Annotated in this window: 43 protein-coding genes, 1 pseudogene and 2 riboswitches (1 of these 46 only partly in view); of the genes and pseudogenes, 26 read left to right on the top strand and 18 right to left on the bottom strand. The window is 40.9% G+C overall.

What is annotated here, in order from left to right; genetic code table 11:
* Positions 1-159 precede the first annotated feature (159 nt).
* Positions 160-423 carry a ubiquinone biosynthesis accessory factor UbiK gene (gene ubiK, locus ACLPIE_RS12640; RefSeq protein ID WP_430262072.1) on the bottom strand — a complete coding sequence of 88 codons (264 nt, stop codon included), beginning with the start codon at positions 421-423 and terminating at the stop codon, positions 160-162.
* 272 nt (positions 424-695) lie between these two features.
* Positions 696-847: riboswitch (FMN riboswitch) on the top strand.
* 158 nt (positions 848-1,005) lie between these two features.
* Between ubiK and ribB the strand changes: the two genes are divergently transcribed.
* Together ribB and ygiD are read left to right on the top strand one after the other, a co-directional pair.
* Positions 1,006-1,662 (top strand): 3,4-dihydroxy-2-butanone-4-phosphate synthase, encoded by a 657-nt coding sequence (gene ribB / locus ACLPIE_RS12635; RefSeq protein ID WP_430262070.1) that lies wholly within the window; start codon positions 1,006-1,008, stop codon positions 1,660-1,662.
* A gap of 228 nt (positions 1,663-1,890) precedes the next feature.
* Positions 1,891-2,694, top strand: a complete 804-nt coding sequence (gene ygiD / locus ACLPIE_RS12630) for a 4,5-DOPA-extradiol-dioxygenase (RefSeq protein ID WP_430262068.1) — start codon at positions 1,891-1,893, stop codon at positions 2,692-2,694.
* A 535-nt stretch (positions 2,695-3,229) separates the two neighbouring features.
* Here ygiD and ACLPIE_RS12625 read toward each other — a convergent pair.
* From ACLPIE_RS12625 to tolC, 3 genes are all read right to left on the bottom strand, one after another.
* Positions 3,230-4,393, bottom strand: coding sequence for a glutathionylspermidine synthase family protein (locus ACLPIE_RS12625; RefSeq protein ID WP_430262067.1), 1,164 nt, complete (start codon positions 4,391-4,393; stop codon positions 3,230-3,232).
* Between the two features lie 6 nt (positions 4,394-4,399).
* A complete protein-coding gene (locus ACLPIE_RS12620; protein WP_430262065.1) occupies positions 4,400-5,104 on the bottom strand; it encodes a DUF1190 family protein in 705 nt (234 codons plus the stop codon).
* 412 nt (positions 5,105-5,516) lie between these two features.
* On the bottom strand, positions 5,517-6,911 hold the full coding sequence (gene tolC, locus ACLPIE_RS12615) for an outer membrane channel protein TolC (protein WP_430262063.1): 1,395 nt from the start codon (positions 6,909-6,911) through the stop codon (positions 5,517-5,519).
* Between the two features lie 307 nt (positions 6,912-7,218).
* Here tolC and nudF point away from each other — a divergent pair, with 307 nt between their 5' ends.
* From nudF to ftsP, 7 genes are all read left to right on the top strand, one after another.
* Positions 7,219-7,857: an ADP-ribose diphosphatase gene (gene nudF, locus ACLPIE_RS12610; RefSeq protein ID WP_430262061.1), complete on the top strand. Its 639-nt coding sequence runs from the start codon at positions 7,219-7,221 to the stop codon at positions 7,855-7,857.
* A 153-nt stretch (positions 7,858-8,010) separates the two neighbouring features.
* The gene (gene cpdA, locus ACLPIE_RS12605) at positions 8,011-8,850 is read left to right on the top strand and encodes a 3',5'-cyclic-AMP phosphodiesterase (protein WP_430262059.1); all 840 of its coding nucleotides are present in this window, start codon (positions 8,011-8,013) and stop codon (positions 8,848-8,850) included.
* A gap of 6 nt (positions 8,851-8,856) precedes the next feature.
* Complete coding sequence (yqiA, locus tag ACLPIE_RS12600; protein WP_430262058.1) at positions 8,857-9,438, top strand: esterase YqiA; 582 nt, start codon at positions 8,857-8,859, stop codon at positions 9,436-9,438.
* Between the two features lie 87 nt (positions 9,439-9,525).
* On the top strand, positions 9,526-11,421 hold the full coding sequence (gene parE, locus ACLPIE_RS12595) for a DNA topoisomerase IV subunit B (protein ID WP_430262056.1): 1,896 nt from the start codon (positions 9,526-9,528) through the stop codon (positions 11,419-11,421).
* Between the two features lie 39 nt (positions 11,422-11,460).
* Positions 11,461-13,710 (top strand): DNA topoisomerase IV subunit A, encoded by a 2,250-nt coding sequence (gene parC, locus ACLPIE_RS12590; protein WP_430262054.1) that lies wholly within the window; start codon positions 11,461-11,463, stop codon positions 13,708-13,710.
* A 110-nt stretch (positions 13,711-13,820) separates the two neighbouring features.
* Positions 13,821-14,555, top strand: coding sequence for a 1-acylglycerol-3-phosphate O-acyltransferase (locus tag ACLPIE_RS12585; protein ID WP_430262052.1), 735 nt, complete (start codon positions 13,821-13,823; stop codon positions 14,553-14,555).
* Positions 14,556-14,901: 346 nt separating this feature from the next.
* Positions 14,902-16,314, top strand: coding sequence for a cell division protein FtsP (ftsP, locus tag ACLPIE_RS12580; protein ID WP_430262050.1), 1,413 nt, complete (start codon positions 14,902-14,904; stop codon positions 16,312-16,314).
* 94 nt (positions 16,315-16,408) lie between these two features.
* Here ftsP and ACLPIE_RS12575 read toward each other — a convergent pair whose 3' ends face one another.
* Positions 16,409-17,023 (bottom strand): LysE family translocator, encoded by a 615-nt coding sequence (locus ACLPIE_RS12575; RefSeq protein ID WP_430262049.1) that lies wholly within the window; start codon positions 17,021-17,023, stop codon positions 16,409-16,411.
* Positions 17,024-17,271: 248 nt separating this feature from the next.
* Here ACLPIE_RS12575 and folA point away from each other — a divergent pair, with 248 nt between their 5' ends.
* A complete protein-coding gene (folA, locus tag ACLPIE_RS12570; RefSeq protein ID WP_430262047.1) occupies positions 17,272-17,766 on the top strand; it encodes a type 3 dihydrofolate reductase in 495 nt (164 codons plus the stop codon).
* Positions 17,767-18,064: 298 nt separating this feature from the next.
* Here the strand turns inward: folA and apaH are convergent, their stop codons facing one another.
* From apaH to lptD, 6 genes are all read right to left on the bottom strand, one after another.
* Entirely contained in the window at positions 18,065-18,892 is an 828-nt protein-coding gene (gene apaH / locus ACLPIE_RS12565; protein ID WP_430262045.1) for a bis(5'-nucleosyl)-tetraphosphatase (symmetrical) ApaH, read from the bottom strand.
* Between the two features lie 2 nt (positions 18,893-18,894).
* Positions 18,895-19,272 carry a Co2+/Mg2+ efflux protein ApaG gene (apaG, locus tag ACLPIE_RS12560; protein WP_430262044.1) on the bottom strand — a complete coding sequence of 126 codons (378 nt, stop codon included), beginning with the start codon at positions 19,270-19,272 and terminating at the stop codon, positions 18,895-18,897.
* Between the two features lie 18 nt (positions 19,273-19,290).
* Positions 19,291-20,100, bottom strand: a complete 810-nt coding sequence (gene rsmA, locus ACLPIE_RS12555) for a 16S rRNA (adenine(1518)-N(6)/adenine(1519)-N(6))-dimethyltransferase RsmA (RefSeq protein ID WP_430262042.1) — start codon at positions 20,098-20,100, stop codon at positions 19,291-19,293.
* Positions 20,097-21,089 carry a 4-hydroxythreonine-4-phosphate dehydrogenase PdxA gene (pdxA, locus tag ACLPIE_RS12550; protein WP_430262120.1) on the bottom strand — a complete coding sequence of 331 codons (993 nt, stop codon included), beginning with the start codon at positions 21,087-21,089 and terminating at the stop codon, positions 20,097-20,099. Before pdxA ends, rsmA begins: the two co-directional genes overlap by 4 nt.
* Positions 21,073-22,392 (bottom strand): peptidylprolyl isomerase SurA, encoded by a 1,320-nt coding sequence (gene surA, locus ACLPIE_RS12545; RefSeq protein ID WP_430262040.1) that lies wholly within the window; start codon positions 22,390-22,392, stop codon positions 21,073-21,075. The genes pdxA and surA overlap by 17 nt, the downstream gene beginning before the upstream one ends.
* 233 nt (positions 22,393-22,625) lie before the next feature.
* Positions 22,626-24,992 (bottom strand): LPS assembly protein LptD, encoded by a 2,367-nt coding sequence (gene lptD / locus ACLPIE_RS12540; protein ID WP_430262118.1) that lies wholly within the window; start codon positions 24,990-24,992, stop codon positions 22,626-22,628.
* A gap of 181 nt (positions 24,993-25,173) precedes the next feature.
* On the opposite strand from lptD, the gene djlA reads away from it, so the two are divergent.
* Positions 25,174-25,989 carry a co-chaperone DjlA gene (gene djlA, locus ACLPIE_RS12535; RefSeq protein WP_430262038.1) on the top strand — a complete coding sequence of 272 codons (816 nt, stop codon included), beginning with the start codon at positions 25,174-25,176 and terminating at the stop codon, positions 25,987-25,989.
* A gap of 164 nt (positions 25,990-26,153) precedes the next feature.
* Here the strand turns inward: djlA and rluA are convergent, their stop codons facing one another.
* The 6 genes from rluA to thiB all read right to left on the bottom strand — a co-directional run bounded on the left by rluA (position 26,154) and on the right by thiB (position 35,988).
* Positions 26,154-26,804 carry a bifunctional tRNA pseudouridine(32) synthase/23S rRNA pseudouridine(746) synthase RluA gene (gene rluA / locus ACLPIE_RS12530; protein ID WP_430262036.1) on the bottom strand — a complete coding sequence of 217 codons (651 nt, stop codon included), beginning with the start codon at positions 26,802-26,804 and terminating at the stop codon, positions 26,154-26,156.
* A 173-nt stretch (positions 26,805-26,977) separates the two neighbouring features.
* Positions 26,978-29,884 carry an RNA polymerase-associated protein RapA gene (rapA, locus tag ACLPIE_RS12525; protein ID WP_430262035.1) on the bottom strand — a complete coding sequence of 969 codons (2,907 nt, stop codon included), beginning with the start codon at positions 29,882-29,884 and terminating at the stop codon, positions 26,978-26,980.
* A gap of 402 nt (positions 29,885-30,286) precedes the next feature.
* Positions 30,287-32,638 carry a DNA polymerase II gene (locus ACLPIE_RS12520; RefSeq protein WP_430262034.1) on the bottom strand — a complete coding sequence of 784 codons (2,352 nt, stop codon included), beginning with the start codon at positions 32,636-32,638 and terminating at the stop codon, positions 30,287-30,289.
* Positions 32,639-32,700: 62 nt separating this feature from the next.
* Positions 32,701-33,411, bottom strand: coding sequence for a thiamine ABC transporter ATP-binding protein ThiQ (thiQ, locus tag ACLPIE_RS12515; RefSeq protein ID WP_430262033.1), 711 nt, complete (start codon positions 33,409-33,411; stop codon positions 32,701-32,703).
* Positions 33,404-35,008: a thiamine/thiamine pyrophosphate ABC transporter permease ThiP gene (gene thiP, locus ACLPIE_RS12510; RefSeq protein WP_430262032.1), complete on the bottom strand. Its 1,605-nt coding sequence runs from the start codon at positions 35,006-35,008 to the stop codon at positions 33,404-33,406. The genes thiQ and thiP overlap by 8 nt, the downstream gene beginning before the upstream one ends.
* On the bottom strand, positions 34,984-35,988 hold the full coding sequence (thiB, locus tag ACLPIE_RS12505; RefSeq protein ID WP_430262031.1) for a thiamine ABC transporter substrate binding subunit: 1,005 nt from the start codon (positions 35,986-35,988) through the stop codon (positions 34,984-34,986). Before thiB ends, thiP begins: the two co-directional genes overlap by 25 nt.
* Before the next feature lie 58 nt (positions 35,989-36,046).
* Positions 36,047-36,144, bottom strand: a riboswitch (TPP riboswitch).
* A 113-nt stretch (positions 36,145-36,257) separates the two neighbouring features.
* Here thiB and rppH point away from each other — a divergent pair.
* The 14 genes and pseudogenes from rppH to ACLPIE_RS12435 all read left to right on the top strand — a co-directional run bounded on the left by rppH (position 36,258) and on the right by ACLPIE_RS12435 (position 55,645).
* Positions 36,258-36,791, top strand: coding sequence for an RNA pyrophosphohydrolase (gene rppH, locus ACLPIE_RS12500; RefSeq protein ID WP_430262030.1), 534 nt, complete (start codon positions 36,258-36,260; stop codon positions 36,789-36,791).
* A 3-nt stretch (positions 36,792-36,794) separates the two neighbouring features.
* Complete coding sequence (gene ptsP / locus ACLPIE_RS12495) at positions 36,795-39,041, top strand: phosphoenolpyruvate--protein phosphotransferase (RefSeq protein WP_430262029.1); 2,247 nt, start codon at positions 36,795-36,797, stop codon at positions 39,039-39,041.
* A gap of 178 nt (positions 39,042-39,219) precedes the next feature.
* On the top strand, positions 39,220-40,119 hold the full coding sequence (gene lgt, locus ACLPIE_RS12490) for a prolipoprotein diacylglyceryl transferase (RefSeq protein ID WP_430262028.1): 900 nt from the start codon (positions 39,220-39,222) through the stop codon (positions 40,117-40,119).
* Between the two features lie 96 nt (positions 40,120-40,215).
* The gene (locus ACLPIE_RS12485) at positions 40,216-41,067 is read left to right on the top strand and encodes a thymidylate synthase (RefSeq protein WP_430262027.1); all 852 of its coding nucleotides are present in this window, start codon (positions 40,216-40,218) and stop codon (positions 41,065-41,067) included.
* 318 nt (positions 41,068-41,385) lie between these two features.
* Positions 41,386-41,871, top strand: coding sequence for a prepilin-type N-terminal cleavage/methylation domain-containing protein (locus tag ACLPIE_RS12480; RefSeq protein ID WP_430262026.1), 486 nt, complete (start codon positions 41,386-41,388; stop codon positions 41,869-41,871).
* Positions 41,865-42,467: a prepilin peptidase-dependent protein gene (locus ACLPIE_RS12475; protein WP_430262025.1), complete on the top strand. Its 603-nt coding sequence runs from the start codon at positions 41,865-41,867 to the stop codon at positions 42,465-42,467. Before ACLPIE_RS12480 ends, ACLPIE_RS12475 begins: the two co-directional genes overlap by 7 nt.
* The gene (locus tag ACLPIE_RS12470) at positions 42,464-42,910 is read left to right on the top strand and encodes a DUF2509 family protein (protein ID WP_430262024.1); all 447 of its coding nucleotides are present in this window, start codon (positions 42,464-42,466) and stop codon (positions 42,908-42,910) included. Before ACLPIE_RS12475 ends, ACLPIE_RS12470 begins: the two co-directional genes overlap by 4 nt.
* Positions 42,907-42,981 (top strand): annotated as a pseudogene (locus ACLPIE_RS12465) (type IV pilus modification PilV family protein); the annotation flags it as partial. The gene ACLPIE_RS12470 and the pseudogene ACLPIE_RS12465, both read left to right, overlap by 4 nt.
* 123 nt (positions 42,982-43,104) lie before the next feature.
* A complete protein-coding gene (locus ACLPIE_RS12460) occupies positions 43,105-43,293 on the top strand; it encodes a hypothetical protein (RefSeq protein ID WP_430262127.1) in 189 nt (62 codons plus the stop codon).
* The gene (recC, locus tag ACLPIE_RS12455; RefSeq protein WP_430262023.1) at positions 43,271-46,645 is read left to right on the top strand and encodes an exodeoxyribonuclease V subunit gamma; all 3,375 of its coding nucleotides are present in this window, start codon (positions 43,271-43,273) and stop codon (positions 46,643-46,645) included. The genes ACLPIE_RS12460 and recC overlap by 23 nt, the downstream gene beginning before the upstream one ends.
* Before the next feature lie 17 nt (positions 46,646-46,662).
* Entirely contained in the window at positions 46,663-49,560 is a 2,898-nt protein-coding gene (gene ptrA, locus ACLPIE_RS12450) for a pitrilysin (protein WP_430262021.1), read from the top strand.
* Between the two features lie 5 nt (positions 49,561-49,565).
* Positions 49,566-53,168 carry an exodeoxyribonuclease V subunit beta gene (recB, locus tag ACLPIE_RS12445; RefSeq protein WP_430262020.1) on the top strand — a complete coding sequence of 1,201 codons (3,603 nt, stop codon included), beginning with the start codon at positions 49,566-49,568 and terminating at the stop codon, positions 53,166-53,168.
* Positions 53,168-55,015, top strand: a complete 1,848-nt coding sequence (recD, locus tag ACLPIE_RS12440; protein WP_430262018.1) for an exodeoxyribonuclease V subunit alpha — start codon at positions 53,168-53,170, stop codon at positions 55,013-55,015. The genes recB and recD overlap by 1 nt, the downstream gene beginning before the upstream one ends.
* Positions 55,016-55,075: 60 nt before the next feature.
* A complete protein-coding gene (locus tag ACLPIE_RS12435) occupies positions 55,076-55,645 on the top strand; it encodes a hypothetical protein (protein ID WP_430262016.1) in 570 nt (189 codons plus the stop codon).
* 94 nt (positions 55,646-55,739) lie between these two features.
* Here ACLPIE_RS12435 and argA read toward each other — a convergent pair whose 3' ends face one another.
* The gene (argA, locus tag ACLPIE_RS12430) at positions 55,740-57,083 is read right to left on the bottom strand and encodes an amino-acid N-acetyltransferase (RefSeq protein WP_430262014.1); all 1,344 of its coding nucleotides are present in this window, start codon (positions 57,081-57,083) and stop codon (positions 55,740-55,742) included.
* A 360-nt stretch (positions 57,084-57,443) separates the two neighbouring features.
* Here argA and amiC point away from each other — a divergent pair, with 360 nt between their 5' ends.
* A protein-coding gene (amiC, locus tag ACLPIE_RS12425) for an N-acetylmuramoyl-L-alanine amidase AmiC (protein WP_430262012.1) crosses the window boundary here: on the top strand, positions 57,444-57,671 show its 5' portion. The gene runs 1,023 nt beyond the window's last position; only the first 228 of its 1,251 coding nucleotides appear in the window; the start codon lies at positions 57,444-57,446; its stop codon lies beyond the right edge, outside the window.

Below are 57,671 nucleotides of genomic sequence, written 5' to 3'. Positions count from 1 at the left end.
AAGCCGTTTAATGCATATTCAAATGCAGTAATAGCAGCATGTAATATTTCTAAAAATCAGTCTATTGCGAAATTGATTGAACGAGCGCTAGCGCCTAATTCAGCGGTAAAATAATGTTGAAAGTGACCCTTATGGTTAGCGTCACTTTTAATTTTTATATTACTGCGTGTTTTTTTCTTCGCTAAAATGAGCTTCTAATGCGCTAACACGTTGCTCCATTTTTGCCAACTTTTCACGGGTACGCAGTAAAACTTGAGTTTGAATATCAAACTCTTCTCGGCTGACTAAATCCAGTTTACCCAGTTGTGATTGCAAAAGAGAGCGTAATTTTTTATCAAAATCTTCGCCTATATCACGTACGCCTTGAGGTAAAGCACCTTGGATTTGACGAGCCACTTGTTCAAGTTTTTTCGGATCGAGCATTCGCGGGTCCTTAAATTAATCGAAATATCGTTGTGCGTAGTGTAATACCTCTTGTGACTGTAATAAACCCCTTTTCTCGTCATACTTAGCGCTAAGCTCGCTTCATTTTATCACCTAGCTATAATTTGAATTATTTAGATAAATTAGCAGGCTAAAGGAACAAGCGTGAATAACATTAAGTTTTTACTCATGTTTTTGACCGAAAGTGTGAGTCGTTCGCCAATTTTGATTATCGCCGTTGCGTACATCAACTATTGGCGTTATATTAAAAGCGTTTATCTCAGGGCGGGGTGAAAGTCCCCACCGGCGGTAACATGCAACGCGCATGAAGCCCGCGAGCGCTTTATCATTCTTATGATAAAGGTCAGCAGATCCAGTGTGAATCTGGGGCCGACGGTTATAGTCCGGATGGGAGAGAATTAACTGTATCTGCATATTTGTGCTGTATTGCATAATCATGTTCTGCATACCTGAATAGCTAGATAGCTTTTTAAGGCTGTTTATTTATTCATCATTTCTCGTACTCCTAAGACTGCCTTGATTCTGGTAACTAGTTAATAACTATTTAAGAGGTTTTTTACCATGGATCATACGCTACTTTCTGAATTCGGAAATCCGATTGAACGTGTTGAAAATGCTATCGAGGCTCTGCGCCAAGGTAAGGGGGTTCTTGTTCTCGATGATGAAGATCGTGAGAACGAAGGCGACTTAGTTTTTGCCGCAGAAACCATGACTGCGGAACAAATGGCATTTACTATTCGTTATAGCAGTGGAATTGTCTGTCTTTGTATCACTGAAGAGCGTCGTAAGTTGCTCGAATTACCGATGATGGTGGAAAACAACACCAGCCAAAACCAAACAGGTTTTACGGTGACTATTGAAGCGGCGAAAGGGGTTACAACAGGGGTTTCTGCCGCAGATCGTATCACGACTATTCGTGCTGCAATCGCGGACAACGCCGTTCCTGCCGACCTTAATCACCCAGGTCACGTTTTTCCATTACGTGGGCGTGAAGGTGGGGTATTGGCGCGTCGTGGTCATACTGAAGCATCCATTGACTTGGCAACATTAGCCGGCTTCAAACCCGCCGGTGTTTTGTGTGAGCTAACTAATGATGATGGTTCAATGGCTCGTACTCCCGAGGTGGCAGCCTTTGGTAAACAGCATGGTCTAACGGTTGTGACGATTGAAGATTTAGTTCAGTATCGTCTTCAAACAGAAGAAAAGAAAGCAAGTTAATTCTTTTCTTTGAAAGACTTAAAGAAATTCGATTAAATAAAGCTTATCTAATTATTTAAGTAAAAATAGCACGTTAAGCATATAGAGCATTATTAAGGCCATCGAGTTGCACACCTCGGTGGCTTTTTCAGTTTTTTTGATGATCATACTCATAATTAGCTCACTGTGTTTTTCGCTAAAAAGCGTATGCTGAAGTGAGAAACTAATTGAGTTGGAGTTGAAATTATCATGTCGGTAAATACTTCAGTCGTACAAACTAAGATCCCTGCTATTTTTATTGGTCACGGTAGCCCAATGAACGCTATTGATGATAATCCTTATACTCAAGCATGGGAAAAATTAGGCGATACTTTACCTAGGCCAAAAGCGATATTGGTGATTTCAGCTCACTGGTATACGCGAGGAACAGCAGTTACTTCGATGCTAAAGCCGAAAACTATTCATGATTTTAGCGGTTTTCCCGAAGCATTATATCAGATTGAATATCCCGCGCCGGGCTCCCCTGAATTAGCCCAGCAAATCGCTGATTTATTAGCACCTGAGCAGGTCTTTCTTGATACCCAAGAATGGGGATTAGACCACGGCACGTGGGAAATATTAGTGCGTATGTACCCAGATGCAGATATTCCAGTGATCCAACTGAGTATTGATGGAACCAAGCCGACTGCTTGGCACCATGAACTAGGCAAAAAATTGTCTATTTTAAGGGAGCAAGGAATATTGATTATGGGAAGCGGTAATATCGTACACAATTTGCGCGCGATGAATTGGCAAAATTCACAGGCTGAGCCTTATCCGTGGGCCGCTTCTTTTGAGCAATTTGTCTATGACAACTTACAAAGTCATCAGATCCCCCATCCCTTGACTAAAGGGCTAGAACGGGAAGATGGCAAGTTATCCAACCCTTCACCAGAGCATTATTTACCGATTTTACCAATAATCGGCACATGGGATGGTAAAGAGCAGATCAGTACGCCTATCGAAGGGGTTGTTTCTGGGTCATTGAGTATGATGTCTGTCATCGTCGGTTAATTTTCCTCGTCATATTTCAGGCTGTAACGTTGTTGGCTGCACTCTGCAACCTTAGTCACATACTGATGTATGCTCCTAAGAATTGCCTCGTTTGCCGCCTAGTTACAACCTGAACTATTTAGAGGAACGCCTTGGTTATATTTCAGGCTGTAACGTTGTTGGCTGCACTCTGCAATCTTAGTCACATACTGATGTATGCTCCTAAGAATTGCCTCGTTTGCCGCCTAGTTACAACCTGAACTATTTAGAGGAACGCCTTGGTTATATTTCAGGCTGTAACGTTGTTGGCTGCACTCTGCAATCTTAGTCACATACTGATGTATGCTCCTAAGAATTGCCTCGTTTGCCGCCTAGTTACAATCTGAACTATTTAGAGGAACGCCTTGGTTATATTTCAGGCTGTAACCTATTTAGAGGAGCATCTTTAGTCATATTTCGAGCAAATAGCACGGGTATTTCAGGTTGTTATGTTTTTAAGACATAAAAAAGCCCAAACAAAATTAATTGGTTGGGCTTTTGCGATTAACTGACTCGATTAGTCGATGATCGTATGTGGGTAGAAGCGTGAGAGATCTTGGGTGATCAGTTCTTTATCTTCACGAATACAAATACCGGCAGGCTTATCATTTACCAACCAACTTCCTACCAAGGTATAGCTACCTTCAAATTTTGGCAGTGGGTGGAACTGCTGAATAATCATACCCTCTTCACCGTATGGACCATCCGCTGACGCAATTTCTTGGCCGTTTTCGATAATGCGGATGTTTGCACCTTCGCGAGAAAATAACGGCTTAATAACGTATTTATCGAGCTCGGGCTTGCTATTTCCATCAGCAAAATAGGCTGGCAACAGGTTAGGGTGATCTGGGAACATTTCCCATAACATCGGCAGCAGTGCTTTATTGGAAATAATGCTCTTCCATGCAGGTTCTAGCCAGCGAACACCGGCATCTTGCAATTTAGTCGAGAAAATTTCCCTAAGCATGAACTCCCACGGATATAGTTTGAACAGATTGCTGATAATCTGATCTTGTGTATCCGTAAACTCACCTTTTTCACCTAAACCAATTTCATCGATGTATAAGAACTCAGTAGCAACACCCGCTTCGTTTGCACAGTCTTGTAAATACTGAACAGTGCCTCTGTCTTCGTCAGTATCGCGACAGCAAGACATATGTAATAAGCGAAAGCCGTATTGATCTTTTAACTGAGTAAAACGTTCGATCAACTGCTCTTGGATGCTATTAAACTGATCTGCATTTTCAGGCAGTTTACCTGCTTCAATTTGATCTTCTAACCAGATCCATTGGAAAAAAGCAGATTCATATAATGAGGTCGGCGTGTCGGCGTTATTTTCTAGCAATTTTGGTGGATTAACCCCATCATAAGCAAGGTCGAGCCTTGAATACAATGACGGTTGTTCACTTTTCCAAGAGCTACGGACAAACTCCCAGCAGTGCTTAGGAATTTGAAAACGCGCGAGTAATTCATCACTTTCAACAACGCGTTCAACTACTTTTAGGCACATTTGATGTAACTGTTCAGTTGCATCTTCGATTTCTTCGATTTGTGCCATCGTAAATTGGTAATAAGCATCTTCTGACCAGTATGGTTCGCCATACATGGTATGAAATTCAAAACCAAACTCAGAGGCTTTTTCGCGCCAGTTTGGGCGCTCAACTATAGGAACTCGTTTCATTACTTATCAACCACCCATTGAACGGGAAGAAGAGGTTGATTTAGCGGATGAAGATGAACGTTGCGCCATAGCTTGTTTGTTTACAGTGTCACCAAAGCCGCCGCGTGTTACGGTTGATGTTGTTGGTGGCTTTGGTGCCATAGCAGTTTTCGGCACGCTCATTGAACGACCGCCTGCAACCGCTGGGCCATAGCTTTTACCTGAAGCATCAACGAATTTGCCATTGGCTGGGCTCGCTGGATTTTTTGAGCTAAATAGTGGCTGAGATGCTGCGCTACCCCCCATCATACGGCCCATCATATAACCCATCATTAATGGCATCCACATACTGCCACCGCTGCTTTGTGCTTGGGCTGTTTGCTCACCATTTGTTGAACTAGTCCCTGCGATACCCGCTTGCGCTGGTGCTTGGGTACACATTGATTCACCAAACTCGGCGATACAGTCAGCTTGGGTTGCATATTTAGGTGCGGTTTTAGCCGCTTCTTGCAGCGCGTTGTTATATGCAACAGTACATTGCTCTGCTTGAGAAGGATTTGCTTGGCTGCAATCTTGTGCGTTGGTATACAGTGATACGGTTTCATCACTTTCTTCACAAGCGGAAAGCATAAATACGGCACTCACTGCGACAGCAACCGGCGCTAAACGGTATGAACGCCAAGACTTACGGAAGGCGTTTTGATTGATATCTTTGGTACGCTTCATGGTCATGGTAATTACCCTGAATAAAATTTAAGTAAGATGTTATTTAAGTTATCTCTAGGATAGGGGATAACCGCTGAAAATTAAAGCGGAAATAAAGAAGAAATAGCCTGAATTTATCATTTTTGTCTCTTTTCACTACTTTTTGATAATTGAATGTATGAATCTATAGTGATATTTAATTAATTTTATTTAATATCAACAAGTTAAAATAAGATATTTTTTTATACTACTGAACAACAACTGAAGTGAGAATTAACTGAATTTTCTTAGTAAGGCTATTTAAAAGTCGCTTTAACCGATTCAAGTTGGGCTAAATTGACAATTTCACAGCTTAGTGAAGAAAATATGGGCAAATGCATAATAAAAATAACCCGCCAAAATAGCGGGTCATTGTATCATGTGGGACTTAAATTAAAAATTAGTTAACTTTCGGTGCGTTTGTATTACGAATAATACTGCTTGCAGAAGTAGAAATTTCTTTGCCCAAGTTGGCATTTAAGCGCGCAATATCATCTTCATTTAGTGTACCACGAGCAAATTCAATGTTTAGCTGGTTAATCATATAGTCATAACGTGCATTCGACAGGTTTTGCTTCGCTTGATATAACGCAGTAGTCGCTGTTAATACGTCAACGATAGTACGAGTACCGACTTGGTAACCCGCTTCCATCGCGTCTAATGAGCTTTGCGCTGAAACAACCACTTGTTTGTATGCATTAATACTACTGATTGATGATGATACGTTATTGAATGATGAGCGAACTAATTGAACAACGTTACGGTAAACACTTTCCAATTGCTCACTTGCGCTTTGGAAACCGTATTGTGCTTGTTCAACTTGTGAACTTGTAGCACCCCCAGTGTACAGTGGAATGCTTAAGTTTAAACCAATAGTGTTTTGGCCGTTATAGCTGTTGTGTGCCCCTGATATACCTGTCTTTGGATCATTATAGCCACTACCATGTTGGTAGCTATTGCTCACACCGGTTGAGGCATCTAAATTAACGGTTGGCATATGACCAGTTTCTGCCAAACGGATATTTTCACGCGATACATCTTGTGCTAATCGAGCACTCAGTAAACTTAGGTTACGTGTTTCAGCTTCTTTGAGGATAGCGTCAATATCGCCAACGGCTTCTGTTTTAAAGCGGTCAATGTTCAGTGATGCTAGTTGGTTATAGTATACCCCACTCACTTGACGCAGTTTTTCAATAGCATTTTCTAAATCGTTACGACCAGCAACTTCTTGTGCGATAACGCTATCATAGTTAGCTCGGGCGTTTTGCACGTCAGTGATGGCGACTAAGCCAACGTTAAAACGTTGAGTTATTTGGTCCAACTGACGATATACCGCTTCTTTATTTGCTTGAATATAAGATAAAGCATCAATGGCTTTTAATACATTAAAGTATGCTGTTGCCGTATCTAAGATTAGCTGTTGTTGGCTGGTTTGATATGCCACGTCTGAAATACCTGCCGTTTTCTCTTGGATATCCAATTGACGCCACTTAGACATATCAAACACAACTTGGGTTAATTTTAGTGAAGCATTTAACCCTGTACTTTCGGTATTTCGTGCATCACGGTAACCACTCCCGTAGCTAGCTCCAGCCCCTAAACCTAATTGTGGTAATAATGGGCTACGAGATTCATTAATTTTTTCAAAAGCTTGATTACGTTCAGCTAATGATTTTCTTAACTCAGGGTTACTTTCTTTGGATTTTTGGTAAACCTGCAATAAATCTTCTGCGTAGCTATTGGTACTGAGACCCACAAAACTCATCGCAATTAAAAGGGGAAGCAGTTTCTTCATTTTGATTCCTTGATTAAACAGCAAATTAAGTTGAGTCTGTTGTCTAAAACGTACCTTGCCGAATATTGCCGCTAGATAGTAAATTGCGTTTTAGAGGCGGTGACTAAACAGACTTTATTGTTGCTCTTAGATTTGAATAATGGCGCTTATTGTAACAGAGTATCACGCGCGTTAACGGTAGCCTTTTGTGCCATTTTGTCTCAATTTTATTAAACATTACCTCATCTGAGGTTAAAAAACCTTAAAAACTGTTTTAATCCCCAATTATTTCCTTAATATGGAAATAATTGGGGAGTTGGAGAATGCAATGATAAATAGGATAGAACAGCCAATTAAATATGGCAAAAACGATGTTGAAATTATATCCAAGCGTAAATTATTTAACGGTTTTTTTCAAATAATTGAATACCGATTTCGCCATCGACTTTTTGCCGGTCCGTGGAGTCATGAAATTCGCCGTGAAGTCTTTGAAAGAGGCCATGCAGGTGTGGTTTTGCCCTATGATCCGCAAACAGACAATGTGGTTTTAATTGAGCAAATACGTCTTCCTGCTATTGAAACAAGTGAAACCCCTTGGTTGCTTGAAGCGGTTGCTGGCATGATTGAGACTAATGAGTCACCGGAAGATGTTATCCGCCGTGAATCAAAGGAAGAGGCTGGCTTAACACTTGGCCGCGTTGAAAAAGCGCTTAATTATCTTTCAAGCCCAGGTGGCACGACAGAGCGTATGTATGTGTTTATTGGCGAGGTCGATAGCCATAATGCGAAAGGTATTCATGGTTTAGCTTCAGAAAATGAAGATATTCGTGTACATGTTGTTAGCCGAGAACAAGCTTATCAATGGGTGGAAGAAGGCATTATTGATAATGCAGCAACGGTGATTGCCATTCAATGGTTACAGCTCAATTATCAAAAACTGAATGAAAAATGGATGAAACGGTTTTAAATAACAATTAATCTGGTGAAATGTGTGCTGATTAGCAGATATTTGAGTCATCATTCGTCATACTTGAATACGTATGTGTGTTGAATCTTTATTTAGTTGTCATGAATAGAATAAATTAGGGCATAAATAATATTTTAAGGAAAAGGAATACTTTTGGACAGCCAGCTTGAAGTGACTGCAAAGAACTCTAAGATCGTGAGAATTTTACAAGTTACTGATACGCATCTTTTTGCTAATACAGAAAATACGCTTTTAGGAGTGAATACCTACCGTAGTTATCAAGCGGTACTTGATGCTATCACAAAGGAAAATCTCTCCATTGATTTGATTGTGGCTACGGGGGATTTGGTTCAAGACCAATCACCGCAAGCTTATCAACATTTTGCGAATGGTATTGAACGTATCCCAGCGCCGTGTGTTTGGCTTCCCGGAAATCATGATTACCCACCTGCAATGGTGGAAACGCTTAGAGTGGCAGGAATTTCAAGCGCTAAACAAATTCTGCTTGGTGACGAATGGCAAATTTTGATGTTAGACAGCCAACTGCAAGATGTGCCTCATGGTGAACTTTCTGAACAACAGTTGGAATGGATGAAAATGAGCTTAGACTCCGAACCAAATCGTACAACTTTGGTCATGTTACATCATCATCCTTTGCCATCAGGTTGTACTTGGTTAGATCAACACAGCCTAAGAAATTCACACATTTTAGCGGATTACTTAAAAAACTATCCAAATGTTAAAGCTATGCTGTGTGGGCATATTCACCAAGAGATGGACGAGATGTGGCACGGTATTCGTTTACTGGCAACGCCTTCAACGTGTGTACAATTTAAGCCACATTGCACTAACTTTGCACTTGATACATTAGCCCCAGGTTGGCGATATTTAGAATTAATTGTGGATGAGCAAGGGCAAAGGCATATTCAGACCTATGTCCATCGTTTGGATACGAGAGAATTTAGTCCTGATTTAGACTCTGACGGTTATTGATTCGCTATGCCTACTTTACTTTATATTCACGGTTTTAATAGCTCACCGCTATCGGCAAAAGCGAATAGCTTAAAGAAATGGATTGAGACTCATCATCCGCATATCAATATGATTGTGCCACAGCTACCGAATTACCCTGAACAGGCTCAAGCTTTGTTGGATGATTTGATATCAAAGCATGAACATGACAGAATTGGCTTAGTGGGCTCGTCACTTGGTGGCTATTTTTCTATATGGTTTTCACAGCGTTATCAGTTACCCGCAGTCGTTGTGAATCCTGCTGTACGTCCATTTGATTTGCTACAAGATTACCTAGGTGAGAACACCAATCCTTACACTCACGAAAAATATGTGTTGGAAAATAAGCACATTCATGAGCTAAAATCTTTATATATTGAAAGGTTAATGTCTCCTCATCTTATTTGGCTGTTACAACAAATGGGCGATGAAGTACTTGATTATCGCGATGCTGTTACCTATCTTTCAAAGTGTAAACAGACGGTAGAACCTGACGGTAATCACACCTTTGTTGGTTTTGAAGCTTACTTTTCACAAATTGTTCATTTTCTACAATTGGCAGAGAAATAGTGCCAAAAGGCATGAACACTGTTATTATCAACAGTAACTCACTGATTGAATAGTTCAATTAATCACCTATTACCGCAGAATGACAACATGACTCAATCTAGTTATAACGCAGAGGCCATTGAAGTCCTCAGTGGTTTGGAGCCTGTTCGCCGTCGTCCGGGAATGTATACTGATACCACTCGGCCGAACCATTTGGCTCAAGAAGTAATTGATAATAGTGTCGACGAAGCGCTTGCTGGGCACGCGGGACACATAGAAGTTATTTTACATGCAGATCAATCGCTTGAAGTGATTGATGATGGGCGAGGTATGCCTGTCGACATTCACCCTGAAATGAAAGTGCCTGCGGTTGAATTGATCTTAGGGCAGTTGCATGCAGGGGGGAAATTCTCCAATAAAAACTACCAATTTTCGGGGGGGTTGCACGGTGTAGGTATTTCGGTTGTCAATGCGTTGTCTAAGCGTATTGAGGTAACCGTGCGTCGTGATAGTCAAGTGTACCAAATTGCCTTTGAAAACGGTGATAAGGTTGAAGATTTACATGTTATCGGTACGTGTGGTAAACGCAATACAGGTACTAGTGTGCATTTTTGGCCTGATGAAAGCTATTTTGATAGTCCAAAATTTTCAGTTTCCCGTTTAACCCATAACTTAAAAGCAAAAGCAGTTTTATGCCCTGGCGTGAAAATCACGTTTAAGGATAAGCTCAATGGTACTGAGCAAAGCTGGTGCTATAGTGATGGTTTAACAGATTATCTGATGGAATCCGTCGATGGGCTTGAAGCCCTGCCAGAAAAACCGTTTACCGGAGAATTTTCTGGGGACACGGAAGCGGCTCAATGGGCGCTGCTATGGTTACCTGAAGGTGGTGAGTTACTGACCGAAAGCTATGTTAACTTGATCCCTACAGCTCAGGGGGGGACACACGTCAATGGCCTGCGTCAGGGGTTATTAGATGCGATGCGTGAATTCTGTGAGTTCCGTAATATTCTGCCTCGCGGTGTTAAGCTTTCCGCAGATGATATCTGGGATCGATGCACCTACGTGCTTTCGGTGAAAATGCAAGACCCACAATTTGCAGGACAAACGAAAGAACGCTTATCTTCTCGCCAATGTGCTGCATTTGTATCTGGCGTGGTGAAAGACGCCTTTAGCTTATGGCTAAACCAAAATGTGCAAGTTGCTGAACAACTGGCTGAAATGGCAATTTCAAGTGCGCAACGTCGTATGCGTGCTGCGAAAAAAGTGGTGCGTAAGAAACTCACCAGTGGGCCTGCATTGCCAGGAAAATTGGCAGACTGTAGCTCCCAAGACCTCAGTATGACCGAATTGTTCCTTGTTGAAGGGGACTCCGCGGGGGGCTCAGCTAAACAAGCCCGTGATCGTGAGTTTCAAGCAATCATGCCGCTACGCGGTAAAATTCTCAATACTTGGGAAGTCTCTTCTGATGAAGTACTTGCCTCTCAAGAAGTGCATGATATTTCTGTCGCTATTGGTATTGACCCCGATAGCGAAGATCTTAGCCAGCTACGTTACGGAAAAATTTGTATTCTTGCGGATGCGGACTCCGATGGTTTACATATTGCGACATTGCTATGTGCCTTATTTGTACGTCATTTCCCGACGTTAGTAAAAGCAGGGCATGTGTATATGGCAATGCCGCCGTTATACCGCATCGACTTAGGTAAAGAAACGTTTTATGCACTTGATGAAAGTGAAAAAAATGCCGTGCTAGATAAGCTTAGCCGCAAGCGTGGTAAGCCGAATGTTCAACGCTTTAAAGGGCTGGGGGAAATGAACCCTCCTCAGCTACGTGAAACCACATTAGACCCAAATACTCGTCGCCTTGTTCAGTTAGTCATCGATGATGAAAACTATAAACAAACATTGGCCGTTATGGACATGCTGCTGGCGAAAAAACGTTCAGAAGATCGCCGTAATTGGTTGCAAGAAAAAGGCGATATGGCTGAAATTGATGTCTAACATCCGAATTGTGATGAGAAAGAGTAAGGAATGTATTGAATGAGTGAAATTACTCATGATGGTGTAGAGCGTTTGCCGCTTCACGCCTTTACTGAAAATGCCTATCTGAACTATTCGATGTACGTCATCATGGATAGGGCATTACCTTTTATTGGCGATGGGCTAAAACCTGTTCAGCGCCGTATTGTGTATGCAATGTCAGAACTTGGGTTGAGTAACACAGCGAAATATAAAAAATCGGCAAGAACCGTCGGTGACGTACTCGGTAAATATCACCCTCATGGTGACAGTGCTTGTTATGAAGCGATGGTATTGATGGCTCAACCGTTTTCTTATCGCTATCCGCTGGTGGATGGTCAAGGGAACTGGGGGGCGCCAGATGATCCTAAATCGTTCGCAGCGATGCGTTATACCGAATCACGCTTATCAAAATACGCAGAAGTTTTACTTAGCGAGCTTGGTCATGGAACGGTTGATTGGGTACCTAACTTTGATGGGACACTAAATGAACCGAAGATGTTGCCTGCCCGTCTACCGAATATTTTATTAAATGGGACTACAGGGATAGCGGTAGGTATGGCCACCGATATTCCACCACATAACGCCCGTGAAGTGGCTAATGCGCTAATCGCGTTATTGGATAAGCCAACACTGAACCTTGATGACATCATGGGCTTTGTGCCGGGGCCTGATTATCCAACCGAAGCTGAAATTATTTCTTCCCCTGATGATATTCGCAAAATTTATCAAAATGGCCGTGGCTCTGTACGTATGCGGGCTGTATGGGAAAAAGAAGATGGCAATGCAGTGATTACGGCGCTGCCTCACCAAGTTTCAGGGGCTAAAGTCTTAGAACAGATCGCTAGCCAAATGCGAGCAAAAAAACTGCCTATGGTTGATGATTTGCGTGATGAATCAGATCACGAAAGCCCAACTCGCTTGGTGATTGTTCCCCGTAGTAATCGTGTTGACCTTGAGCAAGTGATGACTCACTTATTTGCGACAACGGATTTAGAAAGAAGTTATCGCGTTAACCTCAACATGATTGGATTAGATAATCGCCCTGCGGTGAAAGGGTTAGTTGAAATCCTCAATGAGTGGATCACTTATCGTCGCCAAACGGTACGTAATCGTCTGAATCATCGTTTAGACAAAGTGTTAAGGCGTTTGCACATCTTAGATGGTTTATTGATTGCTTATCTTAACATTGATGAAGTTATCGAAATTATTCGTACTGAAGATGAGCCTAAAGCGGTCTTGATGTCTCGTTTTAATATTACGGACACACAAGCCGAAGCAATTTTAGAGCTAAAATTACGTCACTTAGCGAAGCTCGAAGAAATGAAAATTCGTGGAGAGCAAGACGAATTAGCGAAAGAACGCGATGAATTACAAGGCATCTTAGGTTCAGAACGTAAACTCAATACACTGATCAAAAAAGAAATTCAGGCAGATGCTAAAGCCTATGGTGATGAGCGTCGTTCACCATTACGTGAGCGTGAAGAAGCAAAAGCCATGAGTGAGCATGAAATCCTACCGTCAGAGCCAATAACGGTTGTGCTTTCTGATATGGGGTGGGTACGTAGCGCCAAAGGGCACGATATTGAGCCGACTAATCTGAATTATAAAGCAGGTGATGGCTTTAAAGGCGCGGCACGTGGTAAGTCAAATCAAGCCGCAGTATTCCTCGATACAACAGGGCGTAGCTATTCTGTTGACCCGCTTGAATTACCATCTGCACGTAGCCAAGGGGAGCCTTTAACTGGCAAGTTAACCTTGCCACCAGGCGCAACCATTGAGCATGTGTTAATGGCACCAGAAGAGCAGAAATACTTAATGGCGTCTGATGCAGGCTACGGTTTTATTTGTACCTTTAATGATTTAGTCACCAAGAATAAAACGGGTAAAGCATTAATCTCATTACCTGATAACGCAAAAGTCTTGGCACCAATTGAGCTACATAACGAACAAGAAGATTTGTTATTGGCAATTACTAAAGCAGGGCGTATGTTAATATTCCCTGTGGCTGATTTGCCTCAGCTTTCGAAAGGTAAAGGGAATAAAATTATCAATATTGCAGGCGCTCAAGCGGCAAGCGGTGATGACCTACTAACTTGGTTAATGATTTTACCTGTGGGTGCTTCAATGACGCTGCATTTTGGTAAGCGAAAACTGAAATTTAAAGCTGAAGACTTGCAAAAATACCGTTCAGAACGTGGCCGTAAAGGAACGTCGTTACCGCGCGGTATGCACAATATTGAACGCATTGATATTGAGCCTGTGCAATAATTAGCTCAGAAATAAAACCCATGTATTCACAGTAATAATATGTTGGCTAAGTGAATATGGGATAAGATTAATCATGGGGCTTATTAAGCCTCTTTGAATTTGGGGTCAGTATGTTAGCGCTTATTCGAGCGATCATTGTCATTATTTACACCATTATTGTCTGTGTCGGGGGCGGTATTTATTGTTTATTCAGCCCACGTAACCCAAAACACGTAATGACGTTTGGTCACATGTTCGGTCGGTTATCTGTTGTCTTTGGGATTAAAATCATTGACCGTGTACCTGAAAAAGCAAAAAGTTATGGCCCAAGTATTTATATTGGTAATCACCAAAATAACTACGATATGGTCACCATGTCGAATGGCGTTCAGCCTAGAACCGTGACGGTTGGGAAAAAAAGCTTAGTTTATATTCCTTTTTTCGGTTTTTTGTACTGGATCACTGGGAATATTTTAATCGATCGTACAAATCGCTCTAAAGCTCATAATACAATCAGTCAAGTTGCCGATCAGATAAAAAAAAGAAAAATATCCGTTTGGATGTTTCCTGAAGGAACACGCAGCCGTGGGCGTGGCTTACTGCCATTTAAAACAGGCGCATTTCATGCTGCTATTGCAGCAGGCGTGCCGATTGTGCCTGTTTGTGTGTCGAGTACCGAAGGAAAAATTAAGCTAAACCGTTGGAACAACGGTCATGTCATCCTCGAAATGTTAGAGCCTATTGATACATCGCTTTATAGCCGTGATCAGGTGCGCGAGTTGTCAGAACATTGCTATTCTCTGATGAAAGCTAAAATCAAAGAGCTAGATTTAGAAGTGGCGGAGATGGCAAAAAAATCACAGTAGCTTAAAGGTTTTTTAGAGTGTAGGAATGAATTGTGATTTCCTACACTCGGTCAGCTTGTTTAATTTTATTAACTCAGCGTTATTTTTCCGCCTCTTGTTCCCCCCTTACTAATTAATTAACCACACTATTTATAATTTTATTAATTAATTTTTTATTTATTAGAAAGATATTTTTAGAATTTACACATTTTTCGCGATATCATGGCTCACAAATATTGCGATATTAAGTTGTTGTCTCTAAGTAGTAATATTACTAGCGCCAATCTTAAATTAGCCATTAAATAGGCTAAGCATTTAAAATATCTAAAAATAAAATGCGCTAGAGTTGATGTTTAGCGGAGAATTTATGTCATTCAATCGATGCCAAGCCCTTATTGTGGCAGGGGTGGCTCTGTGTATATCCTACGCGCCAATAAATGTAAGTGCGGAAGGCGAGAGAGCATTGCCTATACCACCGTTGTTAGAGTCTCGGTCAGGGCAGCCATTATTTTTAACATTACAAAAAATACATTGGTCTTTTGATGGTAAATATTCAGCCGATGTATGGGGCGTAAATGGTTCCTCACCAGGACCAACAGTAAGAGTAAAAAATGGTGATGATATAAAGCTAATCTATAGTAATAGATTACCTGAAGCCGTTTCAATGACGATCAGTGGGTTACAAATTCCGGGAACACAGATTGGTGGCGCAGCAAGGTTAATTTCCCCTAATGCAGACTGGTCCCCGGTTATCCCTATTCGCCAAAATGCGGCTACGCTTTGGTACCATGCGAACACCCAAGGAAAAATGGGGCAGCAAGTCTATAATGGCTTATTGGGGATGTGGATCATTGAGGATGATATCACCAAGAACTTGCGTTTACCGAAGCACTATGGTGTTGATGATTTCCCTATTATTATTCAAGACAAAAGATTAGATAACTTTGGCGTGCCTGAATATAAAGCTGATGAAAATGGTTTTCTAGGGGATACGTTATTAGTGAATGGCGTACAAAATCCGTATATTGAGGTTTCACGTGGTTGGATACGGTTACGGTTATTAAATGCGTCGAATTCACGCCATTATGTGATGAAAATCAGTGATGGTCGTCCATTTGCAGTAATTGCTTCCGACCAAGGTTTACTGACGGTTCCTGTCAATGTTGAGTCTTTGCCATTAGCCCCAGGAGAAAGGCGCGAAGTATTGATTGATATGGCGAAAACGCAGGAATTGACCATCACGGCAGGTGACTCTGCGACATTTATGGATCGCTTAAAGGGGCTATTTGAGCCTTCAAGTAATTTGATTTCCACTAACGTGCTGACGATTAAAGCGACTGGACTTATGTCTTTGGTGACTGATGGCCTACCAACACAGCTAATGGAAGATAAAACCCAAGTCACTTCCAGTATCACACAACGTGAGATCCATCTTAATGATGAGTTTGGCATTAATAATGCAGCTATTGATACCAATCGAATCGATGTAACCAGTCGTCAAGGAAATTGGGAACGTTGGGTGATCACGACAAATGTTCCACAAGCGTTTCATATTGAAGGGGTGCGGTTTAAGATTTTGAATCGAAATGGGCAGCCGACGCAACCTGAAGATTATGGCTGGAAAGATACGGTCTGGGTTGATGGCCGAACAGAACTGTTAGTGCAAATGATGCAACCTTCGTATAACCATTTCCCATTTTTATTCTATAGCCAAAATTTGGAAAAAGCGGATTTAGGCTCTGCAGGACAAATGGTAGTCGCACCACAAGATACCATGTAATTACTTCTTCGGTTAAAAGGCTGTACAAGATAATCTTGCTCAGCCTTTTTTGTATCCCTACACACTGTACGCTTGTATTGGCGAGTGAGCGCTATTAGCTTAATGCGACACGAATACCGAAAGCGATTAAGATCACGCCAAGGAGTTTATCTACATATTTTTGCACTTTTGCTAACCCTTTTCGAACAGGGGCGCTTTGGATCAAAAATACCAAAATAGGCCAATAAATTAGTGCTATTCCCCATATAATAAAGGCAAACCACAGCTTTTCTCCGACGGTGGAATTGATGTCCAGCACTTGAGTAAACACAGCAAGGAAGAAAAGAGTCGCTTTAGGGTTTAGAACATTACACAGGAAACCTTGCATAAAGGCTTTTTTGAATGAAACCACTTCATGCTTACTGGCATTCAAATCAATCAGATGGCTTGATTGTGGTAGTAAGCTTTTGATACCAATCCACACTAAATAAACAGCCCCCACATACTTTAAAACGTTAAATAACCAAGGGGTGGTTGTGATGACTACCGCGAGGCCTGCAACACAATAAGACATATGTAATGCAATTGCAGCAATAACGCCAAAAGCCGTCATCAGGGCGGCCGAACGTTGGTAACGGGCGGCATTTTTGATAATCAAAAAGAAATCAGGGCCTGGTGAAAGCATGCCAAGGGCTGCGATGGTTGCAACCATAATACTTGTTTCGTACATATTTTAATCTCTTTTCCTCCCCTTATTCATCACTCATTTTTATAATTTATCATGTCCTGCAAAACACATATAAATAGAGTGATATTAAGGGATTGCTTTTGTTTTTAAATGTTATTTTTAGTCTTTATTTTAGTTATTTGAGTATAAGTGATTCAAAGCTGTTTAAGGAAGCTTAAATTTAGTCGACGAAGCAATTCTCTTTCCGTATAGTGTGCTCAATTTTTATATTTAGCTTCTAAGGTGAGTAAATGAATATTAGCTTAATCGCGGCAATGGCGATCGATCAGGTTATCGGCATGGAAAAAGCGATGCCTTGGAATTTGCCGGGGGATCTTGCGTGGTTCAAACGCAATACGTTAAATAAACCGGTCATTATGGGGCGTATAACCTATGAATCAATTGGACGCCCATTACCGCAGCGTGTCAATATTGTTATTAGTAGTCGTCCAGGGGATGATACTAATGTTATTTGGGTCACTTCAATCGAGGCAGCCTTGGCTGCTGCTCAAAAGGTTGAAAATGTTGATGAGGTAATGGTGATTGGTGGCGGCAAAGTTTACCAACAGTTTTTACCTTTAGCGAATAAGCTTTATTTAACTCATGTTGATGCAGAAGTGATTGGTGATACACATTTTCCTGTATATGAGCCGGATGAATGGGATTCTATCTTCACGGAGTACCATGAAGCGGATGAAAATAATACCCACGGTTATTGCTTCGAAATTCTGACTAAAAGAGACTAATATTATAGTTAGCGAAAGCATACACGCGCAATAATACCATGTTCTAGGTAAATATTAATGACCCCCTAAAGCTAACATCAAGCTCGGGGGTTTTATTATTTTCTTAATAGGTATGACATGGCTCTCGCTTATCAAGCTATTTGGGGTTTTCATATTGCATGCCCATTAGTTAAAATTAAAAAATTCAGCTCATATAAAGTGGGATAAATTCCGTTTTTATCCCGCTTTGTCAACAACCTAAAATGACACATGACGCGCTATGGCGTCATGTAAATATCAGTAATTCTCTGGTTTAAAGCTATTCTTTGCGACTTTTTTGGTATGATTTTTGATGATGCAGTTGTTTAGTTTCCCAATGTAATAATGTTAAATCCCCCCCCCAACAGCAACCAGTATCTAAAGCATAAACATTATCGGGGGTACATTTACCTTCAAGGGATGCCCAATGGCCAAAAAACACTGAATAATCATCAGGAATCTGGCTGGGTAAATCAAACCAAGGTTTTAACGGGGCAGGGGCTTTTTTAGGATTTTCTTTGCAAATCATATCTAACTGCCCATTCGGGAAGCAGTAACGTAAACGAGTAAGGGCATTGGTACTAAAACGTAGGCGAGCTAACCCCATTAAGCTATCTGACCAGTTATTTGGCATGTCACCATACATTGAGTCAATAAATAGTGGATAGGCATCACTGGACAATACCGCTTCGACTTCCCTTGCACACATACGCGCTGTTTCAAGACTCCATTGCGGTGTTATGCCAGCGTGAGTCATTAAGATTTTTTTCTCTTCATCGATTTGCAATAAAGGTTGGCGACGTAGCCAATTGATCAATTCATCTAGATCAGGTGCATGCAGTAATTCATCAAGGTGATCTTTAGGCTTATTGCGGCTAATTTTGCAGTAGATCCCTAATAAATGGAGGTCGTGATTCCCCAGCACCAAGCGAGCTGCGGAACCAAGACTTTTAACATAGCGTAAAACCTCAAGTGACTCAGAACCACGGGCAACTAGGTCACCCGTCAGCCACAATGTATCTTTACTTGAGTCAAAATTGACACTGTCCAGCAGATCGCGCAGTTCGCGATAACAACCGTGGATATCACCTACTAAATATGTCGACATAATTAATTTATCAGTGTTGGGATTGCGAGACGAAAAGCAGGGATATCAACGTGAAAATTGTCCCCTTGTGTGCTTATCATGACGTAATAGCCTTCCATTGTACCCATTGGTGTTTCAAGAACGGCACCACTGGTATAACGATATTCTGTTCCGGGGTGGATGATGGGTTGTTCACCGACAACGCCTTCACCTTGCACCTCAGTTTTATGACCATCGCTATTAGTAATGAGCCAGTAGCGGCTCATTAACTGGATGGGTTCTCTTCCCAGATTACGAATGCAGATCGTGTAAGCAAACACGTATCGTGCAATATCGGGTTGAGATTGGCTTTCTATGTAGACACTTTGAACTTGGATGCTCACATTCGGCTCATTAAGCATAGTGCCTCCTTCAACATACTATTCTGAACGGTTAGAAAGATAGTTTGCCATTTTGCAGTATTGTTCAACAGAAATATTTTCTGCGCGAGTACTTAAGTCGATACCTAGCTCTGTTAATTCTTCAACGTTAAACAGGTCGCCTAAGCTATTGCGGATTGTTTTACGGCGTTGGTTAAAAGCCTGTGTTGTTATACGGCTTAAGAATTTAATATCTTTTACAGGGTAAGGATTTTCGCGATGTGGGATCAAACGAACAATCGCGGAATCTACTTTTGGCGCAGGTGTAAATGCGGTTGGCGGTACTTCCAATACTGGAACCACATGACAATAGTACTGCGCCATCACACTTAATCGGCCAAACGCTTTGCTACCTGGTCCCGCGACTAGCCGATTAACCACTTCTTTTTGTAGCATGAAATTCATGTCAGCAATGGAATTGGTAAATGTGAATAGATGAAACATTAATGGCGTAGAAATGTTGTAAGGCAAATTACCAAATACGCGTATTGGTTGGCCAGCTTGTTTGGCGAGTTCGCCAAAATCTACGGTCATTGCATCTTGCTGAATGATAGTTAATTTATCTTTTAGCTGCGGATGGACGTGTAAGCGTGCCGCAAGGTCACGGTCAAGCTCGACAACGGTCATTTTGTCAATGCGGCTGCCGACAGGCTCTGTTAAAGCGCCTAAGCCTGGGCCGATTTCGACAATAGACTGACCCGGTAGTGGGTTCATCGCATCGACGATGCTGTCAATGATAAATTGGTCAGTTAAAAAGTTCTGCCCGAAGCGTTTGCGGGCAAAGTGCCCCTGATGGACTCGATTATTCATGTATTCTTAGATGTCATTTGGATAGCTAACTTTAATGCGGTAATAAAACTTCCCGCATCAGCATGACCCGTCCCTGCAAGCTCAAGGGCTGTGCCGTGGTCGACAGAGGTACGGATAAATGGCAGACCGAGGGTAATATTCACCGCTCTGCCGAAACCTTGATATTTTAACACAGGAAGGCCTTGATCGTGATACATTGCTAACACAGCATCGGCATGGTCTAAATATTTTGCTTGAAACAGTGTATCGGCGGGTAGTGGCCCAATAAGCTGAATGCCTTCTGTGCGTAAGCTATTTAGCGCAGGTTCAATGGTATCAATTTCTTCTGTGCCCATGTGGCCACCTTCACCTGCATGTGGATTTAACCCACAAACATAGATGGCCGGATTTTCAATAGCAAATTTTGTTTGTAAATCATGATGTAAAATGGTGATGACCTCACGTAGGCTTTGCTGCGTGATAGCCCCTGAAACATCTTTGAGTGGTAGGTGAGTCGTCGCAAGAGCAACACGAAGTTCTTCAGTCGCCAACATCATCACTACGCGTTCACAGTGGCTTCTTTGGGCAAAAAACTCAGTATGACCACTAAACGAGACACCGGCATCATTAATAATGCCTTTATGCACAGGCCCTGTGACGAGAGCTGAGAATTCACCATTTAAGCAGCCATCACATGCCTTTGCTAAAGTTTCCACCACATATTGACCGTTATCTACGTTTAGCTTGCCTGCATTTACCTGTGCTGTTAGATGTACGGGTAATATTGATAAACTCCCGGCCGCTTGTGCTTTCGAGGCGTTATTAGATGAGTATTCAGTTAATGCGAGAGGTAAATTTAGGGCGTTAGCTCGCTCTAACAATAAGTTCGGATCTGCACATGCAACTAACTCAACAGGCCATTGCTGTTGAGCGAGTTGGATCAAAAGATCAGGCCCCACCCCGGCGGGTTCACCGGGGGTAATAACAATAGGCTTAATGAGATTCATCATCTTTAGATTGGTTGTCACGATCATCCGTGATTTTCACGTAAGCAGAGGCACGCTGTTCTTGCATCCAGTTTTGTGCTTCTTCGTTAAATTTACGGTTGAACAGTAGGCGATACGCTTGGTCTTTTTGTGCCGCATCGGTCTTGTCAACGCTACGTGTATCTTCTAATTGAATTAAGTGCCAGCCAAAACTTGACGGAACAGGTTGGCTTAATTCACCTTTATTCAGTTTCATTAATGCATCACGGAACGCAGGGTCATAGATATCAGGCATGTTCCAACCTAATTCACCACCTTTTAATGCGCTACCTGGGTCTTCTGAATTTTCTTTTGCTGCATCCTCGAATGAGATAGCACCTGAACGGATGTCTTGAGCAATCTTAGTCAGTTTTTGTCTTGCTTGAGTATCATCCATAATTGGAGATGACTTAATTAAGATATGGCGAGCTTTGACTTCGGTCACTGAAATAGGCTGGTTACCGCCACTGACATCATTGACACGCAAAATATGATATCCCACACCGGAACGAATTGGCCCAACAACATCACCTTTTTTAGAGTTCTTTAATTGTTCAGCAAATACGACAGGTAGCTCTTGTAAACGCGACCATCCCATATTACCGCCTTTTAGGGCTTGTGGGTCAGCGGAGTAAGCGATGGCAAGCTTACCGAAATCACCACCTTTTTTCAGCTCAGCTAAAATTTTATCGACTAAGGTTTCTGCAGTTTTTAGCTGTTCTTGAGTTGGGTTTTCTGGCAGAGGGATTAAAATATGGCTTAGATTGACCCCCATTTCGTAGTTTGCCTGTGAGCTCATTTGTTCCGCAAGTGCATCGACTTCTTGAGGTAAAATAGTCACACGGCGACGAACTTCGTTATTACGTACTTCAGCGATTAGCATCTCTTTACGAATTTCACTGCGATATTGGTTCATATTGATACCATCAGCAGTTAAACGTTGCTGCATTTGTTCCATGGTTAAGCCGTTTTGACGAGCGATATCAGCTATCGTCGCATTAACCGCTTCTTCTGGAATATTGAGCTGCATTTGGTTAGCCATCTGCAATATGATGTTGTCCATAACTAGACGCTCTAGGATCTGATGACGCAGCATTTGATCATCAGGAACTTGTTGACGCGCGTTCTGAGCATTCATTTTTACTGTGTTGATCATATTCTGGACGTCACTTTCTAGTACAACTCCGTTATTGACGACCGCAGCCACTTTATCCATTTGCTGTGGTGCAGCTAATGCAGAGGAGCTTGCGAACATCAGTCCCAGAATAAGCGTTCTCCAATTCTTCATAATGGTCCTATAATATTGACTTTGATTCCGCAAAAGCGGGCTAATCTCTTTTTACTCGTCATACTTCAAGTTGCAGTGTTGTTGACTGCGTTCATTCGCACTAGTCACATACTTATGTATGCTCCTAGCGACTCATTCGCACTAGTCACATACTTATGTGTGCTCCTAGCGACTCATTCGCTTGTCGCCTAACTGCAACTCGAATTATTTAGAGTAAATTTATGTTCTTTTTATCAGAAAGCACGTTGGTATGGCATAATGCCACGGCTTAGCATTTCCTGACTACCTAAACTATGATTGTTATTTAGGCCTCTAAGTTCCACATTGATTGACCATTTATTATCATATTCACTGCTGAACTTATCTTGTTGCCAGCCGACAATCTTGCGCTCATAGCCCAAATTGACAGCCCAACAGCAAGTATTATATTGCAATCCAACTAACTGGCTCGCAGATTGTTGTTGTTTGGTATCATAATAATATGAGCCCACAAACCCCCAGCGTTCATTTAATGGCCAGCTAACGACGGCACCCACTTGCGAAATACCACGTTGGTATTCAGGTAATTTTTGATTTTTACCTAGCTGGTCTAAATCACGGAATGTGGCTTGAATATAATCGCGGTCAACGAAACGGTAGTTCAACTGCACTAAACGATCCGCATCTAAGCGATACTCAGCAACGGCATTCCCCATAGTGATATTACCGAGACGTCGGTCATATTGTAAGCCACCACGAATTCCCCAGTTTTCATCAATGCGCCACATACTGTCAGTGGCCCACAGTAATGAACCTGTGTTGCTTTTATCATCAATTGGGCGATTTGAATTCCCAGCGCGGGGACGTTCGAAATAATAAATTTGACCAACCGAGAAATTAAAGCGCTCTGCTAAGGCATCATCATAAACTCGAGTTGTTAAACCCGTAGTGAACTGATTGGCTGAGGCTATGCGGTCGAGTCCACTGTAAATACGGTCACGGAATAAACCGCTGTAATCCGATTGCAGTAAAGATGAGTCAAAGTTATTAATGTTGTCCTGATCTTTATACGGAATATACAGGTACTGGACACGAGGTTCTAGTGTTTGTACATAATCACTACCTTGGTAGAGGTCGCGCTCGAAAACCACTTTGGCATCACTTTTGAACATCGGTAGAACACGAGAAACATTTTTCTCTAAGCTTTTATTTGGGTTTGAGCGTGGAATATCTTGATCATAGTGAGTGGCATAAACTTTGATGCTGTTATTCATGTTTGCCCAACCATTCGATAATGGCAGGTTCACTTCGGGTTCAAAGTGTAAACGAGTTGCATCAGGGTTGTTTTTACCCACACTAGTAAAACGCGCCGCTTGTGCATATGTGTGCACATCAAAAGCACCTAAATTATTTTTATAATAATTAAAGTCAATTTGTGGCTCAGCTTTATAAGCACGTTTGTTCGGGTTATCCGCAAAAATTTGGAACTGCTTGTGAGTAATTTTTGCATTCCAGTTGGTATCTGAGTAGCCAGCACTGAATTTTTGTGTGGCGTATCCATCAGTTGTACTACCGTACTGGGAACTAAAGTCGGTAAAGTAGCTTGGGTCACTAACTTTGGTATAGTCAGAGTTAAAATTCCAATGCCCTGCATAGGAACCTGAATGACGCCAGTAGAACAACCAACGATCATCGCTATCACGTTTTTCACGTTTTCCACGTTCTTTGTCTTTACCATAGGCTCTGTCGTGGTTGAGATAGTCGAAGGCGACGGTTCCAGTCCCCGGTGTTATCAGGTAACGGAATTCGTTATTAAGTTTCAAACCACGGTGAGTCATAAATTGTGGTGTGATAGTGGCATCATAATTTGGTGCAATATTCCAATAATAAGGCAGAGAAAACTCTAAGCCATCATTGGTAGAGTAACTACCTGTTGGAATTAAGAAACCAGAACGACGTTTGTTACCAATAGGTAACTGCATATATGGGCTATAAAAAATAGGAACATCACCAACTTTAAAGCGGGCATGCCAAATTTCGGCAACTTCCTCTTCACGGTCAATAATGACCTCAGACCCTGCAACGCTCCAGCTATTATTGCCTGGTAAACAGGTGGTAAATGTACCGTTTTCCATAATGGAGTAGCGGTTTTCGCCACGCAATTTCATTTTTTTCGCATCACCACGTCCCTGACGGCCTACCATCATGTAGCTACCATCGTTCACATCGGTGTTCTTATTATCTAAATTAGACCATGCAGAAGGGCCTTTTAAGATAATTTGCGGATCATCATAGTGCACATTTCCCGTTGCCGTCACTTCACGTACAGGTGGCTCACCCGCTGTTTCTGTTTGGGTGAGTTTGACGTTATCGGCGGTTAATGTTTGGTTCCCTTGCTGAATATCGACATCGCCGTCATATTCAATAAAATTAGGGTATTCACCACGAACATCTTCAGCGGTAATGTTAATCGGCAGGTTGTTGGGGTCACCTTTTACAATAGGTTTTGTATAAACAGGGACGCCCAGCATACACTGCTGCGCAAGGTCAGCATGGGCTTGCTGACTATAAATTGCCGCCCATACCATGGTGGCGAGTAGTGTTGGATAGCTTTTTTTCATCATTAAATATGCGGTTCCGTCATAATTGGCACAGCCAGCAAACGCTCAAAGACTAACTTAGCCAACTACTTTGCGCCAGTATAATGTAAGAAACTTTACGCGCGGGTAGTTATGCATAGAGCAGAATGAATAGTATGATAATGCAAAATTGCATTCTGAGCATTGAAGAATTGAGGGATATATGCACTATTGGGGCAAAATTATTGGCGTGATACTCGCAATCGTCTCTGGATTGGGTATTTGGGGCGCACTCGCGGGCTTAATTATTGGACATGGTTTTGATAAAGCATCAGTACAACGTAAATTTGCAGGGGCGATGAATAAACGTGATCGCCAAATCATTTTTTTCGCCAGTACGTTCCAAATCTTAGGGCATCTAACTAAGTCAAAAGGGCGTGTAACCGAGACAGATATTCAGCTCGCATCAAATTTGATGGACCGAATGCAATTACATGGTGAAACACGAAAAGCAGCACAACAAGCGTTTAGAGAAGGTAAATCTCCCGACTTTCCATTGCGTGATGTATTAAAGCAATTGCGTCTGGCATGTTATGGGCGGTTTGACTTAATTCAGATGTTTCTGGAAATTCAATTACAGGCGGCTTTTGCGGATGGGCAGCTACATCCAAATGAAAGAAAAGTGCTGTTTATCATTGCAGAAGAGCTGGGGATTTCTAAAGCGCAATTCGAGCAGTTCCTCGATATGATTCAAAGTGGTCGCCAATTTGGTCAAGGATACTCTCAGCAGCAATCTGGGGGCTATTATCAACAATCCAATGGGCCTACCCTTGAAGATGCTTGCAAAGTGCTTGGTGTGTCTTCTAGTGATGATCCGACTAAAATCAAACGAGCTTATCGTAAATTAATGAGTGAGCATCATCCTGATAAACTGGTTGCAAAAGGCTTGCCGCCAGAAATGATGGAGATTGCTAAGCAAAAAGCGCAATCTATCCAAGCTGCTTATGACTTAGTCAAGAAAGAGCTTGGCTTCAAATAAATTTCCCCGTCATATTTCGTGGCGCAGCGTTATTGGCTGCGCTCGCACACCCTAGTTGTGTATGCTCTTAGGGAAAGGCCAAACGGGAAAATAACCAGCACAAAACAGAGTGAGTTAATTTTTGCACTGGTAGTATTGAAATCTAATCAATCGTTTAAGTGACGTTAAAAATCAGGTGGGCAAGTAAAGTGTATTGGCGTGCCATATTCAGGGTGGGTGATATATAGCTCCTGAGCATGTAACTGTAAGCGTGGCGCTAGTGCTTTTGCCTCATCATGAGCATAGAAGCGATCACCAAGGATAGGGTGCCCTAAGGCTAACATATGAACCCTAAGTTGATGTGAGCGTCCGGTAATTGGCGAAAGTTTGACGCGAGTTGCTTTCTTTTCATATTGCAAGACATGGTACTCTGTTTGAGCTGATTTCCCTGTTTCAAAACACACTTTTTGCTTCGGGCGATTTGGCCAATCGCAAATGAGTGGTAAATCAACTAGCCCTTCTTCTTTTTCTAAATGCCCCCATACTCGGGCGATATAGACTTTTTTAGGTTCACGTTCCCTAAATTGGCGTTTGAGTTCACGCTCTGCCTTTTTGTGCAGTGCCACAACCATGACGCCACTGGTTGCCATATCAAGACGATGCACAGATTCTGCCGCAGGAAAATCACGCTGTATACGGGTCATAATGCTGTCATTGTGCTCAGGAGCTTTTCCTGGAACGGAGAGTAAGTCACTTGGTTTGTTTACGACAATAATGTGGTCGTCTTGATAGAGAATATGAAGCCAAGGGTCTAGCGGTGGGTTGTAAGGTAACATAAATTATCCTTATTACCCGTTATACTTCGAGCTACAGGGGGGCGCTCAGCTACTCGGGTCACATACCTATGTATGCTTCCCGAGATACCTATGCTTGCCGCCTACCTGTAACCCGAATTATTTAGGGTAATACTGAGTATAAGCAAAGAAAACACCTAAAATGGCTGATTATTTTACTGATGTGTAACCACAACTAAACGAATGGCATCTAGACGCCATGTTGCTTGGTCGATATTAGTCATCAGCTGTTGGCGCTCTTCTTCAATGATATCCAGCTCTTCATCACGGATATTTGGGTTAACCGCTTTGAGGGCTTCTAATCGAGAAAGCTCTAAGGTCAGCGCTTTATCGGCGGCTTCTTTCGCATTTTCGATTAACGCTTTCGCTTCTTTTTCCATCATGGGTTCAGATAAGCGCAATACGGAATGAACCTCATTTTGTACAGCATTAACCAGCTTGCTTGCCATATGACGGTTAATGGCATTTAATTGGCGGTTAAAACTTTCGAACTCAACTTGAGAAGATAAGTTATTACCTTTTAAATCAATCAATAAACGTACTGGCGTCGCAGGTAAGAAACGACTGATTTGTAGATTCTTAGGTGCTTGAGCTTCCACAACATAAATTAATTCAGTGAGCAAGGTACCAACAGGTAGGGCTTTGTTTTTCAACAACGAGACTGCACAGCTGCCTGTATCACTAGACAATACTAAATCTAAACCGTTACGAATAATCGGGTGTTCCCAACTGATAAATTGCGTATCTTCACGAGAAAGCGCTTGCTCTCTATCAAATGTGATGGTGCAACCATCTTGAGGAAGACCTGGGAAATCAGGCACTAACATGTGGTCTGAAGGCGTTAAAATGATTAAATTATCACTCTTATCTTCTTGATTAATTCCTACGATATCAAAAAGATTCAGGGCAAAGTTCACTAACTCGGTATCGTTATCTCCCTCACCGATTTCTTCTGCCAATTTGTTACCTGACTCTCCTCCATTGGAATGCATTTCAAGTAAACGGTCGCGGCCTTGTTCTAATTGCAATTTCAGGTTGTCATGCTCTTCACGACAGGTTTTGATAAATTCATCAAAACCTTCGCTAATTGTCGGCTCAGCCATAAATTGCAGTAATGATTGATAGTACTTATCATAGATAGCACGACCTGTAGGGCAGGTATGTTCGAAAGCATCTAAGCCTTCGTGATACCAGCGGATCAGCACAGATTGCGCTGTCTGTTCTAAATAAGGAACATGAATGCTGATATCGCGGCTTTGGCCAATCCTATCCAAACGGCCGATACGCTGCTCTAACAGATCAGGGTTGAATGGTAGGTCAAACATCACTAACTGATTAGCGAACTGGAAGTTACGCCCTTCAGAGCCGATTTCAGAACACAGTAATACTTGAGCACCTTCTTCTTGAGAGGCGAAATAAGCCGCTGCACGGTCACGTTCTAATAACGATAAGCCTTCATGGAATACCGCTGCACGGATACCTTCACGTTCACGTAAAACTTGTTCTAATTGCAGAGCCGTGGCGGCTTTAGCACAGATAACTAACACTTTTTCATTACGGTTAGCGGTTAAGAAGCCCATTAACCATTCAACGCGCGGATCAAAGTTCCACCAAGTAGCGTTTTCACCTTCAAACTCTTGATAAATTTGCTCAGGGTAGAGCATTTCTTTTGCGCGTGTTTCTATGTCTTTTTTGGTGCCCATAATACCAGCAACCTTAATGGCGGTTTGGTATTGAGTTGGCAATGGCATTTTTAACGAATGCAATTCACGTCGTGGGAAACCTTTCACCCCATTACGGGTATTTCTGAATAACAGACGGCTTGTTCCGTGTCTGTCCATCAACATATTAATTAGCTCTTGGCGAGCTGCGCTGCCATCTTCACTCTCAACATTTGCCGCTTTTAACAGAGGCTCAATATCTTGCTCTTTGATAAGATCATTAAGTAAGTTTTGCTGGTCATTCGTCAGCTTTTCACCTGAGAGCAACAAAGAAACTGCATCTGCTACTGGGCGATAGTTTTCTTGTTCAGCAATAAACTCTTGGTAATCATGGAAACGGCTAGGGTCAAGCAGGCGCAAACGGGCAAAGTGGCTTTCTTGGCCTAATTGCTCTGGCGTTGCAGTCAATAGCAATACAGAAGGGATATTTTCTGCAAGTGTTTCAATGACTTGATATTCTCGGCTTGGTGCGGCTTCGCTCCATTGTAAGTGGTGGGCTTCATCAACCACCATCATGTCCCAGCCAGCTTCAACTAGTTGATCAAATCGTTGTTTATTACGGCGGACGAAATCCAATGAACATAGGACTAATTGTTCAGTTTCAAATGGATTATCGCTATCATGTTGTGCTTCGCTATAGCGGCTATCATCAAACAATGAAAAACGCAGATTAAAGCGGCGTAGCATTTCAACCAGCCATTGGTGCTGTAAGCTATCAGGAACAATAATTAATACACGTTCAGCGCGTCCTGCTATCAATTGCTGGTGGATGATCATTCCAGCTTCGATGGTTTTCCCTAAACCCACTTCATCCGCTAATAAAACGCGCGGGTGATGACGTTTGCCGACTTCATTGGCAATGTGTAATTGGTGTGGGATCAAACTGGCACGAATACCACGTAAACCTGTAGCTTGATGTTTAACTTGTTCACTTTGAAATTTACGTGCACGATAACGTAATGCAAAGCGATCCATGCGGTCAATTTGCCCCGCAAATAAACGATCTTGTGGTTTATTAAACGTAAGTTTGCTGTCGAGGAATACTTCTCGGAGACTGACCCCAGTTTCTTGTGTGTCTAAGCGAGTACCAATATAAGTCAATAATCCTTTATCTTCTTCAATGCTTTCAACTTGAAGTTGCCAGCCTTCGTGGCTAGTAATGGTATCACCTTCATTAAACATAACTCGGGTAATAGGCGCGTCACTACGTGAGTAAAGACGGTTTTCTCCGCTTGCAGGGAAAAGCAATGTCACCATACGGGCATCAATCGCCACAACGGCACCTAATCCAAGTTCGCTTTCTGTATCGCTGATCCAGCGTTGACCAAGAGTAAATGGCATAGATTTAATTTAATTCCATAAAATTGATAGTTTATTTTTAGATTTTTTCAGACAATTTTTATCAGTTTTTTCGCCCAGTGTCGGTGTAACTGTTTATAAGTTGCACAAGGAAGAGTTCGAATTTTTTTAAAAATAGTCAATACCTGATGATTAATTATACACATTTAATAATTGAAATTGCAGCAAAGTAAGCGAAGTTGCTCTGGTTAATGAATCAGCCACCTATTTATCAAGCTTATCGCTAAGTTATCGCTAAGATAGAAAGCATGCGATTTGAATTATAATGAGTATTATTGCGCATTATTTATGTAGTCAGACCTGCACAACATCAAAGGGGCGATATATTAATTCAACCGAGGCTCATCGTCACCTGTTAAAAAAACATCAGCGGATGAATAAATTTTAAAACAAAAGGGTAATCTGCCCAGTTAACAGAGCATCAAAGTCATCTTGTAAAAAAGGCAAAATAGCATCAGCTATCGGTTTGATTTGCTTCAAAATATAGTGTTCATAGTCTGGTTTAGCAGTGATAATTTCAAGGGGTTCAGGGCCTGCTTGAGTCATAATATAGCTTATCCAGCCGCCATTTTGGTACTGCAAGGGGCGTTGTAATTTTAAATTATAATCATCAGCGCTACGTGCTGCACGAACATGGGGGGGAACATTTCGTTGGTAATCAGTTAATTTACGACGAAGCCGCTTGCGATAAACTAAACGGTCATCATATTTTCCTGAACGAATATCATGAATGTATGCACGAATAAACTCATGATAAGGCTGTCGATAAAAAATACGCGTATAGAGCTCTTTTTGGAATATTTGTGCTAAGGGGGTCCAATCTGAGCGAATAGTCTCAAGCCCTCGAAATACCATCGTATCTTTACTTAGCCCTGCATAACGTTTTTTACTTCCCATTTCAGCGCCACGTACAGTGGGCATCAAGAATCGGCGATAATGCGTTTCGTATTCCAACTCCAGCACGCCATCTAATTGGTATTCATCTTTTAAATGTTTAACCCACCAGTCATTCACATAGTCACGTAGCATAAAGCCAATTTTTTGTGCTTGCTCTTCACTGTGAGCATTACGTAACCAAACAAAGGTCGAGTCAGTATCACCATAAATCACCTGATAGCCTTGAGATTCAATCAAACGCTTAGTTGTTCGCATAATTTCATGACCACGCATGGTGATTGAGGCGGTTAACCTTGGGTCGAAGAAACGGCAACCTTCAGCGCCCAATACACCCGCAAAGGCATTCATGATAATTTTGAGTGCTTGAGATAAAGGGGCATTATGTTCTTTTTTGGCTTTATCGCGCTCTTGCCAAATATGACTAACAATGTCAGGTAAACAGTGGGTGGTACGCGAAAACCATGCATTGCGAAACCCTTGCACAGAATGTTGTGGATCAGGATGAGCAAGACCTTCAACCATTCCAGCAGGGTCGATTAAAAAAGTTCTAATAATCGAAGGATATAGGCTTTTGTAATCTAAGACTAAGACGGAATCATAGAGTCCTGGTTGTGAATCCATCACAAAGCCCCCCGGGTTGAGCTGAAACTTTTGCTCAGTGAGATTTGGGGCAACGAAACCAAGGCGATGTAGACGTGGAATATACAAGTGGGAAAATGCGGCAACCGAGCCTCCCATTCGATCGACTGCTAATCCTGTTACCGTTGAACGTTCTTGTAAAAACGCCATCAAATCTGTTTTTTCAAAAATGCGGTGAACTAAAATGCAGTCTTGAATATTGTAATGTGCCAACGCAGGTTTATCGTGGGCGAAGCGACGATTGATTTCATCCATTCTGTCATAGGGGGTATCGATGGCTTTGCCTTCTCCGAGAAGTGCTTGGGCAACAAATTCCAAGCTAAATGATGAGAAATTCCATGTCGCTGCTTTTAATGCATCAATACCATCAATAATTAACCGACCTTCAGCGGCAGCAAAAAAGACCCCAGGTTTAAACCCATGTTCTCGCCACTCTAATTTTTTGCTTTGCCTGCCAAAGAGTAGCGGTATGCCATAACGTTCAGCATGTTTCTGTAAAACCTGTAAATCGAATTGAATAAGGTTCCAGCCAATAATCGCATCTGGGTCATATTCATACAGCCATTGATTTAGCTTTTCAAGCAACTGTGGGCGGCTATTTACGTACACTAAACGGTGTTCTGCTGTCAGTGCAGGGCCTTGCTCTGGGCCTAACATAAACACCACGTTATCACCACAACCCGATAGGCCAATGGAGTATAATGCCCCGTGCTGGCTGGTTTCTATATCAAGGGAAACCGCTTTGATGATAGGGCGGTATTCTTCACAAGGTTTTAGCTGATATTCCCCCTGTTGATTTTGTGAAAACCATACTGGGGCAGTAATAAAACGCTCCATTAAGTAACGTTCACTTGGACGAATATCGGTTTCTAACAGTTCAACACCCAATTCCTGGCAGCTTTTTTCAATATTTTGCAACTGGCGATATTGAGGGCAATAAATGACGTACACTTTTTCCCGCTGAAAATTTGCCAGAGCAAGCAGGCGGTAACTCACATTAGGTTGTTCATCAAGGAGATGCTGAACAATTTGGAGTTTTGATTCAGGTAGGAAACCAACCGCTTTTTGCAAGGGAACCGATATTTTTTGCGGCTGATGATCTGTGAGAAGCCAATAAGTGACCTCGACACCGTGGCGGGTATCTCTCCAGTGGCGGCTAAGAATAAAACCTTTTCTTGCGGAGGTCATCAATTGGGACATCGGGCTACTCGCATTGCAATACTGACCAATAATATACGCGAATAGTGTGAATTTATACAGTGTTAATTACGGCTGGCTTCCGTGATACTGAGCAAGGCAGATGCTTTACTTTGTCCTTGTAAGAGTCGCTGAGTATCACCATCATAGACAATACTGCCGTCAGCAATGACTAATGTTCTAGGCGCGATATGTAATGCGTCGTCAGCATTATGAGATACCATTAATAAAGTAATGGATTTTTCTGTGCAGACCTCTTTAAGTAATAGCAACATTTCACTACGTAATGCAGGGTCTAAGGCAGAAAAAGGTTCATCTAGTAACAAAATGGGTTGGTTGCGAATTAAACAACGTGCAAGAGCTGCTCGTTGGCGTTGCCCACCAGAAAGCTGTGCGGGGAGCCTATCTAAGCATTCACGTAGGCTAACATGACCAGCCATGAGTTCGACTTGCTGCATTTGTGTTTTGTTTAGCCGCAAGCTAGGTTGCAGGCCTAATCCGATATTCTGCCGAACGGTTAAGTGAGCAAACAAATTATTTTCTTGGAATAACATCGAAACAGGGCGCTTAGCGGGTGGACTAAATGTATGGTCTTCGCCATTGAGTTCAATCGTTCCTGTTTGAGGAAATTGAAAACCACTGATTAAACTTAATAATGTACTTTTTCCTGCACCACTTGGCCCCATAATGGCAACACATTCCCCTTGTTTGATGGAAAAATCAAATGTCATAGTCAGATTATCGTACTGGTAATCCAAGTTGGTGAGTTTAATCATGAGGTTTTCCCGAAATACGTTCCAATAGGCTGAATAAGCAAAAACACAGTAATAACAATAGCATCGCCGTTACCGCCCCATCATTAGTCCGATACGCCCCAATTTGCTGATATAGGTAATAAGGCAAGGTGCGGAAGTTTTCATTACCAAACAAGGCAACAACGCCAAAGTCTCCAATAGAAATAACACAGGCAAATGCAAGTGCTTGAGCTATTGGTTTTCGTAGTGCTTTAAACTCAATAATTTTAAAACGGTTAAAGCCTGAAATATCTAATGATTGGCACAATGGGGTATATCGCTCAGCAATATCGCGCATAGGATTTTCTAAAACTTTTAAGGCGTACGGAATTGCGAGTAGCGCATTAGTCATAATGACTAAAGGATAAGGTGTTTCCGGCAATCCAATGGTTTCATTGAAAAAAATGAAAAAACCTGTTGCGAGAACTATACCGGGCATAGCTAAAATGATTAATCCACTGAGTTCAAGAGCCTGCCCAAAACGAACAGCTTTGCGTAAGCGTAGTTCTCGGCTACTCCAGAGTAACATTAAGGTCAGTGTTACACAGACTAAGCCTGCGCATACGGCAATAATGAGGGATGTGATTGTTGCCTGCCACAGTGCAGGTTGTTGTAAAACAGACCATAGCCGCCCATTTAAACCATCAAAAATAACAGCAAATAGAGGGGGGAGCAGCAGTAACATGGCGGCGGTGATCAGTAACGTATCACGAATACGGCGAAATTTGTTATCAGCGGGGTCAACCCAGTGTGTTTGATGGCTAAAACCAACAGAGAATAAACTGTTGATTTTTTGGCAGATGAACATCAGCCCGACACAGAAAAAAAGTTGGATAAGTGCCAGTAGAGTGGCTCTACCTAGGTCAAAATCGTAACTAAGTGCTTGGTAAATTGCCAATTCAATGGTCGTGGCTGCAGGACCACCGCCAAGGGCAAGAACAGTGGCAAAGCTGGCAAAGCACAGCATAAAAATCAAGGCTGCGGTAGGGAGGAGTTGCCGACGTAAATAGGGCCATTCTAAGAGTGTAAATTGCTGCCATTCATTGAATCTAAGCTGAGCTGCGATTTGTCGTTGCTCAATAGCAATATTTTCTAATGATTGCAATAACATACGAGTCGCAAGAGGCATGTTGAAGAATACATGTGCCAGTAGAATGCCCTTTAAGCCATAAGGGGTAAAGGAATATTCAATGCCGACCAGTTGACACAGCTTAGCTAACCAGCCTGTTTGCCCATAAACGGATAAAATACCAAATACAGCGACTAGCACTGGTAACACAAGGGTCATGGCACACAGACGCAAAAATAGGGTTCGCCCTACGAAACGCCGACGATAGAAGGCTCTTGCTAAGAAAATAGCAGGGATCACAGAAAAAATAGCCGATAAAAAAGCCTGCCAAAAGGTAAAGCCAATCACATGCCATAGGTAGCTGTCACTGATGATTTCATCAAGGGAAATTTCAGGCGCAAACAGCCAAAGTGCCCCAAAGCTAACGAGGGCAACGATGATGAGCAAACCGGAGGCTAGAGCCCCCGGTAGTAAGGACAAATTAATTAACGACTGACGGCGGTTTGCCATAAACGAGTCCATGTTTGACGTTCTTTGGCAACTTCTTGCGAACTAAACTGTAAAGCTTTTTTAGGTAAAGGTAACTGGCTGTAGACCTCGGGTAATGGAGTATCAATGACTGGGTACATCCAGTTGGTTGTTGGCAAGGCATTTTGGAATTCAGGTGTTAAAACAAACTGTAAAAACTGTTTTGCCAATTCAGGCTCTGGGCTGTTTTTTAATCTTGCAGCCACTTCAACTTGCATGTAGTGACCTTCATTAAACATAGCGGCAGCATAATTATCTTTTTTATCATTGAGTATTTGATAGCCCGGAGATGAGGTATAACTAAGCACAAAATCACCTTCACCTTTTAAGAATAATCCATACGCTTCACTCCAACCTTTTGTTACGGTTAAAGTTTTTTTTGCTATTTTTTCCCATGCATCAGCAGATTTATCGCCATACAATTTTTCAATCCACAGCATTAAACCAAGCCCCGGCGTACTGGTGCGAGGGTCTTGGTAAATAATTTTCCAATCATTTTTACTATCTAATAAAGCATCCATACTTGCTGGTGGTTGTTTAATTTTATTGGTGTCGTATATGAATGCAAAGTAACCATAGTCATAAGGAATGAAAATTGAACTATCCCACTCGATAGGTAGCTTCAGTGCATCTGTATTGATGTCAGCCTGAGCGAATAAGCCCGTTTTTTCAGCGGAATCTAACAGGTTATTATCTAAACCTAAAATGATATCCGCTTTGCTTTTCTTTCCTTCCATTCTCAGTCTATTTAGCAGAGCGACACCATCCCCTAATGCGACTATTTTTAATTCGCAGCCGCATTGAGCCTCGAAATTCTTTTTAATTTGTGGGCCAGGTCCCCACTCTGCCGCAAATGAATCATAGGTATAGACTGTGAGTGTCGGCTTATCAGCCCATGCTAATTGACTTAAACTGAGTGCACTAAGGGTAAAAATCGATGCTATAATTTTGTTTTTAAACATGCTTTTTCCTGCGCGAAAAGAAAGTGACACAGGATTTGAGGGAGAACCGGTGCAGACATGCAGGCGGTAGCTCAAATCCCTACGCCGGTATTAACCGGATCAGGTTCTACGGGTTATTTCTCAGCCTAAATACATTTGGCACCCCGTTGAGTCGCTTACTATTGTAGTGACTTCAGACATATCTGCAAACTGTATTGATATAGGTTTACCAGTTTGGGTATGTGTGAAACAATTAGGCATCTTTCAAATTTGGTTATTGAGGTAGTCTAGTGATTGATGATGATGGCTACCGCCCGAATGTAGGAATTGTAATTTGTAATCGGCAAGGGCAGGTTTTATGGGCCCGCCGCTATGGTCAACACTCATGGCAGTTTCCTCAAGGAGGCATCAATCCTGGGGAATCGCCAGAACAGGCGATGTATCGTGAGTTATACGAAGAAGTCGGGCTACAGCGTAAGGATGTCAGGTTATTGGCATCTACCCGTAATTGGTTACGTTACAAATTACCCAAGCGTTTGGTGCGTTGGGATACAAAACCTGTTTGTATCGGGCAGAAACAGCGTTGGTTTTTACTTCAACTTCAATGCAATGATGCCGATATAAATGTGCAGCGCAGTAAATCGCCAGAATTTGATGGCTGGCGATGGGTCAGTTATTGGTATCCTGTTAGGCAGGTGGTTTCTTTTAAACGGGAAGTTTATCGTCGTGTAATGAAAGAATTCGCTCCAATTGTTATGCCTTTGCAGGAACAGAAATTACCACAACGACCTATTTTTAATCACCGTAGGCGTGGAGCAAAATAGCCTATGCTGATGCATTTACGTGAAATTGTCGAAAAAGTGGCGATGGCGACAAGTTTGACCGATGCGCTAGAGGTATTGGTTAATGAAACCTGCAAAGCGATGCGAACTGATGTTTGTTCCATTTATTTAGCAGATCACCCTCGCCAATGCTATTACTTAATGGCAACCCGCGGGTTAAAAAAGCCTAGCGGGATTGCTATTCGTCTTGGTTTTGATGAGGGGGTAGTCGGTGCTGTTGGGCGTCAATCTGAAATGCTCAATTTGGCGGATATCCGTGAACATCCACAATATAAATTCTTACCGCAACTCAAAGAAGAACAACTGAAAGCTTTTTTAGGTGTACCGATTGTTTATCGACGCCAATTATTAGGTGTGTTGGTGGTACAACAGAAAGAAAAAAGGTTGTTTAACGAAACAGAAGAATCTTTCATGGTGACGTTGTCGATGCAACTCGCCGTGATTTTGTCACAAGCTCAAGCGAAAGGTATTTTCGGGCAATATCGGCAAAATAGAATTAAAGCCATCCCTGTTTCGCAGGGGATATCAATGGCTTATGGGTGGCAAGATAGTAGCCAACCATCTTTAGACAGTGTTTGCCAAGCGAGTACTATTGACATTAATGCTGAAAAACAACGTCTTACTAGTGCATTAGAAAGTGCAACAGCGGAATGCCGCCGAATTAGTAAACGCTTTATGGCAAGCTCCGCAAAAGAAAGTGCGGCAATATTTGACCTCTATAATCATTTGCTTAGTGATCCTCAGCTAAAAAAACATCTTTTTGCTGCCATTGAAGATAATGCCACGGCAGAGTGGGCGGTTAAAACCGTCATTGAAAATTATGTTGAGCAGTTTTCTCGTCTGCGTGACCTTTATTTAAGGGAGCGAAGCACTGACTTAAAAGCCTTGGGACAACGTTTATTATTTCACCTTGATGATTCATTAATCCCAAATGAACAATGGCCAGACCGTTTTATTTTAGTTGCAGATGAACTCAGTGCGAGCGTACTGGCTCAATTACCAATTGACCAACTTGCGGGTGTGGTGGTGCGTGATGGCGCGACGCATTCACATTCGGCCATTTTAATTCGAGCAATGGGGATACCTGCGATTATGGGGGCAGATATTGAGCCTTCATTATTGCATAACCATTATTTAATTTTGGATGGTTATCGCGGCGAAGTCTTTATTGAACCTGAAAGTCTGATTATTCATGAATATCAGCAAATCATTGAAGAAGAAAATGTGGTTAGCCGCTTAGCAGAAGGAACGCTAGAGCAAGATGCTGCACTTAAAGATGGTCAAAAAGTCAATATTTACCTTAATGCAGGCCTTAGTCCACGTTATGAGCAGCAAATTAATACGGGGGTTGATGGTGTTGGGTTATATCGTACCGAGCTTCCCTTTATGTTACATAATGGTTTTCCATCTGAAGATGAGCAAAAACAATTATATAAAGAAGTTCTGCAATTATTTCCCTCCAAACCTGTCGTATTGAGAACGCTCGATATTGGTGCGGATAAACAACTTTCCTATATGCCGATTAGTGAAGAAAACCCGAGTCTTGGTTGGCGAGGGCTCCGCATAATGCTCGATCAACCTGAAATCTTTCTGATTCAACTAAGAGCTATGTTGCGAGCAAATGCACTTTTAGGCAACCTACGCATTTTGCTGCCAATGGTAACAAGTATCAATGAAATTGATGAAGCTATTTCATTGATAAAAAGAGCGCAAGAAGAAGTTAGCATTTTATTATCAATGCCAATAACTATGCCGCAAGTTGGTATTATGCTTGAAGTACCATCATTGCTATTTTTGTTGCCAGAAATAAAAAAACGGGTTGATTTTATTTCTATAGGTACCAATGATTTTACACAATATTTACTTGCTGTTGACCGCAACAACACACATGTGGCGGCACTATATGATAATCTTCATCCTGCTGTTGTGCGCTTTTTAGCTCAAGTGAGTGAAGAATGTCAGCGGCTTAAATTGCCTGTAAGTGTTTGTGGCGAAATGGCAGGACAGCCATTGAGTGCGATGATACTCATTGCGTTAGGATATCGCTCTTTAAGCATGAGTGGCCGCAGTGTGCCACGTATGAAGTACTTGATTCGCCAGCTTGACCCAGTCTTGATGTCTGAATTAGTACCTAAATTGTTAGCAGCGGAAACCTGTGATAGTGTCCGGCATGAAGCTAGTGAGTTTATGGAGAAACACCATTTAGGTGGTTTTGTACGTGGTGGGATCTAGTTTTTTTCTATGGTCAAAATTATTTTGGTTCAGTGTTTAAATTAGCTTTAGCTAAATAATTTCGAGTATTAATAACGATATTTTTTGTTGTATGCTGCTGTGCGTTTTAGATAGATTGAAGAGTATTGAATTCGTTATAGTCGATGTATATCGGCTTAATTATTAAAAGTGGGGAACGATGAGTAACAGCTACTTAGCATTTCCGGAAATTGATCCTGTTATGTTCTCAATTGGGCCAGTATCGTTACATTGGTACGGCTTCATGTATCTTGTTGGTTTTGTTTTTGCACTTTGGCTTGCGGGACGTCGCGCTGCAAAGCCAAATAGTGGCTGGACAAAGAATGAAGTTGAAAATTTATTGTATATTGGCTTTGTCGGCGTATTTGTCGGTGGTCGACTTGGTTATGTTTTCTTTTATAACCTTCCTGTTTTTCTGGATGATCCCCTATATCTTTTCAAAGTTTGGGATGGTGGGATGTCATTCCACGGCGGTTTAATTGGTGTGATATGTGCCATGATGTGGTTTGCTCATCGTACTCGTCGTCGCTTTTTACAAGTTTCTGATTTTGTTGCGCCACTGATTCCGTTTGGCTTAGGCATGGGTCGTATTGGTAACTTTATTAATGGGGAATTATGGGGGCGTGTGACGCTAGATACACCTTGGGCATTTTTATTCCCTCATTCACGTAGTGAGGATATCCAACTAGCGGCACAAGATCCCTCATTATTGCCTATTCTAGAGCAATATGGCATGTTACCAAGACACCCATCACAGCTTTATGAAATGTTTTTAGAAGGTATTGTTCTATTTCTTATTCTTAATTTATTTGTCAGAAAACCACGCCCAATGGGCAGTGTTTCTGGACTATTCTTGATTGGCTATGGTGCGTTTAGAATAATTGTTGAATTCTTTAGGCAGCCGGATGCTCAATTAGGGTTATTTGATGGTATTAGTATGGGGCAAATTTTATCTATCCCAATGATTATTATTGGTATTTTAATGATAATGTGGTCATATAAATACGGTAAAAATGTTCCTGCACATAAGCCAATTAAAGAGTCCGAAAGTCGAAAGTAAATTCTATTTTGAGCTAGTTTGATATGATATTTAATAGGTAAGTGAAATAGAAAGTATCAAACTAGCGATTTAAGTTATTTGAATAAGAGAGTAATTATGAAGCCGTACCTTGAATTGTGCCAACGTATCATCGATGAAGGGCAATGGGTTGAAAACAAACGCACAGGTGTTCGCTGTTTAACTGTTATCAATGCCGATCTTGAATATGATGTGGGCAATAATCAATTCCCTTTAATTACGACTCGTAAAAGCTTTTATAAAGCGGCAATTGCTGAGCTTCTTGGTTACCTCCGTGGTTATGATAATGCCGCACAATTTCGTGAAATTGGCTGCAACACATGGAACGCCAATGCGAATGAAAATCAAGCATGGTTAAATAACCCTCATCGTAAAGGTGAAGATGACATGGGGCGCGTATATGGCGTTCAGGGACGCTCATGGCAATGCCCAGATGGAACTCACCTTGATCAACTGAAAAAAGTGGTTAATAACTTAAAAAATGGTATTGATGACCGCGCGGAAATCATCACTTTTTATAACCCTGGTGAATTTGAAATGGGCTGCTTACGTCCCTGCATGCATACTCATACTTTTTCACTATTGGGTGATACTCTCCACTTAACATCTTATCAGCGCAGTTGTGATGTTCCGCTTGGCCTTAATTTTAATCAAGTTCAGTGCTTTGTTCTACTTGCTTTAATGGCACGAATCACAGGACATAAAGCAGGTAAGGCTTATCATAAAATTGTGAATGCACATATTTATGAAAATCAATTGTCTTTAATGAGAGATGTTCAGCTAAAACGAGCCCCTTTTGCATCTCCTTCATTGTTTATCAATCCTCAAATTAAATCACTGGAAGATCTTGAAACTTGGGTAACGACAGATGACTTTACTCTAGAAGGGTATCAGTGCCATGAGGCCATAAAATACCCTTTCACGGTCTAATTAACTGAGAGTAAGTTACTACTATGGCGGTTTCACCTTGTAGGCCGCCTTAAAATTCCTACTTTGGCATATCATTTTTCCCTCCTTGTGTTGTTTTTTTGCTGTTTGGTGAGTTCATCTTGATTTTTTATTGCAATATTTTCTCGTGTTTATTTTCAATCAGTCATTTTTTTGTGAAACGCCTCGTAAACTTTGTTGAATATCATGGGTAACTAGATATTGGGTTGCGAAGCGCTACACAATGGGCAAAGAAGTCACTCGTCAGGTTAATTTTTTTTGCCAATATCCACTGAGAGTATGGAAAGTGGGGGTGAGACTATGAAATTAGGGCGAGAAAGTGAGCTAAAAGGGTTCACTTTAATTGAAATTCTTGCAGTGCTATTTATTTGTTCTTTCACAACTGGGTCTGGTTTATATCATTGGCAAAAGCAACTTGAGAAACATCGGTTAATCGATGCGGCTAGGCAAATTTCAGAGTTTATTTATAGTCAGGTGATAGAGGGGATCTATTTAAATCGATATCAAATTTTATCTGTTAAGGTGGCGAAAGTCGATTGGGAACTAGTTGTCAGTGATGCTAATACCAACCAGGAAGTTGGTAAGATTACAGGCAAAAAGCATCCAGGAATAGAAATGAGTAAGGCTAGTCGCTCTTCTGTACAACTGTATGGAAAACAAGGTACTAGCCGCGCATTTAGTGTTGAGTTAAAGAATAAAAATGCAGCTATTACTGTTTATGTGTCTGCATTAGGCCGCATTAGGATTTGTAGCCATCAAAAACTAGTTGGAATAGCAAAATGTTGACTCATTTGAATGTGGATAAAGTCAAACAGCATGGTTTTTCACTTGTTGAAATGTTAATTGCAATGGCTATTAGTAGCCTGGTGTGTATTTCAGCTATGAGTGCTCTACCTATGTTATTTAAGCAAACATATCGGTCATATTTTCAATATCAATTAGATAGGGATGTCAGACATGTGTTGTTGAATATGGAAAAGGATTTTAGAAGGATTGGTTATTGTGGCAACAAATATTGTGAAGGTGAGCCCATAAAAATCACGTCTAAGCTTTTCAGCCAAGAGAATAACTCGTGCATTATATTCGCTTATGACCAAGATTTATCCGGGAAATGGGTAGATAGAAAACCCAAAGTCGTTGATACAGATTATTTTGGTTATCGATTCAATAATGGAAAATTAGAGTCTAATAGAAATGTTAGCCACTGTGATGGAACTCGGTGGCAATCATTATTTGACGCAAATTTAATTAACGTCAAAAAATTAGCATTCAGTTGGCTTGAAGCTTCTCAGTTACTTGAAATGGTTATGAGTTTAGAAACTAAGTTACTTCCTAATCATACCTTTAACTACCGAATACTCGTATTGGTTAGGAACTTATGATGGTATCAATTAAGGGGCAAAAAGGGAGTGTCGCACTGTTTACTGTGGTTATTCTTATGACTATAGGCTTGCTGCTGATCAAATCATTGCATTTTTTTCAAGAACGGGCTCATGACGAATTACAAAAAGAAATAAAATATTTTGAGGCGTTCAATAAAGCAGAATCAGCCCTTGCATGGGGACTGACATTACAGTGGGATATAAACACGAACAATTTTAGACATTGGTCTTGTCAGCAAGAAGCAACTGAGAAATGGGAAAGCTGCTTAAAACACGATAAAGGGAAAAATTTCGTCTTATCAGGGAAAAGCCCTTTTCGGAACGGAAAAGATATTAAAGTATATCAATGGGTTATTTTTGATTTTGAAAGAAAACAGTTTTTTCCCCGAAAAAATGGTTGGTTGGATTATTGTCCGGTTGTAAAAAAAGGATTTTGCGAGTGAGGAAAAATCAACAAGGGTTTGTATTAATCGAATCGATAATATCGATAGTTATTTTTGCTATTTCCTTGACTGCTTTGCTAAACTATTCACAATATATCATATTGAATTTTAATAAATTATATAAAAGCTCAGTCGCGATAAGGGAGTTACATAGTACACTGGAGAAACGAGGTAAATTTGGGGGGATAATATCTATGGGGAAAACTCCTTCCATTGATACGAATTTGCGTTACCCTGATTGGAAAATACAACACATAGCTTTATCGCGAACGGATAATTGTGCGGAATTAACGGTTTTGTTAGCTATCGATATGCGACCATTATCATTAAGTCGCTGGAATTGCTCAATAGGAGAGCGGTATGTTTCAGGTTTATCATTCTAATCAATTAGATTTATTAAAAGAGTTAATTGCTCATTTAATGAAAAATGAACCGCTTTCTCATCCTTTTGAGCAAGAAATTGTTTTAGTACAAAGTCCGGGAATGTCCCAGTGGCTACAAATTGAGTTAGCTAAAAAATTCGGTATAGCTGCAAATATTAATTATCCATTACCAGCCACATTTATCTGGGACATGTTTAGACGAGTACTCCCAGAAATACCGAAAGAAAGCGCTTATACGAAGCAAGCAATGACATGGAAATTAATGACTATATTACCTAGTGTTATTGCTGAAGATGAGTTTGAGCCTTTAAGGTATTACCTGCAACAAGATACTGACAAACGTAAACTTCATCAACTTGCTGGTAGGATTGCTGACTTATTTGATCAGTACTTAGTTTACCGCCCACAGTGGATTGAAAAATGGCAACAAAATGAGTTAATAGATGACTTAAGCTCGAATCAACTCTGGCAAAAACGATTATGGCAGTGCCTTGTTGATTATTCTAATCAGCTAAATCAGCCCCCGTGGCATCGAGCAAACCTATATCAAAATTTTATTGATAAGCTATCTTCAACACCCGCTTTAGGTAGCATGCTGCCAAAGCGTATTTTCATTTGCGGTATTTCATCACTTCCTCCCGTATATTTGCAGGCTCTTAACGCGATAGCGAAATATACTGATGTTCATTTAATGTTCACTAACCCATGTCGTTACTATTGGGGAGACATTCAAAGCGCATCATTTTTAGCTAAGTTGCAGCAACGAAAATTGCGTCATTATATTGATAAGCACGAAATATCTCGCTTCAAGATGACAGAACATATCCCTAACTTATTTAATGAAAATGGTGAGCAAGATATTGCTAACCCATTACTTGCATCGTGGGGGAAATTAGGTAGAGATAACTTATACTTTGTCTCTCAAATTGACAGCGCTAATGAAATATCTGCTTATGTAGATACGAACAGAGCGAATTTATTAGAAAATATACAACAAGATATTTTAGATCTTGAAAACCATGCTCAGTTAGGAACTACATTAGAAAATTATGAAACGAGCTTGGGTAAGCGAGTCATTAATGAGCAAGATGACTCTATAACTTTTCATTTATGTCATAGTGCACAGCGGGAAGTTGAAGTACTACAAGACCACCTTTTGGCATTGTTTGAACGCGACCCATCATTAACACCTCGTGACATTATTGTTATGGTTGCAGATATTGATAACTATGCCCCATATATTCAGGCTGTTTTTGGTCATTCAGCTTCTTCTCGTTATATTCCATTTTCGATTTCAGATAGAAAAGCTTTACAAGCACACCCGATTTTACAAGCCTTTATTACGTTATTGGATTTACCTCAAAGTCGTTTTTCAACAGAACAAGTTCTCGCGCTGCTTGAGGTCTCTGCTTTTTCACATCGATTCGGTATTGATGAGAACGAATTAAGTTTATTGCGCCGATGGGTTAATGAATCTGGTATCCGCTGGGGGCTTGATGACGATAATGTGCGCTCTTTTGCATTACCTGTTATTGGGCAAAATACATGGGAGTTTGGCTTAAGTAGGATGCTACTTGGTTATGCTATGGACAGTCGAAATGGCCCGTGGAATGGGGTGCTACCATATGATGAGTGTAGTGGCTTAGCAGCTCAATTAGCTGGAAAGTTAGCTTTATTAGTTAATACACTCAGAGAATGGCGAACATTATTAGAACAAGAACGCTCATTGAGCGAATGGAAAAGTCTCTGCCAGCAGTTACTTGATAACTGTTTCATGATTGATAGTGAAACTGAATTGGTATTAACGTTACTAACAGAGCAATGGCACCAAGTTATTGATAATGCGATAGAGTCGGGATATGAAAAATGCATTCCAGTACGTTTGATTCGTGATGAACTTTCTGTTCGCTTTGATGATGAAAAAATAAGTCAACGTTTCTTAGCCGGGGCTATTAATTTCTGTACTTTAATGCCAATGCGCTCAGTGCCTTTTAAAGTCGTTTGTTTACTTGGTATGAATGATGGGGCATACCCGCGAAACATCCCTCCGTTAGGTTTTGATTTAATGGCGGAAAAACCTGTTCGTGGTGATAGAAAGCGTCGAGATGATGATCGCTATCTCTTTTTGGAGGCATTAAATTCTGCGGCTAAGCAATTGTATATTAGTCATATAGGGCTTTCGATTCGGGATAACCAACCTTGCAACCCATCGATATTAGTGACTGAATTACTTGACTATATTTGCCAGAGTTTCTGTTTAGTTGGAGATGAGTCTTTAACGATAGATGAAAGTGCTAAACGTTTAAGTGAGCACTTAATTATCCAACATAACAGAGTTCCTTTTGCACAAGAGAATTTTTTGCCTGAATCTCCTTATCAAAGCTTTGCTAGTGAGTGGTTACCTGCGGCAAAAACAGAAAGCAAAATGGATATACCATTCTGTTCAGTGCTTGAAACACGAGATCCTATTACGGAAATTTCTTTAGAGCAGCTATTACGCTTCTATCGCCATCCTATTCGTGCGTTTTTTCAACAAAGATTGAAAGTTCATTTTTCAATTGAAGAAACAGAATTACCAGAAGAAGAGCCATTCACTCTTGGTCGTTTACAACGATATAAAATTAATGATCAAATCTTAGATTTACTTGTCAAAGGTGAGAATCCAGAACCTTTGTATTCTGCATTGAAAGCTTCAGGGCAACTACCTGCTAAGCAATTTGGTCAACTTTTTTGGGAGCAACAGCTAAAAGAGATTTCTCCCTTAGCTGAAAAGATTAAAGAGTATGAAATGCCATTTTTTGATTATCCTTTTAGTTGTGACATAAATGGCATCAAGGTCACAGGGCTACTTAAAAATGTGCATGAAACAGGCTTGTTACGCTATCGACCTGCTTATCTTACTGCTAATGATGGAGTACAGCTATGGATTGAACACTTATTATTTAATCTGTTAGTTGGCGAAGGAGAAAGTCTTTCATTAGGCAGGGACAATAGTATCTGGCAGTTCTCATCTATCAGTAAAGAGGACGCGTTAGGGTACTTACAAGACTTAATTGCAGGGTATTGTGAAGGGTTTGATGCACCATTAATTTTATTAAACCAGAGTGGTTGGAATTGGATTACAGCTTGCTTTGATAAAAAGGCCAAACAGTATGATTTTTCTAGTGAAGAGACTCAACAAAAAGCATTGTCTACATTGGTTCAAAGTTTGCAAGGAAGCCAGATGAAAAAAGGTGATATGGAAGATGATTATGTACTAAGAGCTTGCAGAAACATTGATAATACGCTTATCCAATCGCTTTTATTAAACACTCAACGGTTTTTATTGCCGATGACAAAATACTTGAAATAAAGGGAGAACACCAAAGGATGCAATATTTATCCAAAAAAATCGCCCATCTATTCTTATTATTCACCATATTGGTGTGTGGTAGTGCGATAGCTGCGCAACCGCTCTGGCAATTATTACCAGAAACTATCAATAAGAGTGAAAGGGACCCGCGAGAATATAAGGCAATAAAACTACACAATGATATGATAGTCTTATTGGTTTCTGATGCTAAAGCGACAAAATCGTTGGCTGCAGTATCGATTCCTGTAGGAAGCATTGAAAACCCTGATAGCCAATTAGGGTTAGCCCATTATTTGGAACATATGGTCTTAATGGGGTCTAAAAAATACCCTGAGCCTAGTAGTTTTTCTGAATTCTTACAAAAACATGGTGGTAGTCATAACGCAAGTACCGCTTCTCATCGTACTGCCTATTATTTTGAAGTTGAAAACGGTGCATTAGCGGAAGCAACAGATAGATTAGCCGATGCTTTAGCGGAGCCACTTTTAGACCCAGTTAATGCAGATAAAGAGCGTAATGCGGTTAACGCAGAGCTAACAATGGCTCGTTCTCGTGATGGCATGCGTATATGGCAGGTACGCTCTGAAACATTGAACCCTCAGCATCCTAACTCGCGTTTTTCAGGGGGCAATTTAGATACATTAAAAGATAAAGCCAATAGTAAATTACAAGATGAACTAGTGGGTTTTTATAAACATTACTATTCAGCGAACTTAATGAATGGTGTGCTATATGGTGATCAATCGATTGAATCATTAGCAAAAATTGCCCAAGATACATTCGGGCGTATTCCTAATTTTAATGCAACAGTGCCTTCCATTGATGTGCCCGCAGTGACAGATAAAGAAAAAGGCATCATCATTCACTATGTTCCCGCCCAACCGCAAAAAGCTATACAAATTGAATTTAGTATTAAAAATAATATGGCGGATTTTCGCAGTAAAAGTGATAGCTATATTAGTTACTTAATTGGTAATAGAAGCCCTGGTACACTGGCTGATTGGCTAATCTCGCAAGGGCTTGCGGAAGGAATTAGTGCTAATAGCTCTCCTAACTCGGACAGAAATTATGGTTCTTTCTCTATTTATGTCACGCTTACCGATAAAGGTTTACAAGAGCGAGATCAAATAATAGCGGCTATTTTTTCCTACATTGATTTAATTAAACGCGATGGTGTGAACAAAAATTATTTTGATGAAATAGCGAAAGTACTTAACCTGTCATTCCGTTATGGTTCAATTGTAAGAGATATGAATTATATCGAATGGCTATCTGATCAAATGATTGACGTACCTGTTAATCATGTACTTGATTCAGATTATATTGCTGACAAATATAACCCAGAGGCCATTACTCAACGGTTATCTGAATTGAAAGCGCAAAATGCGCGAATTTGGTTTATTAGCCCAGACGAACCAAGCAACAAAAAAGCATATTTCGTTGATGCACCATACCAAGTTGACAAAATCACAAAAAAACAATTTGCTGATTGGGCTAATTTAGAGTCCAAAATGACATTCAAGTTGCCAATATTGAACCCATACATTGCGGATAAGTTAACATTAATTAAAACGGACAAAGTTTATAAGCATCCTGAATTTATTTATCAGGAAGGTAACACTCGCGTTTTATATATGCCGAGTCAATATTTTGCTGATGAGCCTAAGGCTAGCATTACCTTAGCATTACGTTCTAATCAAGGTGATAAGGACGCTAAGGCGCAAGTCACTGGTGATTTACTGCAATATATTTCATCTTTAAAGATGGATGAGTTGCAATATCAGGCATCTGTGGCTGGCATGTCGGTTTCTGTATCTCAGGGGATTGGTTTGCAGCTTAATGCAAGTGGTTATACACAGCATTTACCTGAGCTCTTTTTATCGATGACTAAGTTATACCTTAGTTTTGAACCTACAGAGCAGGAGCTAACTCAAGCTAAGTCTTGGTATAAAGAGCAAATTGCGGTTGCTAATAATGCCAAAGCTTATGAATTGGCGATGCAGCCGTTGCAGCGTATTAATAGTGTCCCTTACTTTGAACAAGAACAGCGTTTAGCGGAGCTAGATAAAATTTCACTGCAAGATATTACTCATTATCGACAAATGCTGGTGAAAAGTGCTGCATTACAAGCTTTGGTATTTGGAAACATCACTGAATCACAAAGTATTAAGACAATTAAAGATGCACAACAGTTACTCAAAAGTGAGGGAACTAGCTGGTGGCGTGGAGATATTGTTGTTATTGATAAAAATTACTTAGCAGATTTCCATAAGCGGGGTAATAGTAGCGATAACGCACTTGCAGAAATTTTCATTCCAGATGGCTACAGTCGTATTGATGGGGCTGTGCTATCAGGCATTCTTGCTAAAATTATTCAGCCTTGGTTCTATGATCAATTAAGAACGAATGAGCAGTTAGGTTATGCCGTATTTGCCTTTAAAGCTGGGCTTGGCGATCAATGGGGCATGGGTTTTTTACTACAAAGTAATGTTAAAACACCTGATTATCTGAATACACGCTATCAAAATTTTTATACCCAAGCATTGGCGAAATTGAAAAATCTCCCTACTGATGAATTTAACCAATATAAACTCTCTATAATTACTGAAATGAACCAGCCACCTCAGACGTTCTATGAGGAAGTCGGACGCTACTCATCTGATTTTTCTCGTAATATTTTTAGTTTTGATACTCGAGATAAAGTATTGGCTAAATTAAGTTCGGCGACTAAAGAACAAATTATTGAATATTACGAAAATGCAGTTATTAAGCACAAAGGATTGGCGTTAACGTCTCAGGTAATCGGTCAAGGCGTAAATGAGAAGTCTGGTTATGCTAAATTGAAAGATTGGGTATTTTACTCAACAGCCTCAGAACTACAGAAAATTTTACCTATAAAGGAAGATGCGGAGTGAATAAAATGCAGATAGAGCCCCAATTGCTTAATGTATTTTCTTTACCTCTAAAGGGGCAGAGACTGATAGAAGCCTCTGCTGGAACAGGTAAAACTTATACTATAGGGATACTCTATCTGCGGCTTTTATTAGGGTTGGGGGGAGAGAATGCTTTTCCCCGCCCTTTAAGTGTGGAAGAAATTTTAGTCGTAACATTCACAGAAGCTGCAACGAATGAATTACGTGGACGTATTCGTCAGCGTATTCATGAAATGCGATTAGTTTGTTTAAGAAATGGTGTAGGGTTTGAATCACAACCCGAGTATTTAACATTATTGGCTGAATTGACGGATGAAACTCAAAGAAAATTTGCACAAGAGTGGTTATTAGCAGCAGAAAGACAGATGGATGAGGCTGCTATTTATACTATCCATGGTTTTTGTCAGAGAATGTTAGTTCATAATGCATTTGAATCGGGTGTGTTATTTGAACAAACGATGATCCAAGATGAATTTCCTATTCAGAAGCAAGCTTGTGCAGATTTTTGGCGACGTCATTTTTACCTTTTAGACTACTCTATAACAAAAGTCATCCAGTCATTATGGGCAGGTCCAGAGCCATTATTAGCTGAAATACGACCTTTTTTGCAGGGTGATATTCCTCAAATTATTAATCAGCCAAAACAAGTTGAAACCATAGAGACCCGACATCAACGGCTTATCTCTTTAATTGAGTCGGTGAAAGCGTCATGGTTAGAAAGCTGTGCTGATTTTGATAAGCTAATTACAAACTCTGATGTCGACAAACGAAGTTATAGTTCTCGTTTTCTACCTGCATGGTTAACAAAGATAGGTCAATGGGCTGAAGAACCAACAGAAGATTACCAGTTACCTAAAGATCTTGTCCGTTTCTCTCAAACGGTATTGCATGAAAAATCAAAGAGTGGTTTTGGACCAGAGCATCTAGTCTTTCAATATATAGATGACCTATTATCTCAATCATTGACACTTAAAGATCTTATTATTCCACAGGCTATTTCAGAGGTCAGGGAAACAATTGCTCGTGAAAAACATAGCCGAGGGGAAATGGGGTTCGATGATCTACTTACCCGGCTAGATAATGCCCTTAGCCAAGAAAGTGGAAAGTTTCTAGCTCAAGCAATTAGTCAACGCTTTCCAGTCGCAATGATTGATGAGTTTCAAGATACGGATGCTCAGCAATATCGTATTTTTCAACGAATTTACCGCGGTGTGGATAGTTGCGCATTACTCTTTATTGGCGACCCTAAACAGGCTATTTATGCATTTCGTGGTGCTGATATTTTTACTTATATTGAAGCAAAAAGAGAAGTTAGTGCTCACTACACATTAGAAACTAACTATCGCTCATCTAAAAATATGGTTGAAGCGGTTAATCACTTTTTTGGTCGCTGCGACTCGCCATTTATTTTTGAACAAATTCCTTTTCAGCCTGTTAATTTTGCGCCACAAAATAATGGAAAAAAACTAATTGATGATGGCAATGAGGTTAAAGCTCTAACCTTTTGGTTAATGGAGGCTGAAGGTGTTTCTGTCGCAGAATATGAACAAACAACTGCATCACAGTGCGCGGTGCAGATCGCGCAGTATTTACAAGGTGGACTAGAAGGAAAGACTTATTTTGATAATAAGGGGGAGCGTGTTCCTGTTACTGCTTCAGATATTACTGTTTTGGTGCGCAGTAGACGCGAAGCGGTACTGATTCGTGATGCTTTAAATCGTTTGAATATACCTTCTGTGTTTCAATCTAATCGAGAAAGTGTATTTTCTACACCAGAAGCTAAGGATTTATTGTGGTTGCTACAAGCAGTACTTGCTCCAGAAAAAGAACGCGTTTTACGCAGTGCACTCGCAACAGGAATATTCGGCTTAACCGCGAAGCAGATTGATGATCTTAACCATAATGAGACTGCCTGGGAAAAATTAGTGGATGAGTTTGCCCGTTATGCCACGGTTTGGCAAAAACGAGGTGTGCTCCCCATGTTACGAATGGTAATGGCACAAAGGCATATTGCAGAAACATTGTTATCTGGAATTGATGGCGAGCGTCGATTAATGGATGTTATGCATATAGGTGAGCTATTACAGGAAATGTCCCTTCAGCTTGAAGGTGAGCACGCACTAACCCGTTGGTTAGCGCAGCAAATCGCCCATCCAGACCATCAATCGGATGCACAGCAGATGCGATTAGAAAGTGATAAACATTTAGTACAAATTAGCACCATTCATAAATCGAAAGGGCTTGAATACAAAATTGTTTGGTTACCTTTTGCAAGCAACTTTTTACCGCAATCAAAAGGCCTATATCATGATAGAGCAGACTATGGCACCCGATTGGATTTAGACGATAGCGAAGAAACTGTAAAGTTAGCCGATGAAGAGCGTCTGGCGGAAGATCTGCGGTTATTGTATGTGGCACTGACTAGGGCTATTTATCATTGCAGTGTAGGAATTGCGCCTCTTATTAAGGGTAACAGGAAAAAAAGTGGTGAGACAGACTTACATTTATCGGCACTTGGATATGTGATTCAAAATGGGCAAGCTGGAGACAGTGTGTTACTTAGTCAGTGTTTAGGTGAGCTAAGTAACGAGGTCATAAATGTTACTGTGATTGATACGCCTACATTTGAACGTTTATCATTAGCACAAAATGATAGCCAGCAATTATCGGCTAGAATGGTTACGCGTTATTTTGATGATCATTGGCGTGTTACTAGCTATTCAGGGTTAAGTTATGGTGCGAGCCACATAGAAGAAGAACGTGCTGTATCGGCAATTCAATTCGCTAACTCATTAGCTCCAAACATGGATATTGAAGTAAGTGTCGATGTTGAACAGCAGGAAGAAGAAAACAGTGCCTATCTGACTCCCCATCAATTTCCTAAAGGTGCATTTCCGGGGACATTTTTACATAGTCTAATGGAAGATGTCGATTTCTCTATAGAACCATCGATTCAGTGGTTGGAAGAGCAATTGATAGCCTCTGGGTTTGATATTCAATGGGCCCCCATGTTACAAAAATGGCTAAATGCGATTGTGCAGGCTCCATTATCTGATGATGGTTTATGCTTATCTGCATTACAACCACAAAATCAACTTGATGAAATGCAGTTTTACATACCTATTGAATCGATATTGAGTGCGAGCCACTTAGATGCCATTAGCCACCAATATGATCCTTTGTCTCAACGTTGTCCGCCACTAAACTTCGATAAGGTACAAGGAATTTTAAAAGGGTTTATTGACCTAACATTTTATTGGAATGGAAGATTCTATCTTCTTGATTATAAGTCAAATTACCTTGGGGAAGACGCAAGTTTTTATACCCAAGAGGCGATGGCTGAGGCCATGATTGACCACCGATATGATTTACAGTACCAATTATATTCATTGGCATTACACCGCTATCTAAAACAAAGAATGCCTGACTATGACTACGAAATTCATTTTGGTGGTGTGTATTACCTATTTCTGAGGGGAATTGATCATACGCAGCCAAATAATGGTGTCTTTTTTTATCGTCCGTTATCTGCTTTTATTGAGAGACTAGACTTGCTATTTAGAGATGTGCAAGAAAGGGAGCTAGTTTAATGAAGACATTGTTTGATAAGGCGATAGAGGAACGCGTCTTCACTCCGCTTGATGTGCAATTTGCCTACAGCATTGCCAGTGATGAAAACCCGATATTGCTGATGGTAGCCGCGCTACTTAGTGCGGAGACGATGACAGGCCATGTTTGCTTAGCATTATCTGATATTAAAATTGAAAAGTTGTTTGCAGGGCGTCATCCTGACCTTGCTACGGAATTTTGGCAGAAAACAAAGGCAACGGATGAGCAAACAATCTATCAGGCTATACTAAAAGAAGATGCGGTTTCATTAAATACAGAAAACAAGGCATCTCCATTAATACTGTCAGGGGATTACTTATATTTTCAACGAATGTGGCAGTACGAACAGTATGTTGCTCACTTTTTTTCGGATGCTTCAATTAGCAGTCCAAATGTCCATCAAATAAAGGCTGTTCTCGATAGCTTATTTCCTATCTCTACTGAAATCGATTGGCAGAAAATTGCTGCTGCAGTTGCGGTAACAAGCAAAGTATCTGTCATCTCAGGGGGGCCGGGGACAGGGAAGACGACTACTGTAGCTCGAATTCTCGCGGCTATAATCAAGCTAGAAAATCAGCAAGATCATAAAATACGTATTGAATTGGCGGCTCCAACAGGAAAAGCTGCTGCAAGACTGACTGAATCTTTAGGCGAGGCAATGAAAAATATGCCTTTAACTGAGGTTGAGCGCGAAGTGCTACCGAACCAAGCGAAAACATTACATCGCTTATTAGGTGCTCAACCGGAAAGCCAGCAATTTCGTTATCATAGGGACAACCGATTATCGCTTGATGTACTCATTGTAGATGAGGCTTCAATGGTTGATTTACCTATGATGGGTAAGTTACTTGAGTCATTGCCTGAAAATGCAAGATTAATTTTTCTGGGTGATAAAGACCAGCTTGCATCTGTTGAAGCTGGAGCTGTATTAGGTGATATCTGTCAATTTGCTGATAATGGTTATAGCCCCGAGCGAGCAAGAGAACTCTCAGATTTAACGGGGTATTCGTTGACTGATTATACCTCACTGACAGGCCCAGTTATTCGCAATAGCCTGTGTTTACTACGTAAAAGTTATCGCTTTTCCGCAGATTCAGGTATTGGTCAGCTAGCGTTTGCAGTAAATGAGGGGGATGCGACTAAGGTACAAAAGATACTTAATCAAGAAAGATTTGATGTGCATAACTATGTACAAGAGACTGCGGATGATTATGCGAAAATTTTATTAGATGCATGTGAAAATTATAAAGACTATTTATTAGCAGTTAAATCGAAGGAAACGCCAGAGCGTATATTGCAAAAATTTAACCACTACCGGTTATTGGCAGCTTTACGAGATGGACCATTTGGTGTTGTTGGTCTTAACGATAAATTAGAAAAACTGTTACATCGCCAAGGATTAATTAACCGTCCTTATAATTTATTAAATAAGCATTATGCAGGTAGACCAATAATGATCAACCGTAATGATAGCCCTCTAGGGTTATTTAATGGCGATATCGGGATTATATTGCCAGATGAAGAAAATGCGTTAAGAGCCTATTTTCAGTTTCCTGATGGTACTATTCGTGGCGTGCAGCCGAATCGGTTGCCATCACATGAAACGGCTTATGTGATGACAGTCCACAAATCACAAGGTTCAGAGTTTGCCCATACCGCATTGGTGTTACCGCAAGTATATTCCCCTGTCATAACTCGTGAACTCGTCTATACCGCTATCACTCGAGCGAAGAAAGAGTTGTCACTTTACGGTAGCCTAAAAGTATTGCGTCGGGCCATTGAAACGCCAACGAAAAGGCGCAGTGGTTTGGCAGTTCAGCTAATATAGTTAAAACACGTTTTAAGCTATAGAGACAAATGATTTATAACCATTATTAAGGGTAATGAGATGGATAACCAGCAAGAAATGACAGCAATTACAGTGACATTAAATGCAAGGCTTGAGCCTGTTAGACGTGCAGACTTAGAAGATGCATTTGATGAAGTCATGAAAAGCATGGGTAAAGATATCCATGTCACAGGTGGTGGAACACTGTTAGGTGATAATGGTGAGGCTCAAGAGTGTGATATAGAAATCGCTGTAGCTGATGCTAGTGATGAAAATCTTAGTTTAATCATCCAGTTGTTTTCGTCTATGTTAGCACCAAAAGGTTCGCGTTTATTTATTCATAGTGAAGATATGCGAATCGATTTTGGTAATGATGAAGGGCTAGCGGTTTATTTTAATGGTACAGAATTAGCCGATGAAGTTTATGAAAATAGTGATATTAATGAGGTTTTCGACGTACTTGATGATGCTGTTGAAGATATCGGGAGCATTCACGGTGTATGGGATGGTCCAACAGAAACGGCATTTTATTTCTATGGTTCGTCATTCGCAGAAATGGAAGCTGCAATAAAGCCTCATTTAGAATCAATTCCTTTATGCCAAAAAGCCCGAGTTGTCCAAATCGCATAAGGTGAATGCGTTTTGTGATTAACTTAAGTCCCTAAATTATATCTCTATGTATAATTTAGGGACTAACACATAACTGTTTAATTAAACGAGTTAATTATTTATCTGATTGATTTTTTAAATCTAAAATTAAAATTTTAGATTTGCGTTGGTAGTTATATAACGCTTGCTTTTTCAATGGCAGCATTTCAATTTCAGCAGGGGTGAAGCCGCGCTCTTGGAACCAATGGATACTGCGGGTAGTTAAAACAAACAATTTTTCTAAGCCAAATTGTTTTGCTTGTACAGCAATACGGTGAAGTAATTCTTCTCCACGGGACGAACTACGATAGTCAGGATGAACGGCTACACACGCCATCTCCCCCAACTTTTCTTCTGGATAAGGGTAAAGAGCTGCACAGGCGATGACTAAATTATCTCGTTCAATAATAGTGAATTTATCTATTTCCATCTCAAGTTGTTCACGGGAACGGCGAACTAAAATACCCTGTTGTTCCAGAGGGCGGATAAGCTCTAAAATTCCACCAATATCATTGATATTTGCACGGCGAATTTGTTCTGCGCTTTCCATTACTATTTGTGTTCCAATACCATCACGTGAGAAAAGCTCCTGAATCAAAGAGCCGTTTTCTTGATAACTTAATAAGTGACTACGGCGGACACCGCGACGGCAGGCTTTTGCTGCACCACGCAGGAAACGTACTGTTCCTGAATAGTAATCCCCTTCCGATTCAAGTTCCTGAATACGATTTTCCGCTTCATTAGGGAATAATTCAGAAAGAATATTACCTTCTTTATCCGTTACACCTTGAGAAGAACAGAAACCGATAAGTTTTTCCGCTTTTATTTTAACGGCTAACTGGGTGGCTATTTCTTCTGATGTAAGATTAAAGCTTTCCCCTGTTACCGAAACAGCAACAGGGCCAATTAAAACAATGGAGCCATTATCTAGTTGATTATTAATAGCTTCTTCATTGATTCGACGGATTCTACCACTATGGCAATAGTCAACACCATCATCAATTCCCAATGGTTGAGCAATCACAAAGTTGCCGCTTACCACGTTTATGTGTGCACCTTGTAAAGGCGTGTTACTTAAACTCATTGATAGCCGAGCAGTAATATCTAATTGTAAAGCGCCTGATGCTTGTTTTACATATTCAAGTGTATTCGCATCAGTGACTCGTGTATGTTTATGATAAATGGCATCATAATTGTGTTCAGCTAAGATGTCTTCAATTTGTGGGCGAGCACCATAAACGACGACAATTCGAATGCCTAAACTATGAAGCAATCCTATGTCATTGACAATGCTAGGAAAGTTTCCATGCGCAATCGCTTCTCCACCAAGCATAATAATGAATGTTTTGCCGCGGTGGGCGTTTATATAAGGGACCGAATGGCGAAACTCATCGACCAATTCGGTACTGCGCTCTTTCATAATAACCCTCTTAAGTGAATTTTTATTCGATAATAATGTATTTTTATTCTTTTTATCAGAAGATATCAAGTAAAAGATGGGATAAAAAAAGTAACAATTTTATTTTTAACGTTTACATATCTCTAAATTTAACTATATATACTCTACGCAAACGAGATTGCATAAAATTGACACAGAAAGTCACTCACAAATGTTTTTTATAAGTATGATTTGTTTGTATTCATAGCACTAACCCCATAGTTGTATTGATATATTCTTAATGACAGAGTGCAAATGATTAGTTAGAGTGCATATTTCAGGCCAAATAATTGGCAATTATTCTAAAATCACCTTTTATCAGTTCTAGGTTCGGAATTATTGATGAGTCAGCAAGATCACAACCAATCGAAGCGTCGTTTTATACAGGGCGCAGCTGCAGTTATGTTACTGAGCATAAGCCCATTCGGTTTTTCTGCGAATAGCAGCGTGGTTGCTGTACGTATATGGCCGGCGTCGAGTTATACTCGAGTCACGCTTGAGTCAAGTGTTCCGCTAAAGTACCGCCAGTTTGTGCTCGATAATCCTGAGCGTATTGTAGTCGATCTTGAA

The sequence above is a fragment of the Providencia sp. Me31A genome (assembly GCF_050487165.1).
In the GTDB taxonomy this organism is placed as follows: domain Bacteria; phylum Pseudomonadota; class Gammaproteobacteria; order Enterobacterales; family Enterobacteriaceae; genus Providencia.
This window is presented reverse-complemented; position numbering and strand designations above follow the sequence as displayed.

What these genes read in the sequence shown, in the direction of transcription:
- ubiK (WP_430262072.1), bottom strand. Translation starts at nt 423, where the DNA reads ATGCTCGATCCGAAAAAACTTGAACAAGTGGCTCGTCAAATCCAAGGT.
- ribB (WP_430262070.1), top strand. Translation starts at nt 1,006, where the DNA reads ATGGATCATACGCTACTTTCTGAATTCGGAAATCCGATTGAACGTGTT.
- ygiD (WP_430262068.1), top strand. Translation starts at nt 1,891, where the DNA reads ATGTCGGTAAATACTTCAGTCGTACAAACTAAGATCCCTGCTATTTTT.
- ACLPIE_RS12625 (WP_430262067.1), bottom strand. Translation starts at nt 4,393, where the DNA reads ATGAAACGAGTTCCTATAGTTGAGCGCCCAAACTGGCGCGAAAAAGCC.
- ACLPIE_RS12620 (WP_430262065.1), bottom strand. Translation starts at nt 5,104, where the DNA reads ATGACCATGAAGCGTACCAAAGATATCAATCAAAACGCCTTCCGTAAG.
- tolC (WP_430262063.1), bottom strand. Translation starts at nt 6,911, where the DNA reads ATGAAGAAACTGCTTCCCCTTTTAATTGCGATGAGTTTTGTGGGTCTC.
- nudF (WP_430262061.1), top strand. Translation starts at nt 7,219, where the DNA reads ATGATAAATAGGATAGAACAGCCAATTAAATATGGCAAAAACGATGTT.
- yqiA (WP_430262058.1), top strand. Translation starts at nt 8,857, where the DNA reads ATGCCTACTTTACTTTATATTCACGGTTTTAATAGCTCACCGCTATCG.
- parE (WP_430262056.1), top strand. Translation starts at nt 9,526, where the DNA reads ATGACTCAATCTAGTTATAACGCAGAGGCCATTGAAGTCCTCAGTGGT.
- parC (WP_430262054.1), top strand. Translation starts at nt 11,461, where the DNA reads ATGAGTGAAATTACTCATGATGGTGTAGAGCGTTTGCCGCTTCACGCC.
- ACLPIE_RS12585 (WP_430262052.1), top strand. Translation starts at nt 13,821, where the DNA reads ATGTTAGCGCTTATTCGAGCGATCATTGTCATTATTTACACCATTATT.
- ftsP (WP_430262050.1), top strand. Translation starts at nt 14,902, where the DNA reads ATGTCATTCAATCGATGCCAAGCCCTTATTGTGGCAGGGGTGGCTCTG.
- ACLPIE_RS12575 (WP_430262049.1), bottom strand. Translation starts at nt 17,023, where the DNA reads ATGTACGAAACAAGTATTATGGTTGCAACCATCGCAGCCCTTGGCATG.
- folA (WP_430262047.1), top strand. Translation starts at nt 17,272, where the DNA reads ATGAATATTAGCTTAATCGCGGCAATGGCGATCGATCAGGTTATCGGC.
- apaH (WP_430262045.1), bottom strand. Translation starts at nt 18,892, where the DNA reads ATGTCGACATATTTAGTAGGTGATATCCACGGTTGTTATCGCGAACTG.
- apaG (WP_430262044.1), bottom strand. Translation starts at nt 19,272, where the DNA reads ATGCTTAATGAGCCGAATGTGAGCATCCAAGTTCAAAGTGTCTACATA.
- rsmA (WP_430262042.1), bottom strand. Translation starts at nt 20,100, where the DNA reads ATGAATAATCGAGTCCATCAGGGGCACTTTGCCCGCAAACGCTTCGGG.
- pdxA (WP_430262120.1), bottom strand. Translation starts at nt 21,089, where the DNA reads ATGATGAATCTCATTAAGCCTATTGTTATTACCCCCGGTGAACCCGCC.
- surA (WP_430262040.1), bottom strand. Translation starts at nt 22,392, where the DNA reads ATGAAGAATTGGAGAACGCTTATTCTGGGACTGATGTTCGCAAGCTCC.
- lptD (WP_430262118.1), bottom strand. Translation starts at nt 24,992, where the DNA reads ATGAAAAAAAGCTATCCAACACTACTCGCCACCATGGTATGGGCGGCA.
- djlA (WP_430262038.1), top strand. Translation starts at nt 25,174, where the DNA reads ATGCACTATTGGGGCAAAATTATTGGCGTGATACTCGCAATCGTCTCT.
- rluA (WP_430262036.1), bottom strand. Translation starts at nt 26,804, where the DNA reads ATGTTACCTTACAACCCACCGCTAGACCCTTGGCTTCATATTCTCTAT.
- rapA (WP_430262035.1), bottom strand. Translation starts at nt 29,884, where the DNA reads ATGCCATTTACTCTTGGTCAACGCTGGATCAGCGATACAGAAAGCGAA.
- ACLPIE_RS12520 (WP_430262034.1), bottom strand. Translation starts at nt 32,638, where the DNA reads ATGTCCCAATTGATGACCTCCGCAAGAAAAGGTTTTATTCTTAGCCGC.
- thiQ (WP_430262033.1), bottom strand. Translation starts at nt 33,411, where the DNA reads ATGATTAAACTCACCAACTTGGATTACCAGTACGATAATCTGACTATG.
- thiP (WP_430262032.1), bottom strand. Translation starts at nt 35,008, where the DNA reads ATGGCAAACCGCCGTCAGTCGTTAATTAATTTGTCCTTACTACCGGGG.
- thiB (WP_430262031.1), bottom strand. Translation starts at nt 35,988, where the DNA reads ATGTTTAAAAACAAAATTATAGCATCGATTTTTACCCTTAGTGCACTC.
- ptsP (WP_430262029.1), top strand. Translation starts at nt 36,795, where the DNA reads ATGCTGATGCATTTACGTGAAATTGTCGAAAAAGTGGCGATGGCGACA.
- lgt (WP_430262028.1), top strand. Translation starts at nt 39,220, where the DNA reads ATGAGTAACAGCTACTTAGCATTTCCGGAAATTGATCCTGTTATGTTC.
- ACLPIE_RS12485 (WP_430262027.1), top strand. Translation starts at nt 40,216, where the DNA reads ATGAAGCCGTACCTTGAATTGTGCCAACGTATCATCGATGAAGGGCAA.
- ACLPIE_RS12480 (WP_430262026.1), top strand. Translation starts at nt 41,386, where the DNA reads ATGAAATTAGGGCGAGAAAGTGAGCTAAAAGGGTTCACTTTAATTGAA.
- ACLPIE_RS12475 (WP_430262025.1), top strand. Translation starts at nt 41,865, where the DNA reads ATGTTGACTCATTTGAATGTGGATAAAGTCAAACAGCATGGTTTTTCA.
- ACLPIE_RS12470 (WP_430262024.1), top strand. Translation starts at nt 42,464, where the DNA reads ATGATGGTATCAATTAAGGGGCAAAAAGGGAGTGTCGCACTGTTTACT.
- ACLPIE_RS12460 (WP_430262127.1), top strand. Translation starts at nt 43,105, where the DNA reads ATGGGGAAAACTCCTTCCATTGATACGAATTTGCGTTACCCTGATTGG.
- recC (WP_430262023.1), top strand. Translation starts at nt 43,271, where the DNA reads ATGTTTCAGGTTTATCATTCTAATCAATTAGATTTATTAAAAGAGTTA.
- ptrA (WP_430262021.1), top strand. Translation starts at nt 46,663, where the DNA reads ATGCAATATTTATCCAAAAAAATCGCCCATCTATTCTTATTATTCACC.
- recB (WP_430262020.1), top strand. Translation starts at nt 49,566, where the DNA reads ATGCAGATAGAGCCCCAATTGCTTAATGTATTTTCTTTACCTCTAAAG.
- recD (WP_430262018.1), top strand. Translation starts at nt 53,168, where the DNA reads ATGAAGACATTGTTTGATAAGGCGATAGAGGAACGCGTCTTCACTCCG.
- ACLPIE_RS12435 (WP_430262016.1), top strand. Translation starts at nt 55,076, where the DNA reads ATGGATAACCAGCAAGAAATGACAGCAATTACAGTGACATTAAATGCA.
- argA (WP_430262014.1), bottom strand. Translation starts at nt 57,083, where the DNA reads ATGAAAGAGCGCAGTACCGAATTGGTCGATGAGTTTCGCCATTCGGTC.